The following is a 55,303-nucleotide window of genomic DNA, read 5'->3' as shown; positions in this document are numbered from 1 at the left end:
ATCGCGGGACGGGCTGCCCCCGCTTGCGGCGCGCGGCCTACTTGCGGCGCAGCCGCCGCACGACCATGGGCCCCGCCGCGAAGGCGAACGTCAGCCCCACCGCGAGCGCCACCCCCTGCCACGGCTCGGGGAACAGCGACCCGCCCAGGATGCCGACCAGTTGATACGCCGCCGCCCACACCAGACAGGCCGGGATGTCGCCGCGGACGAACCGCCGCAGCGACATCTCGCCCAGCAGGCACGCCACCATCACCGGGATACGGCCCGCCGGGATCAGCCGGGACAGCACCAGGACGGCCGCGCCGTGCGCGTCCAGCCGGTTCTGCGCCTTCTCCAGCGTCGTGTTGTCCACCCGGTCCTGGAGCCGGTGCAGCCAGCGCGAGCCGTTGCGGGACCGCACCCCGCGCAGGCCGAGCCAGTACAGCGCCACGTCGCCGAGGAAGGCGGCGAAGGACGACACGAGGAACACCCCGAGCAGCGCGAGCGGGGGTTGCGACTGGTGGAAGGCGACGACGGCCGCGCTGGAGACCACCGCGCCGGTCGGCACCACCGGCACCAGCGAGCCGAGCGACACCAGCAAAAACAGCGACGGATAACCTATGGCCTGCTGCGTGGTCTCGGACGCGGGGGAATTGGCGGCGGCCGACGCCAGGAAACCGATCACCCGCGGCTCTCCCGCCCGGCGTCCTCGACCAGCACCGACTGCCCGTGGTCGAGCCGGTGCACCGACACCCGCGGGGCCAGCCGGGCGGCGATCCGCACGAACTCCTCACCGGGCGTGTGGAATTCGTGCGGCCGTACCGCGTCCATGCCGATCGGCCAGAATGTGCCGTAGTGCACCGGCACCGCGGCTCGCGGCGCCAGATCGGCCAGCACCCGCGCGGCCCGCGCCGCGTCCAGATGCCCGTGCCCGAGGAAGGGGCCCCAGCCGCCGACCGGCAGCAGCGCCACGTCGCAGGGGCCGACCGCGTCGGCCAGCCCGTCGAACAGCCCGGTGTCCCCGGCGAAGTACGTGCGCGCGGCCCCCTCCACCACATAGCCGAGCGCGGGGGAGCGCTCAGGCCCGTACGGCAGCCGCCGTCCGTCGTGCGCGGCGGGCACCGCCCTGACCGTCAGCTCCCCGCCGTCCGCGCCGCGTACCAGGAGCGAGTCGCCCGCGCCGACCTCCACCAGCCGCAGCCGGTCACGCAGCCGCCGCAGCCCCGGCACCGCGGCGACCGCGCCGCGCGGCAGGACCACGGTGGTGCCCGCCGCCAGCCGCCGCACCGAGTCCAGGTGCAGGTGGTCGGCGTGCAGATGAGAGATGAGTACGGCGTCGGCCGCGGTCGCCGACGCGGGCGGTACGGCGCCGCGCCGCCTGCGCAGATGGGCGAGCCGCCGGGTGAACAGCGGGTCGGTGAGCACCCGCACCCCGGAGTCCCGCACGGTCACCGTGGCATGACCCCACCACGTGATCTCCACCGCCACCGCGCCCGTCCTTTCCCGGCATCCGTCCAGGGCGCCCGTATCGCACACACGCGTCGCACCTCCCCGGTCAGGGGACTCGTACCGTGCCCGCGCACACCCTCGCAGGCCCGAGCGTATGCCCTGCCGAGGGCCGGGCCCGGCGCGCGGCCCGACGGGGCGCCGGGACGCGGCGGGCGGTATGGCACTGTGGAGGTGTGCCGCAGCCTGCGAAGAGACGGGAACGGGCCGTCGGCCGGAGCGTGGTGAGGGCCGTCGGCCGGGTGCTCGCTGTGTGGATGGTCTCCAGCGCGACCCTGGCCGTACTCGCCTGGGTGCTCCCCGACTTCCGCCTCGAGGCTCCCAACGGCGACAGCCCCACCCAGATCGCGGTGACCTCGGCGATCGGCGCGGGCGCCTTCGGCGTACTGAGCGCGCTCGTGTGGCCGCTGCTGGTCCGCGCCCTGCTGCTGGTGCCCGCGCTCGTGCTCGGCGCCCTGGTCTTCTTCCTCAACGGCTCGCTGCTGCTCGTCGCCCTGCGCTTCACCCCCGACGGCCGCGGCCAGGTCGCCCCGGCCACCGCCGTGGTGATCGCCGCCGTGATGTCCGCGACGTCCTCCGCCACCAGCACCGCCCTCGCGGTACGGGACGACGCCGCGTACGGCCGCAGGCTCGCCCGGCTCGCGGGCCGCAGAACCCGCGCGAGCGACCCGCCGCTGCCCACCACGCCCGGCACGGTCTTCCTGCAACTCGACGGCGTCGGCCACGACGTGCTGCGCGACGCCCTCACCTCCGCGCCGCCCGCGATGCCGACCCTGGCCGGCTGGCTCGGCACCACCCACCGGCTCACCCCGTGGCGCACCGACTGGAGCAGCCAGACCGGCGCGAGCCAGCTCGCCATCCTGCACGGCACGAACCACGACGTGCCCGCCTTCCGCTGGTTCGAAAAGGAGACCGGCCAGCTGATGGTCTGCAACCGGCCCTCCAGCGCCGCGGAACTGGAGCGCCGCGCGGTGGCCCGTACCGGCTTTCGCGGCCTGCTCGCCGAGGACGGCGCCAGCCGCGGCAATCTGTTCACCGGCGGCGCGGAACAGTCCGCGCTGGTGATGTCGGTGGCGGCCCGCCGCGACAAGTTCAGCCGCTCCAGATCCGGCTACTTCGCCTACTTCTCCGACCCGGCGAACGCGGTGCGCACCGCCTGGTCGTTCAGCGCCGAGGTGTGCCGCGAGATCGGGGAGTCGACGGCGTCGCGGCTGCGCCGGGACCGGCCCCGGATCAAGCGCGGCGGCCTCTACCCGCTGCTGCGCGCCTTCGCCACCGTCGTGGAACGGGACGTGGCCGTGGCCGCCGTCATCGGCGACATGCTGGCCGGAAGGACCGCCGTCTACGCGGACCTCGTGGCGTACGACGAGGTCGCCCACCACTCGGGCCCGCGCAGCAAGGACGCGCGCAAGGTGCTGGGCCGGCTCGACCGCTCGGTGGCGCTGATCGCCGACGCCTCGCGGTACGCGCCCCGGCCGTACCGCATCGTCCTGCTGTCCGACCACGGGCAGAGCGAGGGCGAGACCTTCGAGAGCGCGTACGGGGTGACCTTCCGCGAACTGGTGCGGGCCGGTTGCGGGCTGGCCGGGACCGAACGGCAGGCCAGGCGGCGCGCGGCGCGCGGCGCCGAGGCGCGGGCGGCGGCCCGCACCGCGCTGCGCCGCCCCGAGCAGGAGCGGTGGGCGCAGGAGGAGGCCGAGTGCGCGGGGCCCGCGTCGCAGCCGGTCGTGCTGGCCTCGGGCAACCTCGGGCTCGTCGCCTTCCCCGAGATCGAGGGGCGGGCCACGCTGGAGGAGATCGACCGCCGCTCGCCCGCGCTCCTTGACGCGCTCACCGGGCACCCCGGTATCGGCTTCGTGCTCGTGCACAGCGCCGAGCGCGGTCCGCTCGTGCTCGGCCCCGACGGCTCGCAGCGCGAGCTGGCCACCGGGCGGATCAAGGGCGACGACCCGCTCGCGCCCTTCGGCGAGGGCGCCGCGGACGCCGTGCTGCGGGCGGACGGCTTCCCCCACATCGCCGACCTCATGGTCAATTCCGCCTGCGATCCGCGCTCCGGAGCCGTGCACGCCTTCGAGGAACAGGCCGGTTCCCACGGGGGCCTGGGCGGCCCGCAGAGCCACCCCTTCCTCCTGACCCCCGTCGAACTCCCGGTGCCGCCCGCCCCCCTCGTCGGAGCCGAGGCCCTGCACTCCCTGCTGCGCACATGGCTCACCCCGCCGCGCCCCGCCCCATCTCAGGAGAAGCGGCCCGGCGAGGAGCGATCCCGCGAGGAGCCCATCCACCAGGAGCCCATCCACCAGGAACCCACCCACCAGGAACCGGTTCGCGAGGAACCGACCCGCGCGACGACGGCGTGAACCGACCTGACGCCGCCGCCGGTCAGGCCGTGGCGCCGCCGTCGATGACCAGGTCGGTGCCCACGGTGGAGGTGGCCGCGGGGGAGGCGAGGTGGAGGACGGCGGCGGCGATCTCGGCGACGCTGGACGCGCGGCCGAGGGGGATCTGGGCGCGCAGGCGGGCGGCCTTGGCGGCGGGGGTCTCGCCGGGGCGTGAGGACATGGGGGTGTCGACGGCGCCGGGGCTGACGGCGTTGATCCGGACGCCGTCACCGATGTGGTCGAGGGCGGCGGCGCGGGTGAGGGCGCTGACGGCGGCCTTGGCCGCGGTGTACGCGCCGAGGCCGGGAACGCGGCGGTGGGCGCCGATGTTGGAGGCGACGTTGACGACGGCGCCGCCGCCGTGCGCCCGCATGTAGCCGATCTCGTACTTCATGGAGAGCCACAGCCCGGTCAGGTTGGTGTCGAGGCTGTGCCGCCAGTCGGCCTCGGATATGTCGGCGACCGGGGCGGGAGGGGTGATGACGCCGACGTTGTTCACGGCCACGTCGAGGCCGCCGAAGCGGGCTGTCACGGCGTCGACCAGGCGCTCGACGTCCGGCGCGACGGTGATGTCGGCGGGTACGGCGGCGGCCTCGCCGACGCCCTCGGCCGCGATGAGGGCGACCGTCTCCTTGAGAGTCCGCTCGCTCCGCCCGGCGACGGCGACGCGGGCGCCCGCACGGGCGAAGGCGAGCGCGACGGCCCGCCCGATACCGCTGCCGCCGCCGGTGACGAGGACGGCCCTGCCGGTGAAGGTGTCGGACATGACGGCTCTCCAGATGCCTTGGGTGCCTACGGGAATGAGAACGATCGGTCGCCAAAAGGGGGCTCCGACCCGTCCGGTCAGTCGAGCAGGGCCAGCGCCTGCGCCGCGGCGTCGCGCGGGCGTTCCGGGTCGCCGCCGGCCTTGCCGACCACGCGGATCCCCTGGAGCAGCACCAGGAGCATGCGGGCCAGCGCCCGCGGGTCCCGCCCGGCGGGCAGCTCGCCCTGGGCGCGGGCCCGCAGCAGCGCCGAGGTCAGCCCGGCCTCCAGCAGGTCCCAGCTCGCCTCCACCCGGCGGGCCGCGGCCCGGTCGTGCGGGGCCAGTTCCACCGCGGTGTTGGTCATGAAGCAGCCGCGCCGCAGTTCGTCGCGCGCGGACTCCTCGGCGAAGCGGGTCACCACCGCCCGTACCCCCGGCAGCGCGGGCCCCGGCTGTGACAACTCCTCCAGCAGCCGCGGGTCGCACAGCTCGCCGTAGCGGCGCAGCGCCAGCAGATACAGCTCGTGCTTGCTGCCGAAGGTGGCGTAGACGCTCGCCCGCGCGATGCCCAGCGCCTCGACGAGGTCGGCCATCGACGTGGCCTCGTAACCGCGCCGCCAGAACAGCTCAAGTGCCGCCTGGAGCGCCGTGTCCGGGTCGAATTCCTTGCTCCTCGCCATGCCGATGACCCTAGGGTCATTGAGAATGATCGGTCAAGAAAGAGCTAATCGTCAACTGAAGGTTGACGACCGAGGAATCGTCAACCTAACGTTGACGCATGACCCAACACCCGGTACGACTCGACGACCTCATCGACTACGTCAAGGAACAGCACCCCGGCAGCGAACCGCTCGAAGACCTCCAGCACGCGGTGGCCGTCGCCACCCACGTCGGCGAAATCGCCGACCACCTCATCGGCCACTTCGTGGACCAGGCCCGCAGGGCGGGCGCCTCCTGGACCGACATCGGCCAGCACATGGGGGTGAGCAAGCAGGCCGCGCAGAAGCGGTTCGTGCCCAAGGTCCCCGAGGACCTGGAGTATCTGAGCGTGGAGGCGGGCTTCAACCGCTTCACCGCGCGCGCCCGCAAGACCGTCGCCGCCGGACAGGAGGAGGCCCGCGGCGCCAGGCACAGCGCCGTGGCACCCGAGCACCTGGTCCTCGGCCTGCTGGACGAGCCCCACGGCCTCGCCGCCCTGTGCTTCGGCGCCCTCGGCGTCAGCGCGGAAGCCGTCCGCGCCGCCGTTTCCACCCCCGGCACCGAGGAAGAGCCTCTCAAGGGCAACCTCCCGGTCAGCCCCGCCGCCAAGAAGACCCTCCACCTGGCGCTGCGCGAGGCCCTGCGGCTCGGCCACAACTACATCGGCACCGAACACATCCTGCTCGGCGTCCTCAGCGACGACCAGGAACCCGCCGCCAGAGCGCTCGCCGGCCTCGGCGTCACGCACGAGGCGGCGGAGGCGTGGACCCTCGCGAGCCTGGCCGACCTCGCCAATGAGTGACCGGCACGGCCGCCCGGCGCCGGCCGGCCCTCCCCGGCCGGTCCGGCGTCGCCCCTCAGCTCTCCTTGCGCAGCGCCAGCAGCCGGTACACCGGGTCGGGGCGCGGCACCTGCTGGCCGGGAAGCAGCGCCAGCCGCCGCACCAGCGCGCCGGCCTGCTCGTCGTCCAGCGCCAGCGCCGACGCGTAGTAGCCGCGCTCCAGATCCCCGGCGGTCCGCTCGGGGGAGCGGCCCTGCCCGTGGCCGGTGAAGCGCGCCTCGCCCGCCCTGCGCAGCCCGTGCTCCGAGGCGACGGCCAGGATCCGCGGGGCCGCGTCGTACGCCTTCCGCACCCGGTACGGCGCCAGCAGTTCGTCCACGTCGCTGTTCATGTCGTGGCCCGAGTCCTTGTCGACCGTCGTCACGAACACCCCGCCGGGCCGCAGTACGCGGGCGCACTCGGCGACCACCGCGGGCGCGTCCGGCAGCAGGTGCAGCAGCCACACCGCGCTCACCGCGTCCAAGGACGCGTCGGCGAAGGGCAGCCGATGGCAGTTGCCCAGCACCACCGAGGCGCCGAGGCGCTCGGCGGCCACCTGGGCCATGCCCTCGGAGGAGTCGACGCCGAACACCCGCAGTCCCGGCCGGTCGAGCAGCCCGGTGACCAGACCCGTACCGCAGCCGATGTCCAGCAGTGTGCCCGCGCGTTCGGGCACCAGGGCGAGGATCGCGCGGGCCGCTGACCGGGCCCGCGGCACACCGCCGCGCGTGGCGTCGTAACGCGCCGCCTCCACGTCGTAGTCCAGCATGTGCGAAATGCTAGAGGCCCCAGGTGAACAGGGGTTCACCCGGGACCTTGCGCGCCGGTTACGTGGTGAGGCCAGTGTTACGTCTGGCCGAAGGGTCCGGATCCGGCCCGAGGCGGGTGCCGTTGTCCGGATTCACCGGTTCCGCGCGGCCGGGTCCGACCGGCCCGAGCGCGGCGCGGTCCAGCGCACCGCAGGTGCCGCCGACCGCCCGTCCCCCGCACGGCGCGGACGGGCGCGGCGGGAACCGGACACCGCGATGGCTCGCGCACGCCCTTCGGCCCCACGTCCCGTCAGCGCGCCGCACGTTTCCGTATACGCGTCACACGGCGCCCCTCGGGCTCGGTGGGGATCCTGCGGGGCTTGTGGGTGCGGAAATCCCACGGCTCGGCGGTGAACTCGCCCTGTGAAACGGCGCGTTACCGCGACCGGACGTGACGGCGGCGCGGCAGCCGGTAGCCTCGCCGGATGACTGAGGTGGACGGCGGCGGTACGCCGACGGGCGCGTCCGGGACCGGGCGGCGGCAACGGCAGGCCCGCGATCTGGGCGGCAGGCCCTTCCCCGACATCGCGGTCGAAGGACCGGACGGGCAGCGCGAGGCGCTGGCGCGGCTGCGCGCCTGGGCCGAGCAGGAGGCGCAGGACGCCATCGACTGGTACCAGCGCGACAAGCGGCGCAAGCGCACCGCCTCCCGCACGCTCCAGGCGCTGGCCATCGCCCTGGCGGTGGCCGGTACGGCCGTGCCGCTGGCCACCGCGGCGAGCGGCGGCTCCGGGCAGGGCTGGGGATACGTCCTGCTCGCCCTCGCCGCGGGCTGCAAGGGATTCGACCACTTCTTCGGGCTGTCCGCGGGCTGGATGCGGGACATCACCGTCGCCCACGCGCTGCGCGGCGAGCTGAACGCCGTACGCCTCGAATGGGCCGCCGACGTGCTGCGGGCCGGGCCGGGAGGAGCCGCCGCCCGTACCTCGGGACCGCTCGAACCGGCCGAGGTCGAGCGCCAGTTGGCCCTCGTCGCCCGGCTCGTCACGACGGTGCGCGGCCACGTCGAGTCGGAGACCGTCGACTGGCGTACGGACCTGAGCGCGCGCATCCGGCAGCTCAACGAGGCGGACGGCGGCCTGTCGGGCGCGGCGGTACCGGCCGCACCAGGCGGACCGGCCGCATCCGGCGACCGGCAGCCCCTGGCGTAGGGCCAGCCCCTGACGTGGGCTCCCTGACGCAGGCCCGGCGGGCCGGGCTCCCGCCTCAGCCCCGGTAGAGCGCCTCGATCTCCCGCGCGTACGCGTTCTCTATCGCCCGCCGCTTCAGCTTCAGCGACGGCGTCAAGGTGCCGCGCTCCTCCGAGAACGGCGCCGCCAGGATGCGGAAGGTGCGGATCGACTCGGACTGCGAGACAAGGGTGTTCGCGGCGACCACGGCCCGCCGGATCTCCGCCTCCAGGTCCGGGTCGTGCACCAGCTCGGTGGCGGGCAGATTCGGCTTGCCGCGCATCCGCAGCCAGTGCTCGACGGCCTCCCGGTCGTAGGTGATCAGCGCGGCGACGAAGGGCCGGTTGTTGCCCACGGCCACGCACTGCGCGACCAGCGGGTGCGCCCGCACCCGCTCCTCCAGCGCGACCGGCGACACGCTCTTGCCGCCGCTGGTCACCAGGATCTCCTTCTTGCGGCCGGTGATCGTCAGATAACCGTCCTCGTCGAGCGCGCCCAGGTCCCCGGTGGCGAGCCAGCCGTCCCGCAGCACTTCCTCGGTGGCCTTGGCGTTGTTGAGGTAGCCGTGGAAGACCTGGCCGCCGCTCAGCCAGATCTCGCCGTCGTCGGCGATGGCCACGGTGGTGCCGGGCACCGGCTGGCCGACGGTGCCGAAACGCGTCTGCTCCGGCGGGTTCGCGGTCGCGGCGGCCGTCGTCTCGGTCAGGCCGTAGCCCTCGTAGATCGTGACGCCCGCGCCGGAGAAGAACAGGCCGAGCCGCCGGTCCATCGCCGAGCCGCCCGAGATCCCGTGCCGCACCCGGCCGCCGAGCGCGTCGCGGACCTTGCTGTAGACCAGCTTCTCGTAGAGCTGGTGCTGCATCCGCAGGCCCGTGCTCGGACCTGGCCCGGTGCCGAAGGCCCGCGCCTCCACCGCCTCCGCGTACCGCACCGCGACGTCGACCGCCTTCTCGAACGGCCCGAGCCTGCCGCCCGCCTCCGCCTTGCGGCGCGCGCCCTGGTAGACCTTCTCGAAGACGTACGGCACGGCCAGGACGAACGTCGGCCGGAAGGCGGCGAGGCTCGGGATGAGTTCGGCGGCCGTCATGCTCGGCTGGTGGCCGAGGCGGATCCGGTGCCGTACCGCGGCGACCTCCACCATGCGGCCGAAGACGTGCGCCAGCGGCAGGAAGAGCAGTGTGGACGGCTCCTCGCCCGGCTTGCTCCGGAAGACCGGCTCCCAGCGGGCCACCACGTTCTCGGTCTCCGCCATGAAGTTGGCGTGCGTGAGGACACAGCCCTTGGGCCGCCCGGTGGTGCCCGAGGTGTAGATGACGGTGGCGACGGCGTCGGGTGTGACGGCGAGGCGGTGCCGCTCCACGACGTCGTCGCCGATCTGCCGCCCGGCCTCCGACAGTTCGCTCACGCAGTCGGAGTCGAGCTGCCACAGCCGGGTCAGCGCGGGCAGTTCGTCCACGGCCGCGCCGATCGTCATGGCGTGGTCCTCGTGCTCCACGACCGCCGCCACCGCGCCCGAGTCGTGCAGCATCCACCGCACCTGCTCGGAGGAGGAGGTCGGATAGACCGGTACGGACTGGGCGCCGATCGCCCACAGCGCGAAGTCGAACAGCGTCCACTCGTACCGGGTACGGGACATGATCGCGACCCGGTCGCCGAACCGTACGCCCTCGGCCAGCAGCCCCTTGGCCACCGCGAGCACCTGGTCGCGGAATTCGCTCGTCGTCACGTCCTGCCAGACGCCGTCCTCGTCCGCGCGGCCGAACACCACCTTGTCGGGGGCCTGTCGTGCGTTGCCGAACACGGCATCCGCCAAACCTCCGGCCTGTGGCGTCGTGGCCATGGGGGGGACGGTGAACTCGCGCAACGGGTGCTCTCCTCATACCGCACAGTGCGGGGCCCGTAAGCTATCCGATCCGCCGCACGGGCGGGAGGGCCGTGGCAGGGCCGTGTTATCGGACATCTGTGCTGGTGGCGGGCGTATGACCGCGTCTCACAAGGGAGTCGTGCCCACGCGGCCGTTTCCGATGCTTCCGCCGCCGTACTTTTATCTCCACCAAATCTGCGCCGACCGGTCACTGGCGCTCCACTGTCCCAGGGGCCACGTGCGCCCCGTGCCCGGCCCCGCCCGCGGCTCCGCGTCGTTCGGCCCCGCGCCCGGCCCCGCGTCATCCGCCCCGCGCCCGGCCCCGCGCCTGGTCAGGGCAGCGGCTTGTGCAGCCGGTCGCCGCCCGCGAGGATCGCCGAGGCCAGCGCGTCGGCCGCGTCCTGGGCGCGGGCCTGCCGCCGCCCGTGCAGCAGGACGAAGTCCACCGCGCCCAGTTCCGGCAGCCCGGACCGGGCGGGCAGCCGTACCAGCCCGGCGGGCACCAGGCCCTGCGCGTGCGCCATCACGCCGAGGCCCGCGCGGGCCGCCGCGACCAGACCGCTGAGCGAGGCGCTGGTGCACGCCACCCGCCAGGGCCGCCCGTCGCGCTCCAGCACCTCCAGCGCGCGGGCGCGGGTGATGCCGGGCGGAGGGAAGGCGATCAGCGGCACCGGACGGTCCGGGTCCAGGCGCAGCCGCTCGCCGCCGATCCACACCAGCTTGTCGCGCCACACGAGCCGTCCGGGGCCGTTCGGCCCCTGCCGCTTGGCCAGGCACAGGTCGAGCCGTCCCGCGTCGAGCCACTGGTGGAGGGTGCCGGACAGTTCGACGGTCAGCTCCAGGTCGACCTCGGGGTGCTCGCGCCTGAAGCCCTCCAGGATCTCCGGCAGCCGGGTCAGCACGAAGTCCTCCGAGACGCCGAAGCGCAGCCGTCCGCGCAGCCGGGTGCCGGTGAAGAAACCGGCCGCGCGCTCGTTCGCCTCCAGGATCGTCCGGGCGAAGCCGAGCATGGCCTCGCCGTCCTCGGTCAGCTCCACGCCGTGGGTGTCGCGGGCGAAGAGCCGGCAGCCCGCCGCCTCCTCCAGGCGCCGCACATGCTGGCTCACCGTGGACTGCCGCAGCCCCAGCCGCTGCGCGGCCTGCGTGAAGCTCAGCGTCTGTGCCACGGCGAGGAAGGTCCGCAGCTGCACGGGATCGAACATGCCCGCCAGTCTAGTCCGGCTATCGCGTTCCGTGATGACAGTGAGTACGGCAACCGGGCTTCCCGATCGCCGACGCCCCGACGATGCTGGAGCGGTGCCATCAGATACCGCGCCGCAGGACCCGCCAGACACCGCGCCGCAGGCCGCCGGGACGGACACCGCGCCGCAGGCCGTGACAGATACCGCGCCGCGGGCCGCCGCGACGGACTCCGCGCCGCGGGCCCCGAAGCGGTCGAGGCTGCTCAAGCGGCTGCCCGTCGACCCGTACATCGCGGCCCTGCTCGCCACCGTCGCCTTCGCCGCGCTGCTGCCCGCGACCGGGACCGCCGCGCACACCGCGAGCCGTGCCAGCAACGGCGCGGTCGCGCTGCTCTTCTTCCTCTACGGCGCCCGGCTGTCCACCGGCGAGGCGCTGACCGGGCTGCGCCACTGGCGGCTGCACCTCACCGTGCTCGCCGCCACCTTCGTCGCCTTCCCGCTGCTGGGCCTGGCCGCCCGCGGCCTGGTCCCGTACGTCCTGGCGCCGCAGCTCTACCCCGGCTTCCTCTTCCTGTGCCTGCTGCCGTCCACCATCCAGTCCTCGATCGCGTTCACCTCGATCGCCCGCGGCAACGTCGCCGCCGCCATCTGCGCCGGGTCCTTCTCCAGCCTCGCCGGGATCGTCCTCACCCCGCTGCTGGCCGCGGCCCTCATCGGCGGCGACTCCGGCGTCGACGCGCACGCGCTGCTCGACATCTCCCTCCAGCTGCTCGCGCCCTTCGTCGCCGGGCAGGTGCTGCGCCGCTGGATCAACGGGTTCCTCACCCGGCACCGCAAGGTGCTCGGCTACGTCGACCGCGGGTCGATCCTGCTGGTCGTCTACACCGCCTTCAGCGCGGGCATGGCCGAGGGCATCTGGCACAAGGTCGCGGTGCCGCGGCTGGCGGAACTGCTCGTCCTGGAGGCGGTGCTGCTCGCTCTGATGCTCGGCCTCACCTCCTTCGGCGCGCGCCGCCTCGGCTTCGACCGGGCCGACCGGATCACCATCGTCTTCGCCGGGTCCAAGAAGAGCCTGGCGTCCGGACTGCCCATGGCCACCGTGCTGTTCGGGTCCGGCGCCGGGCTCGCCGTACTGCCGCTGATGCTCTTCCACCAGATGCAGCTCATGGTCTGCGCGGTGATCGCGAAACGCTGGGCACGCCGGCCGGACCCGGAGGTAAACGCTGGGCACGCCGGCCGGACCCGGAGGTAGCGTGGCGCGATGACCAGGACGACGACGCCACGCGACCAGCCGGACCCGCCGCCGCTCCGCGGCGACCTGCGCCCGCCGGGGCTGAACGCGGATGAGCCGACGACGCTGCTGAGCTTCCTCGACTATCTGCGGGAGGCCGTCGTCGCCAAGGCGGAAGGCGTGCCGGACGAGGTCGCGAAGGCGCCGGGCGTCACCTCGGGCACCAGCCTCCTCGGCCTGGTCAAGCACCTCACGGCCGTCGAGTTCAACTGGTTCGTCTGGGCCTACGAGGGCGCCGACCTCCCGCTGCGGGACGACGAGATCCCGCCGTCCGACGACGAGAGCGGCGCCGACCTGATCGCCGCCTACCGCGCCGCCGCCCTGCGCAGCAACGAGACCGTCGCCGCCTGCGCCGACCTCGAACGCCCCGGCGCCCGCTCCCTGCGCGAGACCCCGGCGCCGTCCCTGCGCTGGGTGCTGGTCCACATGATCGAGGAGACGGCGCGGCACGCTGGCCACGCCGACATCATCCGCGAGCGGTACGACGGGGACGTCGGCCGCTGACGGCCCTGTTCAGCGGATCACCCGATGAGCCGGTGACCTGATGACCCGGTGACCCGGTGACCCGATGACCAGGTCACCCGGTGTGCTCCGCCGCGAGCACGATACGGGACTCGCCCGCGTACACGTTCATGGAGTTGCCGCGCAGGAAGCCGACGAGGGTGAGACCGGACTCCGCGGCCAGATCGACGGCGAGCGAGGAGGGGGCGGAGACGGCGGCCAGTACGGGGATGCCCGCCATCACGGCCTTCTGCGCCAGTTCGAACGAGGCGCGGCCCGAGACCATGAGGATGTGTCCCGCCAGCGGCAGCCGGCCCTCGCGCAGCGCCCGGCCGACCAGCTTGTCCACCGCATTGTGCCGCCCCACGTCCTCCCGCGCGTCCAGCAGCTCGCCGTGCTCGTCGAAGAGGGCGGCGGCGTGCAGCCCGCCGGTGCGGTCGAACACGGCCTGCGCGGCGCGCAGCCGGTCGGGCAGCGAGGACAGCAGCGCCGGGGTGAGCCTGGGGGAGTCCGGATCGGTGATCGGCAGCCGCGTCGCCGTACGCACCGCGTCCAGGCTGGCCTTGCCGCACAGCCCGCAGGACGACGTCGTATAAACGTTCCGCTCCAGCGAGATGTCCGGAAGCGGGACACCGGGCGCGAGCTGGACGTCCACGACGTTGTACGTGTTCACGCCGTCCGCGGTGGCGCCCGCGCAGTACACCACCGACCTGACGTCGTCGGCCGCGGCGAGCACGCCCTCGCTGACCAGGAAGCCGGTGGCCAGCGCGAAGTCGTCGCCGGGTGTGCGCATCGTGATGGCGAGCGGCTTGCCGTTCAGCCGGATCTCCAGCGGCTCCTCGGCCACCAGCGTGTCCGCGCGGTGCCCCGCCACGCCGTCCCTGATCCGCAGTACGCGGCGCCGCTCGGTGACCCGTCCCATGCCTCAAGAGTGACATAGGTAGGGTGATCGGGAACTCGCCGCCGAGCACCACGGACCGACCAGGATGGCAGACCGAGATGAGCGACCAGCCGACCGCCGAGCACTCACTGGTGAGCGACGAGGAGGCGTTGGAAAGACTCCGCGCCCTGCGCGGCAGCATCGACAACCTGGACGCGGCGCTGGTGCACCTGCTCGCCGAGCGCTTCAAGTGCACCCAGCAGGTCGGTGAGCTGAAGGCCGCCCACCACCTCCCGGCCGCCGACCCGGCCCGCGAGGCCGACCAGATCGCCCGGCTGCGCCGCCTCGCGGAGGACGCCAAGCTCGATCCGGCCTTCGCCGAGAAGTTCCTCAACTTCATCATCGACGAGGTCGTACGGCACCACCGTGCCATCGCCGCCCGTCCGAAGCAGGCCCCGAACAACGGTTCCTGACCGGCCCCGTGAACGGCCGCTCCTGACCGTGCGTCAAGTGCCCGGCGCCCGCACCCCGAAACCCGGTGGTGGGGCGCCGCGTTGAACCTGGCACAGCACACGCACACACAGGGAGCCACCACATGAAGCTCACGATCTTCGCGGCGACCGGGGGGATCGGCCGGCTCCTGGTCGATCAGGCGGTCGACGCGGGACACGACGTGACGGCCGTCGTCCGCAATCCGGCGCGACTCACCCGGGACGTCCACTCCGTCACCGCCGACCTCACCCACCCCGACGCCGACGCGCTGCGCGGCGCGGTCGAGGGCGCCGACGGCGTCCTGTCCGCGTTCGGTCCCAGCTCACGGGCCCAGACCGGCATCACCTCGGTCGGCACCCGCGCCATCGTCGAGGCCATGCAGGCCACCGGCGCCCGCCGGATCGTCGTCGTCAGCGCCGCGCCGGTCTCCACCACCCCGTCGCCCGGCCGTCCGAACCCGCCCAAGCACGACCCGGGCGAGGGCCCCCTCATGCGCTATGTCGGCGCCCCCATGGGCAAGCTCTTCCTGGGCAAGCACTTCGCCGACCTCGCCCTCATGGAGGACATCCTCCGCGACAGCGGCCTCGACTGGACCTCCGTCCGTCCGCCCCGTCTCACCGACAAGCCGCTCTCCACCACCTACCGCACCGCCGTCGACCAGAACCTCCGGGGCGGCGCCCTCGCCTCCCGTGCCGACGTCGCCCACTTCATGCTCCACGCCCTCTCCGACCCCGCCACCGTCAAGCAGGCCATCGGCATCGCCACCTGAGCCCCCACCCGCCCCCACCTGCTCCGCAGCGTCCGTCCGGGCCCCGCACCCGGCCGGACCGCCCGCCGCAATCCCAGGTGAGAAGCACTCCGAATCCTTGGTATCGTTGACCCCGTCACCACGACCCCGCGGGTCGCGGTTGCACACCCCGTCCGGGTGGCGGAATGGCAGACGCGCTAGCTTGAGGTGCTAGTGCCCTTTATCGGGCGTGGGGGTTCAAGTCCCCCCTCGGACACCCATGGTTTTCCTGACAAGGCCGCCTTCGGGCGGCCTTTTTCAGCCCTCTGCTGACAACGATGTCGCGTACGTGTGGTGTGCGGTATCAGGCAATTCGCTGACAGCCGCCGCTCGGGTGTGGGGACAATGGCTCCATGAGCGGGGACGAACCCACAGCGTCAGAGAACCTGATCATGAACGTCCAACTAGGCGGCCACCCCGTCGAATTGGCCGCCGAGGCAGACCGCAGAGACGCCGCGCAGCGGTACGGGCACTACATCGTCCGCGGCCCGCTCTTCGCCCTGGCGGCGTGCGCACCGGGCGACGTCGGATGGCGGTTGCTGACCCCCATGACGGACGGCTTCCCCCAGGCGTCGCGCGACGCCCTCAACTCCCGCCTCTGGTTCCGGGCCAAGGAGGACACCGACGACCCGGCGCTGCGCCGGGAACTGCTGTCGGCGGTCGACCGCCTGGAGTCGGAACCCCTCGACGAGCTGACCGTGGCCGGGACCCGCTACCGGGTCGTCCGCGGCGACGAGTTCTTCTACACCCACGACGGCAAGGTCGAGCCGCCGCGCCCCACCGACCCCGATCCCGCGGTCCTGGACTGGGACGACCGCGCCGCGGACCCCGAGCTGGACGGCGACGTCGTCATCGACCACGCCGCCGCGACCGGGGTGATGGCGAGCGCCGAACGCCTCGCGCTGCGCGACCTGCACTACCGCAGCCTCCGCTACCCCGCCGACGTACGGGCCGACTCACGGTCCGCGCTGCGGACGCATCCGGGAGTCGTCCTGCTCCCGGCGGCGTTCCGGGTGGTCGAGCGGACGGACGTCGGCTGGGAGCCGGCCATCAACATCCTGGCCACCCCGCACGCCGCCCGCCGGGCCCTGGCCGACGCGCTGACCACCATGTGGCCCCGGATGTACGAGCTGGACGCGGACGAGGAGGCCGACTACGCCCGCGCCGCCGAGGAGTTCCGCGCCGCCGGCCGGGCGAACGAACTCGAGGTCGGCGGCCGGCAGTTCTCTGTGGCCCGCGTCGCGCGGCTGATCCGGGTCGGCGCCGACGGCCCCGAGCCGCCCCGCCCCTCCGACGTCGACCCGTACGGCCCGTCGAAGATCCACCCCACGATGGACGAGCACGGGAACATCACCTACGACGAGTGACCACCGGCCCGGTGCGGCGACGTGCCCACCGGGCCGCCGGGGATTCGTGTGACGGATGCGACGACCGCATTCCGTCTGTCTTGATCATGCTTCTCGCGTGTCACGGGGGCGTCCCGGTGGGATTCCCCGCGCAACCGCCGCCCCTGCCGGGTGCCTCCATCAGCGCAGAAGGTCCGCGACGGGCGGGCCGGCACCCGACTTACGGAGTAGCAATGCGCAGCAGCAAGAGGCTCTCGGTTCTCGCCCTCGTCGTCGTGGCCGCCGGAATGTCGCTCACGGCCTGTGGCCCCGACGACTCCAGCGCCTCCGGTACGACGGCGTCGCCCAGTGCCGCGCCCGGCCAGGACAGCTCCTCCGGTGGTTCCGGTGACGGCTCCAGCAGCGGTTCCAGCGGCGGTTCCGGCGGTACGACCGGAGGCTCCGGGTCGTCGAACGGCGGCTCGTCGAACGGCGGCTCCTCGAACGCCGGGTCGGCGGCCGGCGCCATGTGCAAGACCTCGAACCTGGCCATCTCGGCCGAGCACGGCATCTCGGGCGAGGGCATGGAGCTGATCCACTTCAAGAACACCGGCTCCGGCTCCTGCACGATGCACGGCTTCGCGGGCATCGACCTGAAGAGCGGCACGGACACCGTGAACGTCGCCCGCCGCCCCGGCAGCGAGGTGCCTACCGTCACGCTGGCTCCCGGCGAGCGCACCGAAGCCGTCCTGTACTACCCGTTCAACAGCAGCGGCGGCAGCGGCTACACCTTCACCACGATGACCGTCACGCCGCCCAACGAGACCCACTCCACGAGCGTCGGCGCGACCATCAACATCCCGCTCGACAACCCCGACGAGAACGTCCAGACCGCTCAGATCCACATGAATGCGGTCGGCGCGGGCAAGTGACCGTATTCTGTCTCCGGTTCAGCCCAGCGACGCGCTCGCCGCGCGCAGCTCATCGAGGGCCGTGACGAGGTGCCCGCCCAGGTCGTCCCCGGCGTCGCGGTCGCCCTCGGACCAGACCGCGTAACCCCGCTTGAAGGCGAGGAGGCCGAGTTCGCCCGCGAGGGCGGCGGTCGGACCGGGAATCCCGCGCGCCGCCAGGGCGCTGGTCATCGCGTTGGCGAGGCTGACGCTCTTGAGCGCGTCACGTTCCTGGAGCTCGGCGCTGGCGGCGACGGCCGCCTTGAGGCGGGGGGCGAAGTCGCGGTTCATGGGGCCCATCGCGGTCGAGGCGCGCGCGAGACCGGCGGCGACCGCCTCCAGCGGGCTGGCGTCCGCGGGCGCCTCGGCGATTCCCTCGGCCAGCAGCCGGCTCAGCGTCTCCTGCCCCGCGACCAGCAGCTCGCGCTTGTCGGGGAAGTGCCGGAAGAAGGTGCTCTTGGTGACCCCGGCACGCTCGGCGATCTGCGTGACGGTCGTGGCGTCGTACCCCTGCTCGGTGAACAGGTCGACGGCGGCCACGACAAGGCGTTCGCGCGCCCCTGGTTCCCACCGACTCATGAGGTCATCCTATCTGACGGGACTCTTGTCCCATCAGTCTGTTACGGTGATGGGACAAGAGTCCCGTCACTTGTGGGAGTGTTTCCATGCGCGTCTTCGTCACCGGCGGCACCGGTCTGATCGGCTCCGCCGTCGTCGCCGAACTGCTCGGCAACGGCCACACCGTCCTCGCACTCACCCGTTCCGACGCGTCCGCGCGAGCCGCGGAGGCGGCCGGGGCCGAGGCGATCAGGGGAGACCTCGCCGACCTGGACGCCCTGCGTACCGGCGCCGGGCGCGCCGACGGGGTGGTCCACCTGGCGTTCGCCAACGACTTCAGCAGCGCCGAAGCGGTCGCGAACGCGGTCGCCGAGGAGACCGCCGCCCTCGCGGCCCTCGGCGAGGCGCTGGTCGGCAGCGACCGCCCCTTCGTCACCGCCTCCGGCACGCCCTACGTGCCGGGCCGCGCCTCCGTCGAGAGCGACCCGGTGCCGACCGAGGGACCCGTCGGCGGTCGCGGTCGGGCGGTCACGGCGGTCCTGGACCTGGCCTCGCGCGGGGTCAGGAGTTCGGCCGTGCGCCTGCCGCGTACGGTCCACAACGAGGGCGCGGGCGGCTTCGCCGGTCTGCTGACCCACATCGCGCGCCAGAGCGGCGTCTCCGGCTACCCGGGCGACGGCACCCAGCGCTGGCCCGCCGTGCACGCGCTCGACGCGGCGGTGCTCTTCCGGCTCGCGCTGGAAGGCGCGGAGGCCGGGACCGCCTGGCACGCCGTGGCCGACGAGGGCGATCAGGTCCGGGACATCGCCGCGGTCATCGGCCGCCGGCTGAACCTGCCGGTCGAGTCCGTGCCCGCCCAGACGTACGGCACTCTCGGCCCGATCTTCGCGGCCGACCAGCCCTCGTCCAGCGCCCACACCCGCAAGGTGCTCGGCTGGGAGCCGAAGCACCCCGGTCTCCTGGAGGACCTGGAGAACATCCAGCCCTGAGCGGGCGGCGACCCGGTCGGCTTCCCGGTCCGAGGTACGCCAAGGCACTCAGCGACCTCGGCAGCCTCAGGGTTTCCGGGCTCGGGGTTTGCGGGTCTCGTCCCGGTTGATGCCCGTCCCTACGCCTCGGCCGCTCCGAGCAGTCCCCGGACCTCCTCCGCGGTGGTCTCCTGGAGCTCGTCCGTGACGAGGAGCCAGCGCGTCACACCGATCGACTCCAGGAACGGCAGATCGTGGCTGGCGACGAGCAGGGCGCCCTCGAAGGAGTCCAGGGCGCCGGTGAGTTGACGCAGGCTGGCCAGGTCGAGGTTGTTGGTGGGCTCGTCCAGCATGAGGAGTTGGGGCGCGGGAGCGGCGAGCATCGTCGCGGCGAGCGCGGCGCGGAAGCGTTCGCCGCCGGAGAGGGTGCCCGCGCGCTGCTCGGCCCGCGCGCCCTTGAAGAGGAACCGCGCGAGCTGGGAACGGATGTGGTTGTCGGTGACGCCGGGCGCCCGCCGGGCCACATTCGCCGCGACGCTCAACTCCTCGTCCAGCACGTCGAGTCGCTGCGGCAGGAACCGCAGCGGTACGTGACCGACCGCCTCGCCGGACAGCGGCGCCAGCTCACCGGCGAGGGTGCGCAGCAGCGTGGTCTTCCCCGCCCCGTTGCGTCCGACCAGCGCGACGCGCTCGGGGCCGCGTAGCTCGAAGGTGCCGTCGAGCAGCCGGCCGTACCGGGGGCGCAGCGCGCGCAGGCTCAGGACCGTACGGCCGGCGGGCACGGCGGTGTGGGGGAGGTCGACCCGGATCTCGGCGTCGTCACGGACCGCGTCCGCGGCCTCCTCGCGCCGCTCGCGCGCCTCGTCGAGCCGGTCCTCGTGCACGCCGCGGAGCCTGCCCGCCGACTCCTGCGCCGACCGCTTCTTCTCGCCCGCGACGATCCGCGGCGCCCGCCGCTGGGCGTCCAGCTTCTTGTCCTGCTTCTGGCGCCTGGCCACCTTGATCTGCGCCTCCTCCAACTCCCGCTTCTGCCGCCGCACATCGGCCTCCGCGGCCCGCAACGTCCGTCCGGCCGCCTCCTGTTGCGCGGCCAGTGCCTCCTGGTACGCCGACCAGCCGCCGCCGTACCAGTTCACGGAACCCGTCCGCAGTTCGGCGATCCGGTCCACGCGCTCCAGCAGTTCACGGTCGTGGCTGACCACGACCAGCACGCCGGAGCGCCAGGAGTCGACGGCCTCGTAGAGCCGCCGCCTGGCCACCAGGTCCAGATTGTTGGTGGGCTCGTCGAGCAGCAGCACATCGGGGCGCTCCAGCAGGAGCGCGGCCAGCCGCAGCAGTACGGTCTCGCCGCCGGACATCTCGCCGACGGCCCGGTCGAGGCCGATGCCGCCGAGACCGAGCGTGCCGAGCGTCGCCAGCGCCCGCTCCTCGACGTCCCAGTCGTCGCCGACCGTCTCGAAGTGCTCCTCGTCCACGTCCCCGGCCTCGATCGCGCGCAGGGCGGCCCGCCGCTCCGCGATGCCGAGCGCCTGGTCGACGCGGAGGCCGGTGTCGAGTGTGATGTTCTGCGGCAGGCAGGCGAGGGTGCCGCCGACGCTCACCGAGCCCCGCGCGGGGCGCAGTTCGCCGGAGAGCAGCCGCAGCAGCGTGGACTTGCCGGTGCCGTTGGCGCCGACGAGCCCGGTCCGGCCGCGGCCGATGGTCAGGGACAGGCCGTCGAACACGGGCGTGCCGTCCGGCCACCGGAAGGACAGCCCCGAGCAGGTCAGGGACGCGCCGGGCGGGGTGGCGGTGGGATGGGCCATGGTGGGTCTCGCAGTCGAAAGCGCGGTGGATGGGGGGCTTCGTATGCGAGCACCACGCGGCGACCTGGCCGGACAGCGGGAGGGTGCGGGCCTCCGTGAGGTGACGGACGGCCCGGGGCACCGAGGTCGCATCTGCGCGGACGTCACGGCGCGGCGGGAACGCCGACTGCCACGTGACGCGTATACGGCGAAGCGAAGGCCGTACCGCGCGATGATCGCGGACCTCAGATGCGCAACGTCCACCTCTATCGGAGACAACAGGACCTGATCACGGTACCGCAGAGGTCCGGCACGACGAACGCGATTTACGGCCCCCGGCCCCCAGCCCCCCGCGTCTCCCGGCCCCCGGCGGGCTCGGCCTCCCGGCGACGCTCGCCCCCCTCGGCCCCCGGCTTCCTCGGGCGCCCTCTACGGCGCCTCGCCGCGCGCCCCCGTCACTTGGTGAGGGACAGCCTCATCTGCTCCTCCTCCACGATCCGCCGCGCGAGCGACTGCTCCGAGATGTCGACCGCGTCGGGAGTCGACTCCGCGAGGTCGCTGCGGCGCGCGTAGGCGTCGAAGAGCACCTGCTTGGTGCCGAGGATGTCGAGCATGCGCTGGTCGACGCTGTCGGCGATCAGCAGCCGGTGCACGCGCACGTGGCGGATCTGGCCCATGCGGTGGGCGCGCCCGATGGCCTGGGCCTCCAGGGTCGGCTTGACCTGCGGCTCGCAGAGGATCACCACCGAGGCGGCCTGCATGTTCAGCCCGGTGCCGCCCGCCTGGATCTGGCTGAGCAGCACCGCGTGGCCGGGCACCGCCGCGAAGGCGTCGACCATCTCCTGGCGCTCGGTGGCGGCGACCGCGCCGGTCAGCGGGCCGAAGGCGGCCGGGCCGAGCGCGTCGTGCACGGTGGTCAGCACATCGCGGAAAAAGGAGAAGACGACGACTTTCAGCTCGTTCTCCTCGGCCTCCTTCACCAGTTCGCGCAGCCGCTGGAGCTTCGCCGAACGATGGGGCGCCGCGTAGGCGGCGCGCCGCATCGCCATGAAGTTCCCCTCCGCGACCGCCGTCCGGTAGGCGGCCAGATCCGTACGGCTGAACTCCTCCCACTCGTCGGACTGCGCCAGCTCCGGCAGTTCGGTGAGCACGTCCTGCTGATTGCGGCGCAGATAGGCCGGGGCGACGGCCCTGCGGAACGCCTGCGAGCCCGCGACCGCGTCGCTGTGCCGGATGTGGGGGAGCAGATCGGGCTGGAGGTGGTGCACCAGACTGCGGAATTCCTCGACGCGGTTCTCCATCGGGGTGCCGGTCAGGAACAGCACGCGGTCGGTCCTGGCCGTCCACAGCGCGACGGTCCGCGACCTGCGGGTGTCCGGGTTCTTCACGTAGTGCGCCTCGTCCACGACGAGCATCCCCAGCGGCACCCCCTCGGGCACGTCCAGCGAACTCAGCGCGTCGTACGTGGTGACGGCCACGCCGCCGTCCCGCACCCAGTCCGCCAACGCCGCTTTCCGGTACGGGCCGTGCAGCCGGTACGCGTCCAGGGCGCTGCGCGACTCGATCTCCCGCGACCAGTTGACCAGCACGCTCGCCGGGCAGACGACGAGGAAGTGCGTACGGCCCTCCGCCCGCAGGTGGGCCAGGGCCGCGATGGCCTGGATGGTCTTGCCCAGGCCCATCTCGTCGCCGATGATCACCCGCCGCTGGGCCAGAGCGAAGCGCGCGCCGAACGCCTGGTAGCCGCGCAGCGACACCCGGCGGTGCGTGTCGTCAAGTCGCTGTCCGCGCACCCGCTCGGAGACCGACGACGGCAGGAAGCCTTCCGCCGCGTCGATGTCCGGGGCGAGTTCGGCGATCTCCGCGAGCAGGACGGTGTACTCCGACGGCCTGACCTCGAAGTCCAGCCACGCCTCGGCGGCGGGCGCCGCCGGGCGCAGCAGGTCGGTGCTCGCCTGGGTCAGCAGCAGCCCGGTGCCGTCGGCGGCGTGCTCCGCCAGCAGCTCCTCGATCCGCCGCACGGCGTCCTGCGCGCGCAGCCGCCCGAGCCTGCCCGCCAGCAGCATCCGCAGCCGGGCGCCCGCCGGGCGGGCGGCGGCCAGCAGCGGTGTCAGCTCGGCGTCCACGCGCGCGGCGGTCTCCACGGCCCGCGGAATCTCGGGACCCGCGTTGACCAGCCGGTTGAGCGCCATCACCAGGGCGGTGGTGTCCGGGTCGTCCCGGTCGGCCGGATCGATACGGACGGCCACGTGCTCCTCGGCCGCCGACGCGATCTGGCGCGCCGCCGCTATGGCCTGGTCCGCGCTCTGCGCGCCCACGCCGGGGACCTGCCGCAGCTCGTACGACCGGGCGCCGTAGACCTTGCCGACCGTGTCGTACCCGGCCTGTTCCATGGCGCCGAGGCGCAGCCTGCCCTCGGTGACGTCCTTGAGCCGGGCGACCGGGATGCCGTCCAGCTCGCGGCGGACCCGTACCTCCCGCAGCGGGACCAGCGCGGCCCGCACGTCCGCGCGCACCCGTGTGTGGTCCGCGGTGACCGTACGAGCCGAGGCGACGAGCTTCGCGGCCTGGCCGGACACCTTCCGCGCCTGCTTGCCGACCGGCGCCTGCCGCGCACCCGCCTCTTCCTGTCCGACACCCCCGTCCGCGTCCATGGCTCCCCGTCTCCCGCCGATTCCGATTCCGATGCCGGTCCCGATGCGGCCGATGCGCGTGTCACCACGGATGCCGGGCCCGTCCGCTGCGGCACATGATTCCACCCCCCACCGACACCGCGACGGCCCCCGGCCAAATCTCCGGTGGCCGGGCTGCCCGGACTCCCGGACCGCCCGAGCCGCCCGCGCGGTCCGGGAGCCGAAAACGAGTGGGCCCAGGCCCCCGCGCCCCGGCAGACTCACCACCCATGAGCGCCCACATCACCCGCGTCAATCCTCCCGCCCTCCACCAGACCCCCGGCTACCACCACATCACCGTCGTCGCGGCCGGGCGGACCGCCTACCTCGCCGGTCAGTGCCCGCTCGACGCCGAGGGCCGGATCGTCGGCCGCGGCGACTACGCCGCCCAGGCCCGCCAGGTGGCCGCCAACGCCCTGACGGCGCTCGAAGCCGTCGGCGCCGGGCCGGGCGACGTCGTGCGCTCGGTCATCTACGTGGTGAGCGACGACCGCGAGACGCTGTCCACGGTGTGGGACGCGCTGAACGCCTCGCCGCTGGGCGGCGCCTTCGACACCGCGAGCACCCTGCTCGGGGTGGCACAGCTCGGCTTCACCGCGCAGTTGGTCGAGCTGGACCTGACGGCCGCGCTGGCCGGCTGACGGGCCTGTGTGCCGGAAGGGCGGGCGTGCCTAGGGTGAGGTCATGACGCAATCACCGTTCATCGAGATCGACGGCCGGGCCGCGACGGTGGAGGCCATCGCGCCCGCGCTCGGCGGCTACGGCCACTTCACGGCGATGCAGGTACGCGGCGGAAAGGTGCGCGGCCTGGCGTTCCACGTCGAACGCCTCGACGCCGCAACGCGGGAGCTGTTCGGCGCGGGCCTGGACGGCGAGCGCGTACGGGCGCACGTGCGGCACGCGCTGGCCGGGTCGGGGCGCGCGGACGCCTCCGTGCGGGTCAACGTCTTCCAGCCGGTGGAGGGCCCCGACGAGCCGGTCGCCGTCATGGTCGCCGTCCGGCCGCCCGCCGGTGTCGAACCCGGCCTCAAGCGCCTCAAGTCGGTGCCCTACCAGCGCCCGGCCGCCCACCTCAAGCACGTCGGCGGCTTCGGGCAGGCGTACTTCGGCCGCCAGGTGGCCGCCGGGGGGTACGACGAGGCGCTGTTGGCCGGTCCCGGCGGCGAGATCGCCGAGGGCGCCATCACCAACGTCGGCTTCATCGACGGCGACACCGTCGTCTGGCCGGACGCCGCCCCGCATCTGCGCGGCATCACCCTCCAGATCCTGGAGCGTGAACTCGTACGGGCCGGTGTCCCGCAGGACCGCCGCCCGCTGCGGCTCACCGACGTGGGGTCGTACGACGGCGCCTTCCTGGCCAACTCGCGCGGCACGGCGGTCATTTCGGAGATCGACGGCGTGCCGCTGCCCACGCGGTCCGAACTCCTGGCGCGGGTGGGGGAGTTGTACGAATCCGCGCCGTGGGACGCCATCTGACGGCGCCGGTCGGGCGGTCCGCGACGTGACGGCGGGGGCGCGGTCCGACGGCCGCCATTACGTCTCCGGCCGCCCGCCAACCACGGTCACCGCCTCGGCTCCGGTGCGGCAGCCCGCCGCGAGCGACGCGGCGAGGTCCGCGCCCGCGAGACGGGCGGCCAACAGGCCGCCGGTGAAGGCGTCTCCGGCGCCCGTGGTGTCCACCGCGACGGCCGCGACGCAGGGCACCCGTACCGTCACCTCGCCGTTCACGGCGGCCAGCGCGCCGCCCGCGCCGAGGGTGACCACGACCATGCCGCCGCCGCGCGCCGCGCTCAACTCGGCCGCCGCGCGGGCCGGTTCGGGCACACCGGACAGCAGCGCCGCCTCCGCGTCGTTGGGCAGCAGCAGATCCGTACCTGCCACGTCGGCCAGGAAACGGGCCACGCCCGCCTCGCGCAGGAAACCGGCGGAGGCCGGATCGACGCTCACCGGCAGCGACCGGGCGCGCGCCGCCTCGGTGACCACGGCCGCCAACTCGCGTCCCCACTCGGAGAAGTAGAGATAGCCGGAGAGGTGGACGTGCCCCATGCCGTCCAGCAGCGCGTCGTCCCAGTCGGCGGGGCCGAGCCGGAAGGCGGCGCCGCTGTCGGTGACCAGGGTCCGTTCGGCCGCCGCGTCGACCAGGGCGATCACCACGGCCGTCGGCGCCTCGTCGTCGACCCGCAGCACCGGCTCCACGCCCGCGGCCTCCAGCGCGGCGCGGTGCCAGTCGGCGGAGTCGGCGCCCGCGCGGGCCAGCAGCCGCACCCGCGCGCCCCGACCGGCCGCCCAGCAGGCCACGTTGGCCCCCGCGCCGCCCGGCCGCACCGCGATCCGGGCGGCGGTGTCGGTGTCGGCGGCGAGGGGCCGCGCGTGCCGCGCCACCACGTCGGTGACGACATCGCCGACGACGAGGAGTCCGGGAGGCACCGGCTCCACGGCGGCGGGTCCGGCGCTGTCGGACGGTCTCGCGCCATCCGACCGTCCCGTGCCGTCCGACCGTCTCGTGCCGTCCGACCGTCTCGTGTCGTCCGCCGGTCCCGTCCCGTCGCCCGGTCCGGCGCTGTCGCCGGTCATGCGCGCTGCGACCAGCGCACCGCGATCCCGGCCGCGAGCCGGACATTGCCGCGTACGGCCGCGAGGTTGGACTCCAGGGACGCACCGCCGGTGTGCTCGGTGAGGTAGCCCAGCAGGAACGGCGTGATCGCCTGTCCCGTGACACCCCCGGCCTCGGCGGCGGCGAGCGCGTCCGCCAGCACCCGGTCGTGCAGCTCCGGGTCGAGCTGAAGCTCCCGCGGCACCGGATTGGCGACGATCAGCGCCGAGTCGTGCCCGCCCAGCGCGTCCTGCGCGGCCATCACGTCCGCGACCTGCCGCGCGGACTCGACCGTCCAGTCCACGGGCTCACCGGAGTCGCTGAGGTAGAAACCGGGGAAGCGGTCGGTGCCGAAGCCTAGTACGCCGATGCCCAGGGTCTCCAGCCGCTGGAGCGTGGCGGGCACGTCCAGGATCGACTTCACGCCCGCGCACACCACCGTGATCCGCGTCCTGGCCAGCAGCCCCAGGTCGGCCGACTCGTCCTGCACGGTCACCCAGTCGCGGTGCACCCCGCCGAGGCCGCCCGTACCGAACACCCGGATTCCGGCCCGCGCGGCCAGGAACGCCGTCCCCGACACGGTCGTCGCCCCGCTCGCACCCGCCGCCAGCGCGGGCGCCAGGTCCCGGAACCCCAGCTTGCGCAGCGACGCGTCTTCGGCGACCCGCTCCACCTGCTCCTTGGTGAGCCCCACCCGCGGCACCCCGTCGAGTACCGCCACGGTCGCGGGCACCGCGCCCTGCTCCCGGACGATCTCCTCCAGCTCGCGTGCCACCCCCAAATTGCGCGGCCGTGGCAGGCCGTGCGCGATGATCGTCGACTCCAGCGCCACCACGGGCGCGCCGCTCGCGACGGCGTCCCGCACCTCGTCGGAGAGGGTGACGGCCGGGATTGCGTTCGCTGCCGTGTTCGGTCCTGATCCAGATGTGCTCATGATCCCTACCTGGCGCGGCGGCGCCCCCGCCAAACCTCCCGGCGCCCCGTGCGCGCGGCGGCCATCGCATCGATTTGGTGTGAGCGCCGGCACCCCGTAGGGTGGTGTTCATCGACGCGGGGTGGAGCAGCTCGGTAGCTCGCTGGGCTCATAACCCAGAGGTCGCAGGTTCAAATCCTGTCCCCGCTACTGAAGAGGAAGGGTCCGGCACTCAGGTGCCGGGCCCTTTCGCTTGTCCCGGGCCCGCGCCCGCGGTCGCCGGACCGGGCCTCAGTGCTTTCCCGCGTGCGGCGCCGCCGGGCGGTACGGCGGGGTCGTGCGGCTCGGCTGGTAGCGCGAGCCCTGCCGCATGCGGCGGACGACCAGGACGGCGTCGATCGCGGCCAGCAGCGCGACGGCGGCCAGCACCGCGGCCCAGACCGGCAGACCGGCGAGCGCGAAGCCCACGGCCGCCGCGGTGCCCCAGACCACGCCGCACAGCGCGAGCCCCAGCCGCAGCCGCAGCGGGCTGCGCGCCTGGACGGGTTCGTATCCGCTTCTGCGCATCCGTGCCATCTCCCTCACCTCCAGCATCCACCTCGGACGGGCCCGGCGGGAGCCTCTGCCCAGGTGGGCCGGAAATTCGGGGGCGGTACGCGGCGGCGCCGCGTAGGGTGCGGGACCGTGACGGTGATCATCAGACAGTACGGTCCGGCGGACGCCGAAGCCGCCGCCGCCGTGGGCCGCGAGACCGTCCCGTACATGGTGACGACCGCGCGGACCGTGCACGCGCAGGTCACCGACGCACCCGAGAAAACACGCTTCCTGATGCTCGTCGCGGAGACCGGCGACGGCCGGATCGTCGGCAGTGCGAGAGCCGGGCTCTTCGCGGACAACGACACCCCCGGAATGGCCTTCGTCAATCTGAACGTGCGCGCGGGGGAGCGCGGCCGGGGCATCGGCGGCGCCCTGCTGGCCGCCGCCGAGTCCCATGTCGCCGGCCTCGGGGCGAGCACCGTCTACGCGTGGGCGATCGACGAGCCCTCGGCGCACGCCTTCGCCGCCCGGCACGGCTACCGGCGCGGCCGGTCCGCGAGCTTCCTCCGCCTCGACCTCACCCCCGGCGCCCTGCTGCCCGGCGTGCCTCCGCTGCCGCCCGGCGTGCTGCTGCGCCCCGCGTCGGACTACGCCGCCGACCCGCGCCCGGTGTACGAGGCCGACGCCGAGACCATCGAGGACGAGCCGGGCGATGTCGCCACCGGCGTCCCCGGCTACGCGGACTGGCGCGCCACCTCCTGGGACCGGTCCGACTACGACCACGACCTGACGACGGTCGCCGTCGTGGACGGTGTGGTCGCCGCGGTCGTCAACGTCCAGACCGACGGCCACGACCGCTACTGGTCGGGGGGCACCGGCACCCGCCGGGCCTTCCGGGGCCGCGGACTGGCCAAGGCCGCCAAGGCCCACTCCCTGCACCGAGCCCGCGCCGCGGGCTACACCGAGGCGTTCACCAGCAACGACGACGGCAACGCCGCGATGCTGGCCGTCAACCGGTGGCTCGGCTATCGACCCTGTGGCAACGAATGGCGGTACTTCCGTGACCTCTCCGATCGACCATGACATCCCCTGGTCCGACGCGACCTGGCTCAACCCGCCCGCCGAGGCCGTCGCCGACAGCACCGGTCTGCACGTCACCGCCAACGAGGGCAGCGACTTCTGGCGCACCACCAGCTACGGCTTCGTCCGCGACGACGGCCACGCGCTGCTCACCCCCTTCCCGTCCGGCACCGCCATCGAGGTCACCTTCGTCGCCGACTTCACCGAGCTGTACGACCAGGCCGGTGTCCTGGTGCGCGTCGACGCCGAGTCCTGGATCAAGGCGGGCGTCGAGATCTCCGACGGTTCGCCCCAGGTCGGCGCCGTCGTCACCCACGGCACCTCCGACTGGTCCCTCGCCCCGGTCCCGGACTGGGCGGGCCAGGAGGTGACCGTCCGGGTCAGCCGCTCGGGCGACGCCGTGACCGTCCGCGCCCGCCGCGCCGACGACCCCTGGCGCACCATCCGCCTGGCCTGGCTCGACCCCGCCGCCGACGCCCGCGCGGGCCTGTTCTGCTGCGCACCCCAACGCCCCGGCTTGCGCGTCCACTTCACCCGCCTCTCCTCGGGACCCGCCGACACCTCCCTGCACTGATCCCGCCCTCACCCGCAGGCCGGGCGCCGACTCCGGCCGCCGCTAGGGCTGTTCGCGCAGGACCGTGTCGAGGACGCGGGACCACTGGCGGACGATTCCCGCGCGGCGGGCGGAGTCGTCGCTGAGGAGGTTGGCGAGGCCGAGGCCGCGGGCCATGTCGAGGGTGGCCTGGACGGTCTCCCTGACGCCGGGCAGGGATTCGTCGGCGTCGAGGAATTCGACCGCCAGGCGGTGGGCCTCGCGGCCGATCCGGGACTCCAGCGCGGCGACGCCGGGGCGGAGCTGTTCCTCGTCGGAGGCGGCCACCCACAGGTGGAGAGCGGCCCGGAACAGCGGGCCGGTGTGGACCGCGACGAGCATGTCGACGACGGCGTAGGTGCGGTCCTGGCCCGCGCGGGGGAGGGCCAGGGCGCGCTCTCTGACGGCGGCGACCCACTCCTCGGCCATGTGCGCGATGGCCGCGGTGAACAGCTCCTCGCGAGTGCGGAAGTGGTGCTGGGCCGCCCCTCTGGAGACACCGGCGCGGGCGCACACCACGGCGACGGTGCTGCCCGACCAGCCGTGCTCGGCGAGGCACGAGACGGCGGCCTCCAGTATCCGCCGACGGGTGGCGCGGCTGCGGTCCTGTTTGGGGGAGCGGTCGGTCACCAGGTCCATGACGAGTCCGGCCGTTCGGTGCGGGCGGCGGCGCCCTCCCTGGTCTGCGCGACCGCGCGGAAGGGCGTTGCGGCGCGGGTGCGAAGTGGTGCGGTGGTCACGGGCGCCTCCTCGGCGGTGTGTCGTCAGTAGGACTTCGGCAGTCCTAGTGTGTGGTGCGAGACGAAGTTGAGGATCATCTCCCGGCTGACCGGGGCTATCCGGCCGACACGGGACGCGGTCAGCAGCGAGGCGAGACCGTACTCGGCGGTGAGGCCGTTGCCGCCGAGGGTGTGCACGGCCTGGTCGACGGCCTTGGCGCCGGCTTCGGCCGCCGCGTACTTCGCCATGTTCGCGGCCTCGCCCGCGCCCATGTCGTCGCCCGCGTCGTAGAGGTAGGCGGCCTTCTGCATCATCAACCGGGCCAGTTCCAGCTCGATGTGGGCCTGGGCGAGCGGGTGCGCTATCGCCTGGTGGGAGCCGATGGGAGCCTGCCACACCTGCCGGGACTTGGCGTACTCGACCGCCTTGTCCAGGGCGTAGCGGCCCATCCCGATGGAGAAGGCGGCGGTCATGATCCGCTCCGGGTTGAGCCCCGCGAAGAGCTGGAGCAGCCCGGCGTCCTCGTCGCCGACGAGCGCTTCCGCAGGTAGTGCGACATCGTCGAGGAAGAGCTGGAACTGCTTCTCGGGCGCGGCCAACTCCATCTCGATCTGCCGGAATTCGAAGCCCGGTGTCTCCCGGTCCACGATGAACAGGCAGGGCTTGAGCTTGCCGGTGCGGGCGTCCTCGGTGCGGCCGACGATCAGTGTGGCGTCGGCGATGTCGACACCGGATATGAAGACCTTCCGGCCGGTCAGCCGCCACCCGCCGGTGTCGGGGTCGCGCCGCGCGGTGGTGGTGATGCGGTGCGAGTTGGACCCGGCGTCCGGTTCGGTGATGCCGAAGGCCATCCGCAGCGAGCCGTCGGCGATCCCCGGCAGCCAGCGCCGCTTCTGCTCGTCGGTGCCGAAGCGGGCGATGACCGTGCCGCAGATCGCGGGGGAGACGACGAGCAGCAGCAGCGGGCAGCCAGCCGCCCCCAACTCCTCCAGCACGATGGACAGTTCCGCCAGACCGCCGCCCCCGCCGCCGTACTCCTCAGGCAGGTTGACCCCGAGGTATCCGAGGCCGCCCGCCTCCTGCCACAACTCGTCGGTGTGCTTGCCCGCACGTACGGTGGCCGAGAAATATTCACGACCGTAGCGGCGGGCGAGGTCCCCGACGGCCTTGCGCAGGGCGCGCCGCTCGTCGCTTTCCAGCAAGGCGCTGTCGAAGGTTCCCTGAACGGTGCTCATGGCGTGGTTTCCTCCTTGACGACGGCGAGTACGGCGCCGACGTCGACCTGTCGGCCGACCTCGGCGGTGAGCTCCGTGAGTGTCCCGGTGGCGGGAGCGGCGATCACGTGTTCCATCTTCATCGCTTCGAGCCAGAGCAGCGGGCGGCCTTTTTCGACCCGGTCGCCCGGTGAGAATTCACCTATCCGGATGACCGTGCCGGGCATCGGCGCAAGCAGCGAACCCTGCGGCGTCAGATCCTCCGGGGCGGTGAAGCGGGGCAGAGCGGTCAAAGCGCATGACACGAACGGGGAATCGACGAACACCCGTTCGGCGTAAGCGGCGACGTCGAACACCCGCCGCACCCCGTCGATGTCGAGGACGACACGCCGGGCCGACGCCGACACCAGCCGGATACCGTCGGCGCCGGTCGCCTCCAGACCGGCGCGGCCGAGCCGGTAACCGACCTCGTACTCCCGGCCGTCCGGCTCGCTGCGGAAGCGTTTCACCTGCGGCTGCGACGGAACGTTCCGCCACCCGCCGAGCCGGACCGGCACCGGCCCGCGCGCCGACGTACGCCCGGCCGCGTCGGCGAGCGCGGCGGCCAACGCCGCGAACCGCACGGGGCCGCCGTCCCCGTCGGCCGGCCCCGGCGCGTCCGTGGTCGCCCCCGACGCCCCGATGAGCGCGTCCAGGCGGCGCTCCAGGAAGCCGGTGTCCAGCCGCGCGGCGGCGAAGTCCGGGTGCCGCAGCACCCGTACGAGCAGGTCGCGGTTGGTGACGGGGCCGTGCAGCCGGGCCCGCTCCAACGCGTACGCGAGACGGCGTACGGCCTCGGCGCGGGTCGGCGCCCAGGCGATCACCTTGGCGAGCATCGGGTCGTAGTGGACGCCGATCGTCTCGCCGCCGCTCACCCCCGCGTCCAGCCGCAACCCCGCGTCGAGCCCCGGCGTCACGGCGAATTCGGCGTCCACGCCCGGCAGTTCGAACAGATGCAGCGCGCCCGGCTGCGGCTGCCAGCCGCGGGCCGGGTCCTCCGCGTAGAGCCTGGCCTCCACCGCGTGGCCGTGCGGCCGCGGGGGCGAGGGCGGCAGCGCGGCCCCCTCGGCGACACGGATCTGGAGCGCCACGAGGTCGAGCCCGGTGACGCACTCGGTGACCGGATGCTCCACCTGGAGACGGGTGTTCATCTCCAGGAAGTACGGACGCCCGTCCCGCGCGACCAGGAACTCCACGGTGCCCGCGCCCGTGTAGCCGATCGAGCGCGCCGCGCGGGCGGCGGACTCGTGCAGCGTACGGCGCACCTCGTCGCCCAGACCCGGGGCCGGGGTCTCCTCGATCACCTTCTGGTGCCGCCGCTGGAGCGAACAGTCGCGCTCGCCCAGCACCCACACCGTGCCGTGCGCGTCCGCCAGCACCTGCACCTCGACGTGCCTGGCGCCCTCCGCGTACGGCTCGACGAACACCTCGCCGTCACCGAAGGCGGCTGCGGCCTCCGACCTCGCGGCGGCCAACTCGCTCTCCAGTGCGTCCAGTTCGCGTACGACCCGCATGCCGCGACCGCCGCCGCCCGCGGACGCCTTCACCAGCAGTGGCAGGTCCGCGGCCGTGACCCGCGCCGGATCGAGCGCGGAGAACAGCGGTACGCCCGCCGCGGCCATCAACTCCTTGGCCCGCGTCTTGGACCCCATCGCCTCGACCGCGTCCGGCGGCGGACCGATCCACACCAGCCCCGCCGCCTCCACCGCCCGCGCGAACTCCGCGTTCTCCGACAGGAATCCATAGCCCGGATGCACGGCGTCCGCGCCCGCCGCGAGCGCCGCCGCGATCAGCAGATCGGCCCGCAGATACGTGTCGGCGGGCGCGTTCCCCGGCAGCCGTACCGCCGCGTCGGCCTCCGCGACGTGTGCCGCGTCCGCGTCGGCGTCCGCGTACACCGCCACCGTGGCGATGCCGAGCGTGCGGCAGGTACGGAAGACGCGGCGCGCGATCTCGCCCCGGTTGGCCACCAGCACGGAGCCGATGTCCTTGTGACGCACCGTAGGTGACTGCCCGTCAGCGGTGAAGTCCCCGCTCGGCGAAGCGCTGCTCGAATCGGTCATCGGAAAGGGACCCCTCACATCCGGAAGACGCCGAAGCCGCCCCTGGCGCCCTCGATCGGCGCGCCATGGACGGCGGAAAGGCACAGGCCGAGCACCGTACGGGTGTCGCGCGGGTCGATCACGCCGTCGTCGTAGAGCCGTCCCGACAGGAACATCGGCAGCGACTCGGCCTCGATCTGCTGCTCCACCATCGCCCGCAGCGCGGCGTCGCCCTCCTCGTCGTAGGGACGGCCCTTCGCCGCCGCCGACTGCCGGGCCACGATGGACAGCACCCCGGCGAGCTGCGCGGGACCCATCACCGCGGACTTGGCGCTCGGCCACGCGAAGAGGAACCGCGGATCGAAGGCCCGGCCGCACATCCCGTAGTGCCCGGCGCCGTAACTCGCCCCGATCAGCACCGAGATGTGCGGGACGCGCGAGTTGGCGACCGCGTTGATCATCATCGCGCCGTGCTTGATGATGCCGCCCTGCTCGTACTCGCGGCCCACCATGTAGCCGGTGGTGTTGTGCAGGAAGAGCAGCGGAATGTCGCGCTGGTTGGCGAGTTGGATGAACTGCGCCGCCTTCTGCGACTCCTCGCTGAACAGCACGCCCCGCGCGTTGGCGAGGATTCCGACCGGATAGCCGTGCACCTCCGCCCAGCCGGTGGCCAGGCTGGGCCCGTAGAGCGGCTTGAACTCGTCGAAGGCCGAGGCGTCCGTGATCCGCGCGATGACCTCGCGGGGGTCGAAGGGGGTGCGCAGATCGCCGGGCACGATGCCCAGCAGCTCCTCCTCGTCGTACGCGGGGGGCAGCGGGTCAGGACGCGGATCGGGCCCGGATTTACGCCAGTTGAGGCGGGCGACGACGCGCCGGGCGGTACGCAGCGCGTCCGGCTCGTCCAGTGCGAAGTAGTCGGCCAGGCCGGAGCGCCGGGCGTGCATGTCGGCGCCGCCGAGCGATTCGTCGTCGCTCTCCTCGCCGGTCGCCATCTTCACCAGGGGCGGCCCGCCGAGGAAGACCTTGGACCGCTCCTTGACCATGATGACGTGGTCGGACATGCCCGGGATGTACGCGCCGCCCGCCGTCGAATTGCCGAACACCACGGCCACCGTGGGGATTCCGGCCGCCGACAGCCGCGTCAGGTCGCGGAAGAGGGCGCCGCCGGGGATGAAGATCTCCTTCTGGCTGGGCAGGTCCGCGCCGCCCGACTCCACCAGGCTGATCACCGGCAGGCGGTTGGCGAAGGCGATCTCGTTCGCCCGCAGCGCCTTCTTCAGCGTCCACGGGTTGCTGGCGCCGCCGCGCACCGTCGGGTCGTTGGCCGTGATCAGGCACTCCACGCCCTCGACCACGCCGATGCCGGTCACGAGGGAGGCGCCCACCGCGAAGTCGCTGCCCCAGCCGGCCAGCGGGGACAGTTCGAGGAACGGTGTGTCCGGGTCGAGCAGCAGCTCGATCCGCTCCCGTGCCAGCAGCTTGCCGCGATTCCGGTGCCGCTCCTGGTACTTCTCGCCGCCACCGGCCAGCGCGGCGGCGTGCCCCGCCTCGACCTCGGCCAGCCGTTCCAGCATCGCGGTCCGCCGCTCGGCGAAGTCCGCTCCGCGTATGTCGACCTGCGTCATGACGTGCTCCCCTCCGCGCCGCCGCGCGGCGGCCGTCCCTTGCCCGGCGGGCCCGCGAATGCCTGCACGATCGACAACCACGCGTCCACGTCCGGGCCTTGGGCCCGTACCGCCACGTCGTCGCGGTGCCTGCGCCGCACCGCCAGCAGGCAGAAGTCCAGTGCGGGGCCGGTCACGCGCTGCTCGGCGTCGTCCGGGCCGAAGGTCCACAAGGCGCCGTCGGGCGCCGTCAGTTCGAGGCGGAATTCCGTGCCGGGCGGGGTGCGGCCGTGCACCGCGAAGGCGAAGTCCCGTGCCCTGAAGGCGATTCGGGCGACGTGCCACAGGCGGTGGGTCGGTGGGCGCTCGACGCCGAGCGCGTCGGCGATGTCCTCGCCGTGGGCCCATGTCTCCATCAGGCGGCCCGTCGCCATCGACGCCGTGCTCATCGGCGGTCCGTACCAGGGGAAGCGGCTGCCCGGCGGTTCGCCGGTCAGGGTCGCCCAGAGCCGGGCTCTGCCCGACCGCCACTTCTCCAGCAGCTCCGGCGGCGGCAGGATCGCGCCCTCCCGGGCGCCGTCCTCCACGTACGCGTCCAGCCGCGCCGCCGCGTCGCCGACCTCGCGGGCGAACGCCTCCGCGTCCTTGACCGCCAGCAGCGCCTGGGCGTCCGTCCAGGCCAGATGTGCGATCTGGTGCGCAACGGTCCAGCCTTCGGCCGGTGTCGGCCTCGCCCACTGCTCGGGCTCCAGCCCGGCCACCACGTCGTCGAGCGCGTCGCTCTCCGCTCTCAGATCGGCCAGGACGGTACGGACGGACTGCGGATCGGCCATGGCCATGAGGGTGGCAGGCGGGGCCCGCAACAATCAAGCATGCGTGCATGATTGTTTCCCGCCCCCACTGGGTCGGTGTCCCTGCGACAGCCGGTGCCCCGCTGGGGGCGGTGGTGAAGTGCACGTCGTCCCTGGCTGGTCGCGCCGTTCCCCGCGCCCCTGAAAAGACCGGGCGTGCCGTCCAGGGCCCGCACGGCTCGGGAGCCGGGTCCCGTCGGGGGTGCGAGGAACTGCGCGACCGGGCCCCGCCGGGCCTGCGGCCCGAGAACCCACGGCAACTGCCCCGCTGGGGCCGGTTCTGAGGCCGCGCCACCGTCGTGGCTGGTCGCGCCGTTCCCCGCGCCCCCTAAAAGATCGGGCGTACCGACCTCGGTAAGACAATCGCGTGGGGCCGCGCCCCCAGAGCGCCCACCTTCGGGAGGTGGACGTCGTAGGGGCGCGGCCCGAAGGGGATTAGGCGCGGGCGGCGCGGCGGGCGAGAAGGGCTTCGCGGCGCTCGTCGAAGCGGGTGGCCTGTTCGTTGAGGCCGCCCATGAAGAGGCCGAGCTCCTGCTGGGCCTGGAGGCCCTCGGGGCCGAGACCGGAGATCTCGAGGACCTTGAGGTGGCGCAGGACGGGCTGGAGGACGTCGTCGTGGTGGATGCGGAGGTTGTAGATGCCGCCGATGGCCATGCGGGCGGCGGCCCGCTCGAAGCCGGGCATGCCGTGTCCCGGCATGCGGAATTCGACGACGACGTCACGGATGGCCCGCATGGCGAGGTCGGGAGCGAGCTCGAGGGCGGCGGCCAGGAGATTCCGGTAGAAGACCATGTGCAGGTTCTCGTCGGTGGCGATCCTGGCGAGCATCCGGTCGCACACGGGGTCACCCGACTGGTGTCCGGTGTTGCGGTGCGAGACGCGGGTGGCCAGCTCCTGGAAGGCGACGTACGCCACGGAGTGGACCATGCTGTGCCGGTGGTCGTGCTCGAAGCCCTCCGACATGTGCTGCATGCGGAACCGTTCCAGCTCGACCGGGTCGACGGCGCGGCTGGTCAGCAGGTAGTCGCGCATGACGATCGCGTGCCGGCCCTCCTCGGCGGTCCAGCGGTGCACCCAGGTGCCCCAGGCGCCGTCACGGCCGAAGAGTGTCGCGATCTCGTGGTGGTAGCTGGGCAGATTGTCCTCGGTGAGCAGATTGACCACGAGGGAGATCCGGCCGACGTCCGTGACCTTGGACTGCTCGGGGGCCCAGGCTTCGCCCCCCATTATTCCGTCGAAATTGCGGCCGTCGCTCCACGGCACGTACTCGTGGGGCATCCACTCCTTGGCCACGCCGAGGTGCCGGTTGAGCTCCCGCTCGACGACCTCCTCCAGCGCGTAGAGCAGCGTCGCGTCGCTCCAGACGTCGGGTTGGGCACGGTCGGGCGAGGTCAAGGTCACGGGGGCTCCTGGGGACGGGAGAGGGGACGGACATGGGACGGGGGTGTACGGGACCCGCACGGGCTGTACGGATCGTACGGACGTACGTACGCGACATGCGATCGGTCGGTCGTACGGCGCCGCGGACGGATCCACGGGCACCTACGCACGGCCTGCGGGTGCAGCGGAGATTCGCACCTACGCCTACGTAAGTTACGCAACCGTAGGTTAAGGCGGCGTAAGAAGGCAACCAGCCAATATGGCTGCACCGGCCACCCACCTCGCGTCGAGCCGGACCCGGCGGCACGGCGAGACCCGGCGACAGCCCTTGGCCCGACCGGAGGCAAGCCCTCAGCCGACCGGAGGGCAAGCCTCCGCCGCCCGCCGTGAAAGCCCTTCGCCCGCCTCCCGTCGCACCCGATAAACTCCGCTCTCTTATGAGTGCCACTCTCGTCGCCAAGAATCTCGCCGCCGGACACGGCGACCGTGTCCTGTTCTCCGGCCTGGACCTGGTCGTCGCCCCCGGCGACGTCATCGGTCTGGTCGGCGCCAACGGCGCGGGCAAGTCCACGCTGCTGCGGCTGCTCGCCGGGCTCGACACGCCCGAGGACGGGACGCTGCGGCTCAGCCCGGCCACCGCCACCGTCGGGCATCTGCCGCAGGAGCCCGAGCGGCTGCCGGGCGGGGAGAGCGTGCGGGAGTTCCTGAGCCGCCGCACCGGGGTCACCGCCGCCCAGGCGGCCCTGGACGCCGCCACCCAGGCGCTGGTGGACGAGGCCCCGGGCGCCGACGACGCGTACGCGACCGGACTCGACCGCTGGCTGGCGCTCGGCGGCGCCGACCTGGACGAACGCGCCGAGGAGGCCGCCGCCTCGCTCGGCCTCGGCGTCGACCTGGACCAGCCGATGTTCTCGCTCTCCGGCGGCCAGGCCGCCCGCGCGGGACTCGCCTCGCTGCTGCTCAGCCGCTACGACGTCTTCCTGCTGGACGAGCCCACCAACGACCTCGACCTCGACGGCCTGGAACGGCTGGAGAAATTCGTCGGCGGCCTGCGCGCCGGTACGGTCCTGGTCAGCCACGACCGCGAATTCCTCACCCGCACCGTCACCCGCGTGGTGGAGCTGGACCTCGCCCAGCAGCAGGTCAGCACCTTCGGGGGTGGCTACACCGCCTATCTGGAGGAACGCGAGACGGCCCGGCGGCACGCCCGCGAGGAGTACGACGAGTACGCCGACACCAAGGCCGGACTCGAAGCGCGGGCGCGGATGCAGCGCGGCTGGATGGACAAGGGCGTCAGGAACGCCATGCGCAAGGCGCCCGACCACGACAAGATCGCCCGCAAGGCGCGCGCCGAGGGCAGCGAGAAGCAGGCCGCCAAGGCCCGGCAGACCGACCGGATGATCGAGCGCCTGGACGTGGTCGAGGAGCCGCGCAAGGAGTGGGAACTGCGGATGGAGATCGCCGCCGCGCCCCGCTCCGGCGCCGTGGTGGCCACCCTGCGCGGCGCCCGCGTGCGCCGCGGCGACTTCGCCTTCGGGCCGGTCGACCTCCAGATCGACTGGGCCGACCGGGTGGCCATCACCGGCGCCAACGGCTCGGGCAAGTCCACCCTGCTCGCCGCGCTGCTCGGCCGCCTCCCGCTGGACGAGGGCCACAGCGCGCTCGGCCCCGGCGTCCTGGTCGGCGAGGTCGACCAGGCCCGCGGCCTCTTCCGCGGGCAGGAACCGCTCCTCGACGCCTTCCGCGCCCCGGCGCCCGACATGGATCCGGCCGAGATCCGTACGCTTCTCGCCAAATTCGGCCTCAAGGCCGCCCATGTGCTGCGCCCCGCCGCGACCCTCTCGCCCGGCGAGCGCACCCGCGCCGCGCTGGCGCTGCTCCAGGCCCGCGGCGTCAATCTCCTGGTCCTCGACGAGCCGACCAACCACCTCGACCTGCCCGCGATCGAACAGCTCGAAGCGGCGCTGGCCGCGTACGAGGGCACGCTGCTGCTGGTCACCCACGACCGGCGGATGCTGGACGCCGTGCACACGACCCGCCGCGTCGAGGTCGCCGACGGCCGCATCACCGAGCGCTGAGCGAACCCCGAGCGCGCCTGGGCCCCGATTCCCCGAGGCGGCCCGCGCCGGCTTCCCGACGGCGCCCCCGGACCCTCCGGGCGGGAGGGAACCCGGTGGCGTCCGGCTGCGTCCCATCCATGACCGGACCCCGAACCGGCCACCGGAGGAGGACACGATGCGCGCTCGGACATTCGCCGCTGCCGCCGCCGTACTGCTGGTGGCCGGTTGCGGAAGCGCGAGCGGCGTACGTGTCGGGTCGCCCGATCCGAGCGACAGCAGCACCCGGCCGGTCTGCGGTGACGTCACGGTCACGCCCGGCGGCGGGGCCGAAGGCCGCGAGGTCTGCCTGAGTGTCGGCAGCACCCTGCGGGTCGCCACCGCCCCCGGCGACCGGCCGCCCGGCGAGCGGGGCGCCGCCCTCTCCGAGATCTCTCCCGGCGTCTACCGAGGCGCGCGGGTGGGCACCGCCGAACTGAGCGGGTTCCGGCGCGCCTGCCCCGGCGCCACCCCCGGTGTCATGTCCTGCCATGCCATCGCGGGGTGGAAGATCACCGTCGACGTGCGGTGATCGGCACCATCGCGGGACCCCGGGTCGGCAGTGGGGGCCGGCCCGGGGTCCCGCGATCCCTTCGGTGCGGCACGCCGCCGCGGTTGACCCGGTCGGTCTTCGGCGCGGCACGCCGACACGGCTGACGCCGACTCAGTCTTCGGCGCGGCTCGGCCGGGCGGCGGGCGACAGGCCGTCCATCAGCAGGTCCAGCAGGCGGCCGGCCTTGGCCGCGCGCCCGGGCCGGGGGGCCACGGTGAAGATGCCGATGAGGGCGGCGGCGATGTCCTCGGCGGTGACATCGGAACGGAGGTCGCCCGCCGCACTGCCCGCGTCGAGCATCGTCGTGATGGCCGTCAGCAGCTCGGTCCGGGTCCGCGCATGGGTGATCTCGCCCGACTCGATCATCGCGAGGAGCGTGTCGAGCATGCCGTTCTTGGTCGCGATCCAGTCGCCGAACAAGTCCGTCCAGCGCCGCATCGCCGCGGCCGGGGGCAGCTGACCGAGCAGCTCGCGGGCACCGGTCGTCAGTCGTACGACCTGATCCTGGTAGACCGCGTCGACCAGCGACTCGCGGGTCGGGAAGTGCCGGTAGAGCGTGGCGATCCCGACCCCGGCCTCGCGGGCGATCGCCCGCATCGACGGTTCGGCGTCGGCCGACATGAACACGCGGGTCGCCACCGCGAGCAACTGGTCGCGGTTGCGGGCCGCGTCCGCCCGTGGCGCGCGGGGCTCCGCGTCCGCCGAAACGGATCGCGCTCCGTTTATGTTACGGTCATTCATGTAACCGGAGCATAGTCCGTTTCGGTGTGTTCCCTCGGTCCCAAGGAGACAGGCGCACATGAAGGCACAGAGCGATCAGCCTCCCACGGGCGGGAGCAGGGCGGTCCGGCTCGAGTCGTTCGGCGGCCCCGAGGTCCTGGAGGTCCGCGAGGTTCCCGCCCCGCAGGCCGGGCCGGGACAGATCCGCGTACGGGTCACCGCGGCCGGTCTGAATCCGATGGACTGGATCATGACCGCCGACGCGGACACCGCCGCCCGGTTCGGCCTGAGCCTGCCGGCCGGGTTCGGAACCGACTACGCGGGAGTGGTCGACCAGGTCGGTGCCGAGGTGAGCGGGTTCGCCCCCGGCGACCGGGTGTTCGGGGGCGCCCTGTCCCGCGCGGTCGCCGACTTCGTGGTGATCGACCCGGCCGGGGGGACGGCGGCGAACGAGGCCCATCACACGCCCGACGGCGTCGACGACCGTACCGCCGCCACCCTCACGATCGCCGGCCGTACGGCATCCGCCGCCCTCGCCGTCATCGATCCGGGCCCGGGCGACACCGTGCTGATCGGCGGCGCGGCGGGCGGGGTCGGGGTCTTCGCCGTCCAACTGGCCCGGATCGCGGGAGCGCGCGTGATCGGGACGGGATCGGCGGCGTCGGCCGACTATCTGCGCGAGCTCGGGGCGGAGCCGGTCGTCTACGGCGACGGCCTGGCCGACCGGGTCCGATCGCTCGCTCCTGGCGGCGTCACGGCCGCCGTCGACCTGCACGGTGTGGAGACCGTGCACGCCGCCAGGGAACTCGGCGTCCCGGACGGTCGCGTCTGCGCCATCGCCGCGCAGGTCGACGGGGTGCCCGCGGCCAACGGCGCGAACGCGGCTCCCGGCGCTCTGGACGAGATCGCCCGCCTGGTCGCCGCGGGCCGGCTCCGGGTGCCGATCGCGGAGACCTTCCCGGTCGAGCGGATCCGCCGCGCTGCCGAACTCCAGGCCGGCAGGCACGTGCGGGGCAAGGTCGTCATCGACCTCTAGAACCTGGCCGTGGCGACGGCGAACGCGGTGCCGCCTTCACCGATGCGGCGAGGAGGGCTTCCCGCCCCTGTGGGGCCGGGGCGGGAAGCCCTCCCGTCGCCGGGTGTCGCCGATCCGGAGGACCCCGGCGGACGACGGGCTAGCCGACGTTGACCGCCGCGTCGTCGATCAGGAACGACGTCGCGAGGCTGGAGTCCTCGGTGCCGGTGAACTTCAGAGTGACCGTCTGTCCCGCGTAGGACGACAGGTTGACCGACCGCTGCACGTAGCCGGTGCCCTTGTTGAGGTTGGAGTACGAGGCCAGCGTGGTGCTGCCCGCGGCGACGGTGAGCTTGTCGTACGCCGTGGTGGTGCTGGTCTCCTGGCTGCTGACGTAGAGGTAGAAGGTGAAGGTGGCGCTGGTGCAGGAGGCGGGGATCGTGACCGACTGGGCGAGCGTGTCGGTGTGGGTGGTCCCGTAGCCGTTCAGCCACGCCTTGTACGAGCCGCTGTGGGCGGGGGCGCCGGTGCTGTTGTCGATGACGCCGGAGGACGTCGTCCAGCCGGTGTTGCCGCTCTCGAAGCCGGGGTTGGTCAGGAGCTGCGCGGTGGTGCAGCCGCCGCCGCCCGACCCGGTGACCGTCCAGGTGAAGGACGCGCTGCCGGAGGCGCTGGTGGTGTCCGTGGCGGTGACGGTGACGTTGTACGTGCCCGCCGCCGTCGGGGTGCCGCTGATCAGACCGGTGGAGGAGTTGATCGACAGACCGGTCGGCAGGCCGGAGGCGCTGTAGGTGAGGGTCTGGCCCGAGGCCGAGTCGCTGGCGCTGATCTGGAGCGAGGCCGCGGTGTTGACCGCGGTGGACTTGGCGCCCGGGTTGGTGACCGTCACCGTGTTGCCGCCGGTCGAACCGCCGTTGGTGAAGGCGGCCGTGCCGTTCGGCGTGCCCAGCCCGGTCGGCCCGTCGTATCCGGCCTTCGCGGTGCACAGGTAGGAGCCGCCGCACGAGCCGTTGGAGCCGCTGGTGACGTCGTTCAGCGAGCCGGTGTGGGAGTACGGGTAGGAGGCGGGGGTGGTCCCGGCCGCGGGGGTGCCGGCCAGGGCGTAGACGGAGGCGATGATCGGCGACGAGGCGCTGGTGCCGCCGTAGACCTGCCAGCCGGACGCCTGGTAGCTGTCGTAGACGGCCAGGCCGGTGGCCGGGTCGGCGACGGCGGAGACGTCGGCGATGGTGCGCTTGGCGCAGCCGGTGTCGGTCTGCCAGGTGGGCTTGGCGTCGTAGGCCGAGCAGCCGGAGCCGGTGCCCTCGGTGCTCGAGGTGTTCCAGACGGACTCGGTCCAGCCGCGGGCGGTGCCGCTGGCGCGGCTGAGCGCGGTGCCGCCGACGGCGGTGACGTACTTGGACGCGGCCGGGTACTCCGCGCCGTAGCCCTCGTCGCCTGAGCTGACGGTGATGGCGACGCCCGGGTGGTTGAAGTACTGCGAGTCGGCGGTGGTGTCGGAGGAGTCCTCGCTGCCGCCGTAGCTGTTGGAGACGTACTTCGCGCCCTGCGTGACCGCCTGGTTCACCGCGGTGCCCAGGTCGTCCATGCTCGCCGAGGTGGCCTCGACCAGCAGGATGTGGCACTGCGGGCAGACCGCGCTGACCATGTCCAGGTCGAGTGAGATCTCACCGGCCCAGCCGGAGTCGGCGCTCGGCAGCGACGTGGTCGAGCCGTTCTGGTTGATCTTCTTGAAGCAGCCGTTGGCCGTGGTGCAGGCCGGCAGCCCGTACTGCGCGCGGTACGTGCTCAGGTCGGCCGCGGCGTTGGGGTCGTCCTGCGCGTCCACGATCGCGACGGTGGCTCCGGCGCCCGCGGACGACGGCAGCGCGTACGCGCTCTGGAGGTCGGTGGGGCCGTAGCCGGAGGGGGTGGCGTTCGGGGTGATGCCGAGGTGGTGGACGACGTCGGTACGGGTCAGCGCCATGCAGGCCATCTGGCCCTTCTTGGCGGGGACGGCGCACAGACGCTGGGTGGGAGCGGCCGACGACGCGGACGCGGACGCGCCGGACGACGTGCTCGCGGACGTGCTCGACGACGCGGAGGTGTGCGACGACGCGGCCGTGCTCGACGACGCGGAGGTGGCTGCCGCGCCCGACGCCGGGGTGCTGGCGACGGACGGCGCCGCGGTGGCCAGCAGACCGCCGGTGACGAGAGCCGCCGCCGACAGTACGGCGACCGCCGTGCGGCGGACGGCCCGTCTGGCCCGGCCGGGGTGTGACGACTTCAATGAACTGCCCTCCATGGGGGGATCGGCTCCCGAGGGCGTCCGCCGCCGACCTTCATGTCAAGGTCATGACAACCGATCATGCGACGGCGACGCCTGGGACTTCGTGTGGCGCACGTTCACTGGTGATCCGGATGTCATCTACTGCCGACTGTCACCACCGTGAGTGGTGACCGATGCTGAACGTAGTGACCGAGGGCCCAAGTAACTACCGGCCTATGGCAAAGAGTTGCCCTCGGATCGGCCTGGATCCGACCCCGGCTCGCTTCCGCAAGTCGATCTCCGCCGTATACCTTGTGGCGCCATGGAGACGGAGGAAGAACCGGTCAACGACCTTGTCGCGCTGGGTCTCGCGCGGTACGAGGCGCGGGTCTATCTCGCCCTCGTGCGACGCGAGTCGTACACGGCGGCGGAGGTCGCGCGGGCGGCGGACGTACCCCGGCAGCGGGTGTACGACGTGCTCGACACGCTGGTACGGCGGCGGCTGGCGACCGCGCACCCCGGCCGGGTCGCCACCTTCTCGGCCGTCGCGCCGGAACTGGCCGTCGCCCGCCTCATGGCCCTCCAGCGCGAGACCCTCGAACGCCTCGACCGCGTCTCCTCCGCGCTGACCGCCGCCCTCGTCCCGGTCTGGGCCGACGGCCGCACGCAGACCGTGCCGATCGACTACGTCGAGATCCTGCGCGACCCCAAGTCGATAGCCGAGGCGTTCACCGACATCCAGGGCCAGGCCAAGACCGAACTGCTCAGCTTCTGCAAACCGCCCTTCGTCGCCCCCGCCGCGAACACCCCCGGCATCAAGGTGGTACGTCGGCTGCGCCGCTCGGGCGGCTCGGTGCGGGCGATCTACACCCACGACTCGCTCGACGACACGGAGGTGCTGGAGAACGTACGGCGCTTCGGCGCGGCGGGCGAGGAGCACCGTTTCACCTCCGCGCTGCCGCTGAAGCTGGTGGTCGCCGACGCGTCGCTGGTGCTCTGCGACATGCCGGACCCGGTGGCCGGGACCGGCGCGACGACCGCGCTCTACATCGAGCACCCGGCGCTCGCCGCGTGCCTGCGGCTGGCGTTCCTCACCGTGTGGGAGAGCGCGGAAACGGTTCCGAACGCGCGGCCGTGACCCGTACGGCGGCTGCGGGGCGCCCTGTCGCCCGGCTGTCGGCCGCCCGGCGCTCGGCTGTCCGCCGGGCCGGCCGGCTCCCGTGGGACCGCTGTCCGCGAGCTGTTCGTGAGCTGTCGGTGAGCTGTCGGTGAGCTGTCCGCGTCGCTGTCCCGAAGGCGACGCGGACCTGTGGCGAAGCCCACGGAACCCCTCGATCCCGCGGTCAGTGCCTATACAGTGACCGCGTGGCCGTGTTCCTGCTGGGAGTCAGTGCCGCGTGCTGCCTCGGCCTTGGTTTCGTGTTGCAGCAGCGTGCGGCCGCGCGTGCCTCGCTCGCGGACTTCCTGTCCTTCCGGCTGCTGCTGCACCTGGTACGGATGCCGGACTGGCTGCTCGGTGTCGGCCTGATGGTCTGCGGCCAGGTGCTCGGAGCCGTCGCCCTCGTCTACGGCGAGGTCTCCCTGGTCGAACCGCTCACCGCCACCAATCTGCTCTTCGCCATGGCGCTCGCCCGCTGGCTCACCCCACGCCAGTCCCTCGGCCTCAGCGGCTGGGGCGGCGTCGTCCTGCTCGCCCTCGGCGTGACCGCCTTCATCGTCGCGGGCCAGCCGGAGGGCAGCGCGGCCGAGGCGGGGGCGCTGCGGCACTGGCTGGTCTTCGGCATCGTCGCCGGGCTCGCGCTGCTGCTCACCGGCGCGGCCAAGCGGCTGCCGCCGTCCTCCGAGGCCACGCTCCTCGCGCTGGCCGCGGGCCTGCTCTACGGACTCCAGGACGCCCTCACCCGGATCTGTAGCCAACTGGCCGGTGACGAGGGTCTGGCCGCCCTCGCCGTGCACTGGCAGCCGTACGCCATCGCCGTCATCGGCCTCACCGGCATGCTGCTCGTCCAGAGCGCCTTCGAGACCGCCTCGCTGCGGATGTCGCTGCCCGCGCTGACCGCCGCCCAGCCGCTGGCCGGAATCGCCTGCGGCATAGGTTTCCTCGGCGACCGCCTGCGCGTCACCCCCGGCGCCCTCGCCTGGGAGGCCGCCGGTCTCGCCGCCATCACCATCGGCGTGATCCTCCTCGGCCGCCACCCGGCCATGCCGCCGGGCGCCGCCGACCGCGTGGCGGTGGGCGCGACCCGCATGCGCTGAAGCCTTCAGCCGGGCCGTGAGGGGACGCCCGCGACCCCTGCGCCCACTCCGGCGCGGACCGCGTGCCGGTGACCCGTACGCGCTGAGCCCTGAGGGCGACGCCCGCAACCCCTGCGCCCACTCCGGCGCGGACCGCGTGCCGGTGCGACCCGTATGGGCTGGGCGTTCAGCCGGGCCGGTCATGGGGACGCCTACAGTCCCCGCGCCCACTCCCACGCGGCCTCGGTGCCCAGGAAGCGGCCGATGTCGGCGACCTCGGCCGTGATGCCGGCGGCGACCGGGGCGGGGAGGGGGCCGGTCAGCGGCTCGACGCGGAGCGTGAGGCGGCGGCCCTGCCAGGTGTGGCGCCAGGTGGCGACCACCGCGCCGTCGCGCAGCACGCAGGGCATGAGCATGCCGCCGCCCGTGGCGATACGGGTCGCGAAGGCCGGGTCGAGCAGGGCGTCGCGGTCCTGGTAGCCGAGCAGATACGGGTCGAAGTGCCCGGTCAGCCGTACCCGTGGCCGGTCCGCGGGCTGCGCCGGAGGCGGCGCCGTGCCGGCCGCGGCCCACAACGGCTCGCCGTCCGGGCCCGCGACCTGCGCGAGCCGGTCCGCCGCCGCGCGGTGGCCGCGCCTGGCCTGGCCCAGGGGCAGCCCGGACCAGCGCGCGAAGTCGGCGACCGACGCGGGGCCGTAGGCGGTGGCGTGCCGGACGGCCAGTTCGGCCAGCGCGTCGTCGCCGGTCGGGCCGTCGTCGGGGACGTCTTTCAGCCACCGCTCACGCAGGACATACGTGGACACGTCGGCCGCCGCCTCGGGGCCGCGGCACAGCACGCCCCTGGCCGCCGCGAAGAGTACGAGGTGCGCCGGGGCCTGGCCGCCCGGGTCCACGGCCACCCCCTCCGCCGCGAGCAGGTCGACCAGTTCGGCGCGCGGTACGGGCGGCCGGTCGGCCAGCACCCGCTCCAGGGCGGGCAGCGCCCGCTCGCACAGCTCCTCGTCGAGGCCCAGCCGGGCCCGGCGCCCGCGGTACGCGTCGGCCGCGCGCGGGCCGAGCAGCGCGGTCAGCCAGCGCACGTCCTCGGCCGCCACCGCGTGCAGGGTGCCGCGCATGAGCCAGGTGCGGACGACGGCGCGGCGGTCCGCGCCGCACGCCCTGTCCACGTCGGCCGCGGTCGGCGCGCCGTGGGTGCCGCCGGTCCGCGCCCTGACCTGGAGGCGACACGCCTTCGCGTCCTGCGCCTGGAGACCGGCCGAGAGCCGGACGGCGTCCGCCACCGTACGATCGCTGCCGCTGCCGCTGCCGCTGCCGCTGCCGCTGCCGCTGCCATCGCTTTCGCCCGCGCTGCCGCCCGCGGCGTCGCTTCCGTCCTCGGTCAGGCCCTGGGAGCGGGCGCGCCAGCGGCGGACCTCGGCCGTCGTGAGCCGTGCCATCGACTTCGTTCCTCCGCTCGGTCGGCCGCGCAATTGCTTCAGTCCGCTGCCGGGGTCCAGGTGAAGCGCGGCTCGCGGCGTTCGAGGAAGGCGGCGACGCCCTCGGCGGTGTCGCCGCTGAGGGCGGCCTGCCGGGCCCAGTGGGCGGCGCGGGCCGCGTCGTCCGACGCGTCCGCCGTCGCGGTGAACTCCTTCGCGGCGGCCTGCGTGAGCTGCGAGCGCGACCGCAGCACCCCGGCGAAGTCCGTGACCCGCTTGTCCAGCTCGTCCTCCGGCAGCACCTCGTCCACCAGGCCGGTGCGCAGCGCCCGCTCGTCGTCGATCAACTCGGCCGAGAACAGCAGGTGTTTGGCGGTACCGGGCCCCGCGAGCCGCACCAGGCGCCGGGTGGAGGCGGCGCCGTAGACGATGCCCAGGCGCGCGGGCGTGATCCCGAAGCGGGCGCCCCGCGCGGCGAAGCGCAGGTCGCAGGCGACGGCGAGCTGGCAGCCGCCGCCCACGCAGTAGCCGCGTACGGCCGCGATCGTCGGCTTGGGGAAGGCGGCCAGCGCCTCCTCCGCGGCCATGGCGGCGGACTGCGCGCCGCTCGACGAGACGGGGTCGGCGAGGTCGGTGATGTCGGCGCCCGCGCAGAAGGTGTCGCCCGCGCCGGTGAGGACCAGCACGCGGACGGCGGGATCGACCGCGAGGTCGTGGAGGAGTCCCGGCAGCGACTGCCACATGGCCGTCGTCATCGCGTTGCGCCGGGCCGGATTGCTGATCGTCACGGTCGCGGTGCCGTCCGCGGCGCTGACGAGCAGCCCAGGGCCGGAGGTGGACATGCGTGCTCCTTCACGGGGGCGACATGCGCTGGCCGGTGCCGACAGATCCTATCGACCGGCGCGCGGCCGGCCGGGGGCGCACGGCGCCCGCGCCAGGACAGACCGGTACGCCGTGCACGTGCAGATGATCTCGGTCGAAGAGTTCGGGAAGCGTCCGAAGACTGCCGCGAATCGATCGAAAAAACGAAGTCGGCGATCGTTTCCGGTCAAAAATTACAGAAAGGTGCGGACTTACGGTTTCCTGCCTGTTCGGCTCCCGCCGTTACGGACACTCGACCTGTGAGGCGGAAGCTGCCGGGGTTGTCGGCAGGGGCCGCGGGGACACGTCACGCGAAAGCGACGGTGGGTGCGGTCATGGAGGTGCGCGGGAGCGTCCCGCCCGATCAGGCTCCGGCTCCGAGACCGTACGAGGGGGTGTGGCGGTTCACCGCCCCGGCTCTCGACTCGTCCGTGCCCCAGGTGCGGCGCGGGGTGCGCGCCCTCGTCGCCGACCAGGGGGTGCCGATCGACGAGGACCTGCTGTACGGACTGCTGGTCATCGTCTCGGAGCTGGTCACCAACGCGGTGAAGCACGCGGCCGTGCTGTCGCCCGAGATCACCGTCGAGGTCGCGGTCGGCGCCGACTGGATCAGGATCGCCGTCGAGGACAACCACCCGTACCGCCCCAGGGCGCTGGAGGCCGACCACGGGCAGACCGGCGGGCGCGGGCTGCTGCTGGTGAAGACGATCACCGCGGAGGCGGGCGGCCAGTGCGACATCGCGCAGACCGAGACCGGCGGCAAGGTGATTTGGGCGGCGCTCCCGCTGCGGACCACCGCCCTCTGAAACCGCGGCCCGTCCTGCGCTGACCTGCCTGCCCGTCCTGACCAGCGTGCCCGTTCTGCCTGCCCGTCCTGACCTGCGTGCCTGTCCCGCGCTGCCCTGCCCGTCCTGCCCGGTGCCGGACGGGGCCCCGCCGGACGGGGGCTACCAGCCCGCCGTACCGCCGGTGACCTCGCGCACGGTCGGCAGCGCCGCGTCGAGCACCGTCTGGAACCACGCCGAGAAGGGTCCGTCCGCGCGCAGTCGCGCCAGCTCCTGCGGGCCCACGAACGCCGTGTCGTCGATCTCCTCGGGGTCCGGCCGCAGCGCGTCGCCGATCAGCCCGACGAACAGGTGGTTGTACTCCTGCTCCACCAGACCGGAGGCCGGGTCCGGGTGGTTGTAGCGGACCGTGCCCGCCTCGCGCATCAGCACCGGCGCCGCGCCCAGCTCCTCGGCGGTGCGCCGGGCCGCGGCCACGAACGGCTGCTCACCGGGGTACGGGTGCCCGCAGCAGGTGTTGGACCAGACACCGGGGGAGTGGTACTTGCCCAGCGCGCGGCGCTGCAACAGCAGCCGGCCCTCGCCGTCGAAGAGGAACACCGAGAAGGCGCGGTGCAGGCGTCCGGGTGCCTGGTGCGCGGACAGCTTCTCCGCGGTGCCGATGGTCCGGCCGTCCTCGTCGACGAGTTCGAGCAGGATCGGTTCCGCCACGGCTTGACCCGCCGGGGTCTGCTCGGCATCTGCCAGGGTCTGCGCGGCAACACCATTGGGCGACGGTACGGCGGTGGGGGAGCCGGGTCGGCCGGTGGCAGGACTGGTGGGCATGTCCATCCTTCGCTTTCGACGACAGGCCCTCAGTCTGCCTCACTTCGCGTGCCGCTCAGTGGCAGAGCCGCGCCTCGTGCTCCGCGTGCCCGACCGGCTCCAACTGGAAGGTGCAGTGCTCCACATCGAAATGCGTGCCGAGGCAGCCCTGAAGGTCGTGCAGCATCTTCTCGTAGCCGACCGCCTCCAGGACCTCCTGGCTGACCACCACGTGCGCCGACAGCACCGGCATCCCCGAGGTGATCGTCCACACATGCAGATCGTGCAGGCCCTCCACGCCGGGCAGCCCCTCGATGTGGCTGCGGACATCGCCCATGTCAACGCCCTTGGGCGCGGCCTCCAGCAGGACGTCGACGGCCTCGCGCAGCAGCTTCCACGTGCGCGGCACGATCATCAGACCGATCAGCAGCGACGCCACCGGGTCGGCCTGCCGCCAGCCGGTGGTCATGAACACCACGGCCGCCACGATCACCGCGAGCGACCCGAGCGCGTCCGCCATCACCTCGAGGAAAGCGCCCCGCACATTGAGGCTCTCGCGCTGGCCGCGCATCAGCACAACGAGTGACACGGAGTTCGCGACCAGACCGATCGCGCCGAAGACGACGGTGCCGCCGGCGTCGATGTGCTGCGGGCTGATCAGCCGCCGTACGCCCTCGTAGAAGATGAACGCGCCGACGCCGAAGAGCAGCACCGCGTTGAGGACCGCCGCCAGGATCTCGGCGCGCGCGAAGCCGAAGGTGCGGCGCTCGCTGGCGGGGCGGTTGGCGATGTGGATGGCGAGCAGCGCCATCGCGATACCGGCCGCGTCGGTCGCCATGTGACCGGCGTCGGCGAGCAGCGCGAGGGAGTCGGTGACCGCGCTGCCGACCACCTCGACCGCGAGCACGAAGAGCGTGATGCCGAGCGCGATCCGCAGCCGGCCGCGGTACGCGGAACCGGCCGTGCCGTCGGCGCCCGGCCGCAGACCATGGCTGTGGTCGTGACCGTGGCCCTTCTTCCGGCCGCCGTCGCCGTCCTTCCGATCGTCTCCGTCCTTCCGCTCGCCGCCGCGCTCCTGGCCGCCGCTGCGCGTGCGACCTTCGCCGTGGCCGTGCGCGTGGCCTGACCCCATGGCCGCGTCCCCCTCTCGTCGGACCGCCGTGCCATCCGGTGTGCGGCGGTCAGTCAACACCGGTTACCCACCGTGGGCAAGCCGGTACTGGAGACCGTTGTCATGTGCGGTGACCTGCGGTGATGAGGCGCGCAGAAGGGGCGCGGGGAACACCGCCCACCTCACTCGTACGGGTGAGCGCGTCCGTCGTTTGTCCGGGCGCCCGTGATCAACGATGATGATCACGCCGGGCACGCCAAGTTCAGGCGAACGGGCGGTGAACGGTGGCGGACGTGGATCCGATAGCCTCTGCCGTCGTGCCTGGCCCGGACTTGCCGACCGCGGCCCTTACAGGCAAGCCCTTCGCACGCATCCAGGGAGTGAGTTCCTCTGTCGACCGCCATTCTCACCGGCCCGCCCGCCGCGGGATCAGCGTCGCCGCTCGCGGACGACCTGCGGGCGCTGGGATTCCAGGTGGTCGAGGCGGACACGCCCGTCGCCGTCGCCGCGCGGCTCGCCCAGGTGCCCGCCGCCGACCGGGTCGCCGTCGTCGACCGCCGCTTCGTCGGCCACCGGCACGCGCTGCGCCTGGCCCTGACCGACCCGCGCTTCGACACCGCCGCGATTGCGGGCGCCGTGTCCGCGAAGGCCGCAGGCCGCCAGGCGCTCACCGCCGCCGTCACCGGGCTGACCGCGCAGGGCGGCGCCACCGTCCCGTCGCAGACCGCTCCCTCCGTACCGGCCTCGTCCGTATCGGCCCCCGGCGGCACCCTGCTGTCCGCCGCCGACGGCGACACCGCCCCCGCCGCCCGCGCGGCCACCTCGGCCGCCGTCGTCCCCGACGCGCTGGCCGCCGCCCTCGACGCGCAGGGCGCCGCCCCGCACCGCCCCGAGCTGGGCGTCCTCGTCGCGGCCGTCCCCGCCGACGCCGCCGAGCGTGCCGCGGCGGCCGAGGCCGTCGCCGCCGTGGACGAGGAGGCGGTACGGCTGCGCAGCGCGGTGAAGTCCCGCGACGGCTTCTTCACCACCCACTGCATCAGCCCGTACTCGCGCTACCTGGCCCGCTGGTGCGCCCGCCGCGGCCTCACCCCGAACCAGGTCACCACCGCGTCACTGCTGGTCGCGCTGATCGCCGCGGGCTGCGCGGCCACCGGCACCCGGACCGGATACGTCGCGGCGGGCGTCCTGCTGCTCGCCTCGTTCGTCCTGGACTGCACCGACGGCCAGCTCGCCCGCTACTCCCTCCAGTACTCCACGCTCGGCGCCTGGCTCGACGCCACCTTCGACCGGGCCAAGGAGTACGCCTACTACGCGGGCCTCGCGCTCGGCGCCGCCCGCGGCGGCCACGACGTATGGGCGCTCGCGCTCGGCGCGATGGTCCTCCAGACCTGCCGCCATGTCGTCGACTTCGCCTTCAACGAGGCCAACCACGACGCCACCGCCAACACCAGCCCCACCGCCGCGCTGTCCGGCAGGCTCGACAGCGTCGGCTGGACGGTGTGGGTACGGCGGATGATCGTGCTGCCGATCGGCGAGCGCTGGGCGCTGATAGCCGTGCTCACCGCGGTCACCACCCCGCGCGTCACCTTCGTCGTCCTGCTGGTCGGCTGCGGCCTCGCCGCCTGCTACACCACCGCGGGCCGCGTCCTGCGCTCACTCACCCGCAAGGCGCAGCGCACCGACCGGGCCGCCCAGGCGCTCGCCGACCTCGCCGACAGCGGGCCGCTCGCCGAGGCCGGGGCCCGGATCCTGCGCCCGCTCGCCGGTCGTATGCCGTCCTTCGCGGCGCCCGCGGTCGCCCTGCTCGGCGCCGCCGCGGTCACCGCCACCGCGGCGCTCTCCTCCCGGGGCAGCTGGTGGCCGCCGCTGGTGGCCGTGGTCTACGTCCTGACCTCGTCCTTCGCCGTCTCCCGGCCGCTCAAGGGGGCCCTGGACTGGCTGGTCCCGCCGATCTTCAGGGCCGGTGAGTACGGCACGGTGCTGGCTCTCGCGGCCGTCTCCGGGGTAAACGGGGCGTTGCCCGCTGCTTTCGGCCTGGTGGCCGCGGTCGCCTACCATCACTACGACACGGTGTACCGCATCCGCGGCGGCACCGGGGCGCCGCCGCGGGCCCTGGTACGGGCGGCCGGTGGACACGAGGGCCGCACCCTGGTGGTCGCCCTCCTGGCCGCCGTCGCACACCACACAGGCTTCACGGTCGCGCTGACGGTGCTCGCCGCGGCGCTCGCGCTGCTGGTCCTCACCGAGAGCGTCCGCTTCTGGGTGTCCGCAGGGGCTCCCGCTGTACACGACGAAACAGGAGAACCCGCATGATCGGCCTCGTGCTGGCGGCCGGCGCCGGAAGACGCCTGCGCCCCCACACCGACACCCTGCCCAAGGCACTGGTGCCGGTCGTCGGTCCCGAAGGGGCTGCGGACAGCCTGACCGTCCTGGACCTCACCCTGTCCAACTTCGCGGAGATCGGCCTGACCGAGGTCGCCGTCGTCGTCGGCTACCGCAAGGAAGCGGTCTACGCGCGCAAAACGGCGCTGGAGGAGAAGTACGGCCTCACCCTCACCCTGATCGACAACGACAAGGCCGAGGAGTGGAACAACGCCTACTCCCTGTGGTGCGCGCGCGACGTCCTCAGGCACGGGGTGATTCTGGCCAACGGCGACACCGTGCACCCGGTGTCGGTGGAGAAGACCCTGCTGGCCGCGCGCGGCGGCGGCAAGCGGATCGTGCTGGCCCTGGACACCGTCAAGCACCTCGCCGACGAGGAGATGAAGGTCGTCGCGGAGCCCGGCAGGGGAGTGCGGCGGATCACCAAGCTGATGGACCCGGCCGAGGCCACCGGTGAGTACATCGGCGTCACCCTCATCGAGGGCGAGGCGGCGGCCGAGCTGGCCGACGCGCTGAAGACCACCTTCGAGCGCGACCCCGACCTGTACTACGAGGACGGCTACCAGGAGCTGGTCAACCGCGGCTTCACCATCGACGTCGCCCCGATCGGTGACGTCGCCTGGGTCGAGATCGACAACAACGACGACCTCGCCAAGGGGCGGGTGATTGCGTGCCAGTACTGACCAGGCTCATCCCCTCCCCGGTCGTCGTCGACATCAGGGGCGGCGCGATCGCCGACCTGGCCGTACTCCTGGCCGATCAGCGGATCTCCACCTCCGGCAAGCTCGCCTTCGCCGTCAGCGAGGGCTCCGGGCTCAAGCTGCGCGACCGGCTGGCCCCCGAGCTGCCCGGCGCGGACTGGTACCCGGTGCACGGCGGCACCATCGACGCGGCCGTGAAGCTCGCCGACTCCATGCGCGGCAAGCGCTACGACGCGGTCATCGGCCTCGGCGGCGGCAAGATCATCGACGTCACCAAATACGCCGCCGCGCGGGTGGGCCTTCCCATGGTCGCGGTCGCCACCAACCTCTCGCACGACGGCCTGTGCTCACCGGTCGCCACCCTGGACAACGACAACGGGCGCGGCTCCTACGGTGTCCCGACGCCGATCGCGCTGGTCATCGACCTCGACGTGATCCGCGAGGCACCCGCCCGCTACGTCAGGGCCGGCATCGGCGACGCGATCTCCAACCTCTCCGCGCTCGCGGACTGGGAGCTGTCCCACCGCGAGAACAGCGAGCCGATCGACGGCCTGGCCGCGGCGATGGCCAGGAGCGCCGGCGAGTCCGTGCTGCGGCACCCCGGCGGCATCGGCGACGACGACTTCCTGGTCACGCTCTCCGAGGGCCTGGTGCTGACCGGCATCGCCATGTCGATCAGCGGCGACACCCGCCCGTCGTCCGGCGCGTGCCACGAGATCAGCCACGCCTTCGACCTGCTCCACCCGCAGCGGGCCGCCGCCCACGGCGAGCAGGTCGGCATCGGCGCCGCCTTCGCGATGCACCTGCGCGGCGCGCGCGAGGAGTCGGGCCTCATCGCCGAGACCCTGCGCCGTCACGGACTGCCCGTTCTCCCCGAGGAGATCGGCTTCACGGAACCGGAGTTCGTCGAAGCGGTGCGCTACGCGCCGCAGACCCGCCCCGGCCGCTTCACGATCCTGGAACACCTGGACCTCTCCGCCACCGAGATCAGGGACGCATACGCCGACTATGTCAAAGCCATCAGTAGCTGAACTGCGCCCGGTCGTTCACCCCCCGGGGGTCAAGGACCGCCGCAGCGGCGAACACTGGGCCGGCCGGCTCTACATGCGTGAGCTGTCGCTGCGCATAGACCGGCACCTCGCGCCCACCCGCGTCACGCCCAACCAGTTGACGTACCTCATGACCGTCTTCGGCGTCCTCGCCGCCCCGGCGCTGCTGGTGCCCGGGATCGCGGGCGCCGTCCTCGGCGTGCTGATGGTGCAGCTCTACCTGCTGCTGGACTGCGTGGACGGGGAGATCGCCCGCTGGAAGCAGCAGTTCTCGCTGTCCGGCGTCTACCTCGACCGCGTCGGCGCCTACCTGTGCGACGCCGCCGTCCTGGTCGGCTTCGGACTGCGCGCCGCCGACCTGTGGGGCAGCGGCCGGATCGACTGGCTGTGGGCGTTCCTCGGCAC

Annotated in this window: 49 protein-coding genes, 2 tRNA genes and 2 pseudogenes (1 of these 53 running past the window's edge); 26 read left to right on the top strand and 27 right to left on the bottom strand. The window is 73.3% G+C overall.

Translation table 11 applies throughout. From position 1 onward, the window contains the following. Positions 1–37: 37 nt before the first annotated feature. Together ACIOC1_RS20800 and ACIOC1_RS20795 are read right to left on the bottom strand one after the other, a co-directional pair. On the bottom strand, positions 38–664 hold the full coding sequence (locus ACIOC1_RS20800) for a VTT domain-containing protein (RefSeq protein WP_391163714.1): 627 nt from the start codon (positions 662–664) through the stop codon (positions 38–40). Beyond that, positions 661–1,467 carry an MBL fold metallo-hydrolase gene (locus tag ACIOC1_RS20795; protein ID WP_355339328.1) on the bottom strand — a complete coding sequence of 269 codons (807 nt, stop codon included), beginning with the start codon at positions 1,465–1,467 and terminating at the stop codon, positions 661–663. Before ACIOC1_RS20795 ends, ACIOC1_RS20800 begins: the two co-directional genes overlap by 4 nt. A gap of 275 nt (positions 1,468–1,742) precedes the next feature. Between ACIOC1_RS20795 and ACIOC1_RS20790 the strand changes: the two genes are divergently transcribed. After that, entirely contained in the window at positions 1,743–3,842 is a 2,100-nt protein-coding gene (locus ACIOC1_RS20790; RefSeq protein ID WP_401856106.1) for an alkaline phosphatase family protein, read from the top strand. Positions 3,843–3,864: 22 nt separating this feature from the next. On the opposite strand, the gene ACIOC1_RS20785 is transcribed toward ACIOC1_RS20790, so the two are convergent. Continuing rightward, on the bottom strand, positions 3,865–4,629 hold the full coding sequence (locus tag ACIOC1_RS20785; protein ID WP_401855925.1) for an SDR family NAD(P)-dependent oxidoreductase: 765 nt from the start codon (positions 4,627–4,629) through the stop codon (positions 3,865–3,867). A 77-nt stretch (positions 4,630–4,706) separates the two neighbouring features. Continuing rightward, positions 4,707–5,288: a TetR family transcriptional regulator gene (locus tag ACIOC1_RS20780; RefSeq protein ID WP_391163718.1), complete on the bottom strand. Its 582-nt coding sequence runs from the start codon at positions 5,286–5,288 to the stop codon at positions 4,707–4,709. A 98-nt stretch (positions 5,289–5,386) separates the two neighbouring features. On the opposite strand from ACIOC1_RS20780, the gene ACIOC1_RS20775 reads away from it, so the two are divergent. Further along, positions 5,387–6,109 (top strand): Clp protease N-terminal domain-containing protein, encoded by a 723-nt coding sequence (locus ACIOC1_RS20775; protein ID WP_401855922.1) that lies wholly within the window; start codon positions 5,387–5,389, stop codon positions 6,107–6,109. Between the two features lie 55 nt (positions 6,110–6,164). Here ACIOC1_RS20775 and ACIOC1_RS20770 read toward each other — a convergent pair whose 3' ends face one another. Further along, complete coding sequence (locus tag ACIOC1_RS20770; RefSeq protein ID WP_391163720.1) at positions 6,165–6,896, bottom strand: methyltransferase domain-containing protein; 732 nt, start codon at positions 6,894–6,896, stop codon at positions 6,165–6,167. 465 nt (positions 6,897–7,361) lie between these two features. On the opposite strand from ACIOC1_RS20770, the gene ACIOC1_RS20765 reads away from it, so the two are divergent. After that, the gene (locus tag ACIOC1_RS20765; protein WP_401855920.1) at positions 7,362–8,087 is read left to right on the top strand and encodes an SLATT domain-containing protein; all 726 of its coding nucleotides are present in this window, start codon (positions 7,362–7,364) and stop codon (positions 8,085–8,087) included. Between the two features lie 55 nt (positions 8,088–8,142). On the opposite strand, the gene ACIOC1_RS20760 is transcribed toward ACIOC1_RS20765, so the two are convergent. Together ACIOC1_RS20760 and ACIOC1_RS20755 are read right to left on the bottom strand one after the other, a co-directional pair. Beyond that, positions 8,143–9,969: an AMP-dependent synthetase/ligase gene (locus tag ACIOC1_RS20760; protein WP_401855918.1), complete on the bottom strand. Its 1,827-nt coding sequence runs from the start codon at positions 9,967–9,969 to the stop codon at positions 8,143–8,145. Between the two features lie 332 nt (positions 9,970–10,301). Beyond that, positions 10,302–11,171, bottom strand: a complete 870-nt coding sequence (locus tag ACIOC1_RS20755) for a LysR substrate-binding domain-containing protein (protein WP_401855915.1) — start codon at positions 11,169–11,171, stop codon at positions 10,302–10,304. A 238-nt stretch (positions 11,172–11,409) separates the two neighbouring features. Here ACIOC1_RS20755 and ACIOC1_RS20750 point away from each other — a divergent pair, with 238 nt between their 5' ends. Both ACIOC1_RS20750 and ACIOC1_RS20745 read left to right on the top strand, forming a co-directional pair. Next, complete coding sequence (locus tag ACIOC1_RS20750; RefSeq protein ID WP_401856105.1) at positions 11,410–12,402, top strand: bile acid:sodium symporter family protein; 993 nt, start codon at positions 11,410–11,412, stop codon at positions 12,400–12,402. A 9-nt stretch (positions 12,403–12,411) separates the two neighbouring features. Further along, positions 12,412–12,945: a DUF664 domain-containing protein gene (locus tag ACIOC1_RS20745; RefSeq protein ID WP_391051352.1), complete on the top strand. Its 534-nt coding sequence runs from the start codon at positions 12,412–12,414 to the stop codon at positions 12,943–12,945. A 73-nt stretch (positions 12,946–13,018) separates the two neighbouring features. Here ACIOC1_RS20745 and fdhD read toward each other — a convergent pair whose 3' ends face one another. Then, on the bottom strand, positions 13,019–13,864 hold the full coding sequence (gene fdhD / locus ACIOC1_RS20740; RefSeq protein ID WP_391163725.1) for a formate dehydrogenase accessory sulfurtransferase FdhD: 846 nt from the start codon (positions 13,862–13,864) through the stop codon (positions 13,019–13,021). A 77-nt stretch (positions 13,865–13,941) separates the two neighbouring features. Between fdhD and ACIOC1_RS20735 the strand changes: the two genes are divergently transcribed. The 5 genes from ACIOC1_RS20735 to ACIOC1_RS20715 all read left to right on the top strand — a co-directional run bounded on the left by ACIOC1_RS20735 (position 13,942) and on the right by ACIOC1_RS20715 (position 17,358). Further along, positions 13,942–14,295, top strand: coding sequence for a chorismate mutase (locus tag ACIOC1_RS20735; protein ID WP_391119403.1), 354 nt, complete (start codon positions 13,942–13,944; stop codon positions 14,293–14,295). Positions 14,296–14,417: 122 nt separating this feature from the next. Continuing rightward, positions 14,418–15,083 carry an NAD(P)H-binding protein gene (locus tag ACIOC1_RS20730; RefSeq protein WP_355339358.1) on the top strand — a complete coding sequence of 222 codons (666 nt, stop codon included), beginning with the start codon at positions 14,418–14,420 and terminating at the stop codon, positions 15,081–15,083. Between the two features lie 150 nt (positions 15,084–15,233). Then, positions 15,234–15,318, top strand: a tRNA-Leu gene (locus ACIOC1_RS20725). A 136-nt stretch (positions 15,319–15,454) separates the two neighbouring features. Further along, positions 15,455–16,468 (top strand): DUF5954 family protein, encoded by a 1,014-nt coding sequence (locus tag ACIOC1_RS20720; RefSeq protein WP_355339361.1) that lies wholly within the window; start codon positions 15,455–15,457, stop codon positions 16,466–16,468. A gap of 212 nt (positions 16,469–16,680) precedes the next feature. Next, positions 16,681–17,358 (top strand): DUF4232 domain-containing protein, encoded by a 678-nt coding sequence (locus ACIOC1_RS20715; RefSeq protein WP_401855911.1) that lies wholly within the window; start codon positions 16,681–16,683, stop codon positions 17,356–17,358. Between the two features lie 18 nt (positions 17,359–17,376). Here ACIOC1_RS20715 and ACIOC1_RS20710 read toward each other — a convergent pair whose 3' ends face one another. Beyond that, positions 17,377–17,955, bottom strand: coding sequence for a TetR family transcriptional regulator (locus ACIOC1_RS20710; RefSeq protein ID WP_391163728.1), 579 nt, complete (start codon positions 17,953–17,955; stop codon positions 17,377–17,379). 86 nt (positions 17,956–18,041) lie between these two features. Between ACIOC1_RS20710 and ACIOC1_RS20705 the strand changes: the two genes are divergently transcribed. After that, a complete protein-coding gene (locus tag ACIOC1_RS20705) occupies positions 18,042–18,923 on the top strand; it encodes an NAD-dependent epimerase/dehydratase family protein (protein WP_391163729.1) in 882 nt (293 codons plus the stop codon). A 301-nt stretch (positions 18,924–19,224) separates the two neighbouring features. Here ACIOC1_RS20705 and ACIOC1_RS20700 read toward each other — a convergent pair. The 3 genes and pseudogenes from ACIOC1_RS20700 to ACIOC1_RS20690 all read right to left on the bottom strand — a co-directional run. After that, a pseudogene (locus tag ACIOC1_RS20700) lies at positions 19,225–19,684 on the bottom strand (ATP-binding cassette domain-containing protein); the annotation flags it as partial. A 405-nt stretch (positions 19,685–20,089) separates the two neighbouring features. Further along, positions 20,090–20,707, bottom strand: a pseudogene (locus ACIOC1_RS20695) (ATP-binding cassette domain-containing protein); the annotation flags it as partial. Between the two features lie 434 nt (positions 20,708–21,141). Then, positions 21,142–23,340, bottom strand: a complete 2,199-nt coding sequence (locus ACIOC1_RS20690; RefSeq protein ID WP_401855908.1) for a DEAD/DEAH box helicase — start codon at positions 23,338–23,340, stop codon at positions 21,142–21,144. A gap of 248 nt (positions 23,341–23,588) precedes the next feature. On the opposite strand from ACIOC1_RS20690, the gene ACIOC1_RS20685 reads away from it, so the two are divergent. Beyond that, positions 23,589–23,999 (top strand): RidA family protein, encoded by a 411-nt coding sequence (locus tag ACIOC1_RS20685; protein ID WP_401855906.1) that lies wholly within the window; start codon positions 23,589–23,591, stop codon positions 23,997–23,999. A 43-nt stretch (positions 24,000–24,042) separates the two neighbouring features. Then, entirely contained in the window at positions 24,043–24,834 is a 792-nt protein-coding gene (locus tag ACIOC1_RS20680) for an aminotransferase class IV (protein WP_401855904.1), read from the top strand. A 57-nt stretch (positions 24,835–24,891) separates the two neighbouring features. On the opposite strand, the gene ACIOC1_RS20675 is transcribed toward ACIOC1_RS20680, so the two are convergent. Then, a complete protein-coding gene (locus ACIOC1_RS20675) occupies positions 24,892–25,785 on the bottom strand; it encodes a carbohydrate kinase family protein (RefSeq protein WP_401855902.1) in 894 nt (297 codons plus the stop codon). Positions 25,786–25,928: 143 nt separating this feature from the next. Then, positions 25,929–26,885 carry a pseudouridine-5'-phosphate glycosidase gene (locus ACIOC1_RS20670; RefSeq protein ID WP_391051373.1) on the bottom strand — a complete coding sequence of 319 codons (957 nt, stop codon included), beginning with the start codon at positions 26,883–26,885 and terminating at the stop codon, positions 25,929–25,931. Between the two features lie 115 nt (positions 26,886–27,000). Here ACIOC1_RS20670 and ACIOC1_RS20665 point away from each other — a divergent pair. Then, positions 27,001–27,074: transfer RNA gene (locus ACIOC1_RS20665), tRNA-Met, on the top strand. Between the two features lie 81 nt (positions 27,075–27,155). On the opposite strand, the gene ACIOC1_RS20660 is transcribed toward ACIOC1_RS20665, so the two are convergent. Continuing rightward, positions 27,156–27,431 (bottom strand): DUF6343 family protein, encoded by a 276-nt coding sequence (locus ACIOC1_RS20660; RefSeq protein WP_355339386.1) that lies wholly within the window; start codon positions 27,429–27,431, stop codon positions 27,156–27,158. A 117-nt stretch (positions 27,432–27,548) separates the two neighbouring features. Here ACIOC1_RS20660 and ACIOC1_RS20655 point away from each other — a divergent pair, with 117 nt between their 5' ends. Together ACIOC1_RS20655 and ACIOC1_RS20650 are read left to right on the top strand one after the other, a co-directional pair. Further along, entirely contained in the window at positions 27,549–28,484 is a 936-nt protein-coding gene (locus ACIOC1_RS20655; RefSeq protein WP_401855899.1) for a GNAT family N-acetyltransferase, read from the top strand. Further along, positions 28,462–29,055: a DUF1349 domain-containing protein gene (locus ACIOC1_RS20650; protein WP_355339392.1), complete on the top strand. Its 594-nt coding sequence runs from the start codon at positions 28,462–28,464 to the stop codon at positions 29,053–29,055. The genes ACIOC1_RS20655 and ACIOC1_RS20650 overlap by 23 nt, the downstream gene beginning before the upstream one ends. Positions 29,056–29,097: 42 nt before the next feature. Here the strand turns inward: ACIOC1_RS20650 and ACIOC1_RS20645 are convergent, their stop codons facing one another. From ACIOC1_RS20645 to ACIOC1_RS20620, 6 genes are all read right to left on the bottom strand, one after another. Next, complete coding sequence (locus ACIOC1_RS20645) at positions 29,098–29,712, bottom strand: TetR/AcrR family transcriptional regulator (RefSeq protein WP_401855896.1); 615 nt, start codon at positions 29,710–29,712, stop codon at positions 29,098–29,100. 125 nt (positions 29,713–29,837) lie between these two features. Then, positions 29,838–31,028, bottom strand: coding sequence for an acyl-CoA dehydrogenase family protein (locus tag ACIOC1_RS20640; protein WP_355339398.1), 1,191 nt, complete (start codon positions 31,026–31,028; stop codon positions 29,838–29,840). Next, the gene (locus ACIOC1_RS20635; protein WP_401855893.1) at positions 31,025–33,109 is read right to left on the bottom strand and encodes a biotin carboxylase N-terminal domain-containing protein; all 2,085 of its coding nucleotides are present in this window, start codon (positions 33,107–33,109) and stop codon (positions 31,025–31,027) included. Before ACIOC1_RS20635 ends, ACIOC1_RS20640 begins: the two co-directional genes overlap by 4 nt. A 14-nt stretch (positions 33,110–33,123) precedes the next feature. After that, on the bottom strand, positions 33,124–34,713 hold the full coding sequence (locus ACIOC1_RS20630; protein ID WP_401855891.1) for an acyl-CoA carboxylase subunit beta: 1,590 nt from the start codon (positions 34,711–34,713) through the stop codon (positions 33,124–33,126). After that, positions 34,710–35,525: a TIGR03084 family metal-binding protein gene (locus tag ACIOC1_RS20625; protein WP_401855889.1), complete on the bottom strand. Its 816-nt coding sequence runs from the start codon at positions 35,523–35,525 to the stop codon at positions 34,710–34,712. Before ACIOC1_RS20625 ends, ACIOC1_RS20630 begins: the two co-directional genes overlap by 4 nt. Before the next feature lie 453 nt (positions 35,526–35,978). Further along, positions 35,979–36,944, bottom strand: a complete 966-nt coding sequence (locus tag ACIOC1_RS20620) for an acyl-ACP desaturase (RefSeq protein ID WP_355339410.1) — start codon at positions 36,942–36,944, stop codon at positions 35,979–35,981. Positions 36,945–37,360: 416 nt separating this feature from the next. Between ACIOC1_RS20620 and ACIOC1_RS20615 the strand changes: the two genes are divergently transcribed. Next, positions 37,361–39,001 carry an ATP-binding cassette domain-containing protein gene (locus ACIOC1_RS20615; protein ID WP_391119355.1) on the top strand — a complete coding sequence of 547 codons (1,641 nt, stop codon included), beginning with the start codon at positions 37,361–37,363 and terminating at the stop codon, positions 38,999–39,001. A gap of 157 nt (positions 39,002–39,158) precedes the next feature. Then, positions 39,159–39,551 (top strand): hypothetical protein, encoded by a 393-nt coding sequence (locus tag ACIOC1_RS20610; protein WP_391051392.1) that lies wholly within the window; start codon positions 39,159–39,161, stop codon positions 39,549–39,551. A 132-nt stretch (positions 39,552–39,683) separates the two neighbouring features. Here ACIOC1_RS20610 and ACIOC1_RS20605 read toward each other — a convergent pair whose 3' ends face one another. Then, the gene (locus ACIOC1_RS20605; RefSeq protein WP_401719326.1) at positions 39,684–40,313 is read right to left on the bottom strand and encodes a TetR/AcrR family transcriptional regulator; all 630 of its coding nucleotides are present in this window, start codon (positions 40,311–40,313) and stop codon (positions 39,684–39,686) included. Positions 40,314–40,371: 58 nt separating this feature from the next. Here ACIOC1_RS20605 and ACIOC1_RS20600 point away from each other — a divergent pair, with 58 nt between their 5' ends. Beyond that, entirely contained in the window at positions 40,372–41,328 is a 957-nt protein-coding gene (locus ACIOC1_RS20600) for an NADP-dependent oxidoreductase (protein WP_401855884.1), read from the top strand. A 139-nt stretch (positions 41,329–41,467) separates the two neighbouring features. Here the strand turns inward: ACIOC1_RS20600 and ACIOC1_RS20595 are convergent, their stop codons facing one another. Then, a complete protein-coding gene (locus tag ACIOC1_RS20595) occupies positions 41,468–43,591 on the bottom strand; it encodes a putative Ig domain-containing protein (protein WP_401855882.1) in 2,124 nt (707 codons plus the stop codon). Positions 43,592–43,877: 286 nt separating this feature from the next. Between ACIOC1_RS20595 and ACIOC1_RS20590 the strand changes: the two genes are divergently transcribed. Continuing rightward, positions 43,878–44,693, top strand: coding sequence for a helix-turn-helix domain-containing protein (locus tag ACIOC1_RS20590; protein ID WP_355339430.1), 816 nt, complete (start codon positions 43,878–43,880; stop codon positions 44,691–44,693). A 227-nt stretch (positions 44,694–44,920) separates the two neighbouring features. Beyond that, positions 44,921–45,811, top strand: coding sequence for a DMT family transporter (locus ACIOC1_RS20585; protein WP_401855880.1), 891 nt, complete (start codon positions 44,921–44,923; stop codon positions 45,809–45,811). Between the two features lie 191 nt (positions 45,812–46,002). Here the strand turns inward: ACIOC1_RS20585 and ACIOC1_RS20580 are convergent, their stop codons facing one another. Both ACIOC1_RS20580 and ACIOC1_RS20575 read right to left on the bottom strand, forming a co-directional pair. Further along, positions 46,003–47,226, bottom strand: coding sequence for a winged helix DNA-binding domain-containing protein (locus ACIOC1_RS20580; protein WP_401855877.1), 1,224 nt, complete (start codon positions 47,224–47,226; stop codon positions 46,003–46,005). Between the two features lie 38 nt (positions 47,227–47,264). Continuing rightward, entirely contained in the window at positions 47,265–48,047 is a 783-nt protein-coding gene (locus ACIOC1_RS20575) for an enoyl-CoA hydratase/isomerase family protein (RefSeq protein WP_401311361.1), read from the bottom strand. A gap of 354 nt (positions 48,048–48,401) precedes the next feature. Here ACIOC1_RS20575 and ACIOC1_RS20570 point away from each other — a divergent pair, with 354 nt between their 5' ends. Next, positions 48,402–48,872 carry an ATP-binding protein gene (locus tag ACIOC1_RS20570; RefSeq protein WP_355339439.1) on the top strand — a complete coding sequence of 157 codons (471 nt, stop codon included), beginning with the start codon at positions 48,402–48,404 and terminating at the stop codon, positions 48,870–48,872. Between the two features lie 141 nt (positions 48,873–49,013). Here the strand turns inward: ACIOC1_RS20570 and idi are convergent, their stop codons facing one another. Continuing rightward, entirely contained in the window at positions 49,014–49,676 is a 663-nt protein-coding gene (gene idi / locus ACIOC1_RS20565) for an isopentenyl-diphosphate Delta-isomerase (protein ID WP_355339441.1), read from the bottom strand. Between the two features lie 55 nt (positions 49,677–49,731). Then, complete coding sequence (locus ACIOC1_RS20560; RefSeq protein ID WP_401311357.1) at positions 49,732–50,787, bottom strand: cation diffusion facilitator family transporter; 1,056 nt, start codon at positions 50,785–50,787, stop codon at positions 49,732–49,734. 369 nt (positions 50,788–51,156) lie between these two features. On the opposite strand from ACIOC1_RS20560, the gene ACIOC1_RS20555 reads away from it, so the two are divergent. The 4 genes in view from ACIOC1_RS20555 to ACIOC1_RS20540 are tightly spaced (each overlapping or abutting the next) and all read left to right on the top strand, a layout consistent with a single transcriptional unit that may run on beyond the window. Further along, complete coding sequence (locus ACIOC1_RS20555; RefSeq protein WP_401856104.1) at positions 51,157–53,079, top strand: DUF5941 domain-containing protein; 1,923 nt, start codon at positions 51,157–51,159, stop codon at positions 53,077–53,079. Next, positions 53,076–53,831, top strand: a complete 756-nt coding sequence (locus ACIOC1_RS20550; RefSeq protein ID WP_355339445.1) for a phosphocholine cytidylyltransferase family protein — start codon at positions 53,076–53,078, stop codon at positions 53,829–53,831. The genes ACIOC1_RS20555 and ACIOC1_RS20550 overlap by 4 nt, the downstream gene beginning before the upstream one ends. After that, positions 53,819–54,880 (top strand): iron-containing alcohol dehydrogenase family protein, encoded by a 1,062-nt coding sequence (locus ACIOC1_RS20545; RefSeq protein WP_355339448.1) that lies wholly within the window; start codon positions 53,819–53,821, stop codon positions 54,878–54,880. Before ACIOC1_RS20550 ends, ACIOC1_RS20545 begins: the two co-directional genes overlap by 13 nt. Continuing rightward, a protein-coding gene (locus ACIOC1_RS20540) for a CDP-alcohol phosphatidyltransferase family protein (protein WP_188282694.1) crosses the window boundary here: on the top strand, positions 54,858–55,303 show its 5' portion. Its footprint extends 334 nt past the window's final position; 446 of the gene's 780 nt are visible here — the first part of the coding sequence; the start codon lies at positions 54,858–54,860; its stop codon lies off the right edge, out of view. The genes ACIOC1_RS20545 and ACIOC1_RS20540 overlap by 23 nt, the downstream gene beginning before the upstream one ends.

The sequence above is a fragment of the Streptomyces sp. NPDC088197 genome, from assembly GCF_044741185.1.
GTDB lineage: Bacteria > Actinomycetota > Actinomycetes > Streptomycetales > Streptomycetaceae > Actinacidiphila.
Note: the sequence above shows the minus strand (reverse complement) of the source record. Positions and strands in the feature narration are given on the sequence as shown.

What these genes read in the sequence shown, in the direction of transcription:
- ACIOC1_RS20730 (WP_355339358.1), top strand. Translation starts at nt 14,418, where the DNA reads ATGAAGCTCACGATCTTCGCGGCGACCGGGGGGATCGGCCGGCTCCTG.
- ACIOC1_RS20735 (WP_391119403.1), top strand. Translation starts at nt 13,942, where the DNA reads ATGAGCGACCAGCCGACCGCCGAGCACTCACTGGTGAGCGACGAGGAG.
- ACIOC1_RS20690 (WP_401855908.1), bottom strand. Translation starts at nt 23,340, where the DNA reads ATGGACGCGGACGGGGGTGTCGGACAGGAAGAGGCGGGTGCGCGGCAG.
- ACIOC1_RS20670 (WP_391051373.1), bottom strand. Translation starts at nt 26,885, where the DNA reads ATGAGCACATCTGGATCAGGACCGAACACGGCAGCGAACGCAATCCCG.
- ACIOC1_RS20645 (WP_401855896.1), bottom strand. Translation starts at nt 29,712, where the DNA reads ATGGACCTGGTGACCGACCGCTCCCCCAAACAGGACCGCAGCCGCGCC.
- ACIOC1_RS20720 (WP_355339361.1), top strand. Translation starts at nt 15,455, where the DNA reads ATGAGCGGGGACGAACCCACAGCGTCAGAGAACCTGATCATGAACGTC.
- ACIOC1_RS20580 (WP_401855877.1), bottom strand. Translation starts at nt 47,226, where the DNA reads ATGGCACGGCTCACGACGGCCGAGGTCCGCCGCTGGCGCGCCCGCTCC.
- ACIOC1_RS20770 (WP_391163720.1), bottom strand. Translation starts at nt 6,896, where the DNA reads ATGCTGGACTACGACGTGGAGGCGGCGCGTTACGACGCCACGCGCGGC.
- ACIOC1_RS20635 (WP_401855893.1), bottom strand. Translation starts at nt 33,109, where the DNA reads ATGACCGATTCGAGCAGCGCTTCGCCGAGCGGGGACTTCACCGCTGAC.
- ACIOC1_RS20710 (WP_391163728.1), bottom strand. Translation starts at nt 17,955, where the DNA reads ATGAGTCGGTGGGAACCAGGGGCGCGCGAACGCCTTGTCGTGGCCGCC.
- ACIOC1_RS20790 (WP_401856106.1), top strand. Translation starts at nt 1,743, where the DNA reads ATGGTCTCCAGCGCGACCCTGGCCGTACTCGCCTGGGTGCTCCCCGAC.
- ACIOC1_RS20705 (WP_391163729.1), top strand. Translation starts at nt 18,042, where the DNA reads ATGCGCGTCTTCGTCACCGGCGGCACCGGTCTGATCGGCTCCGCCGTC.
- idi (WP_355339441.1), bottom strand. Translation starts at nt 49,676, where the DNA reads ATGCCCACCAGTCCTGCCACCGGCCGACCCGGCTCCCCCACCGCCGTA.
- ACIOC1_RS20755 (WP_401855915.1), bottom strand. Translation starts at nt 11,171, where the DNA reads ATGTTCGATCCCGTGCAGCTGCGGACCTTCCTCGCCGTGGCACAGACG.
- ACIOC1_RS20590 (WP_355339430.1), top strand. Translation starts at nt 43,878, where the DNA reads ATGGAGACGGAGGAAGAACCGGTCAACGACCTTGTCGCGCTGGGTCTC.
- ACIOC1_RS20775 (WP_401855922.1), top strand. Translation starts at nt 5,387, where the DNA reads ATGACCCAACACCCGGTACGACTCGACGACCTCATCGACTACGTCAAG.
- ACIOC1_RS20610 (WP_391051392.1), top strand. Translation starts at nt 39,159, where the DNA reads ATGCGCGCTCGGACATTCGCCGCTGCCGCCGCCGTACTGCTGGTGGCC.
- ACIOC1_RS20615 (WP_391119355.1), top strand. Translation starts at nt 37,361, where the DNA reads ATGAGTGCCACTCTCGTCGCCAAGAATCTCGCCGCCGGACACGGCGAC.
- fdhD (WP_391163725.1), bottom strand. Translation starts at nt 13,864, where the DNA reads ATGGGACGGGTCACCGAGCGGCGCCGCGTACTGCGGATCAGGGACGGC.
- ACIOC1_RS20605 (WP_401719326.1), bottom strand. Translation starts at nt 40,313, where the DNA reads ATGAATGACCGTAACATAAACGGAGCGCGATCCGTTTCGGCGGACGCG.
- ACIOC1_RS20785 (WP_401855925.1), bottom strand. Translation starts at nt 4,629, where the DNA reads ATGTCCGACACCTTCACCGGCAGGGCCGTCCTCGTCACCGGCGGCGGC.
- ACIOC1_RS20680 (WP_401855904.1), top strand. Translation starts at nt 24,043, where the DNA reads ATGACGCAATCACCGTTCATCGAGATCGACGGCCGGGCCGCGACGGTG.
- ACIOC1_RS20630 (WP_401855891.1), bottom strand. Translation starts at nt 34,713, where the DNA reads ATGACGCAGGTCGACATACGCGGAGCGGACTTCGCCGAGCGGCGGACC.
- ACIOC1_RS20715 (WP_401855911.1), top strand. Translation starts at nt 16,681, where the DNA reads ATGCGCAGCAGCAAGAGGCTCTCGGTTCTCGCCCTCGTCGTCGTGGCC.
- ACIOC1_RS20685 (WP_401855906.1), top strand. Translation starts at nt 23,589, where the DNA reads ATGAGCGCCCACATCACCCGCGTCAATCCTCCCGCCCTCCACCAGACC.
- ACIOC1_RS20560 (WP_401311357.1), bottom strand. Translation starts at nt 50,787, where the DNA reads ATGGGGTCAGGCCACGCGCACGGCCACGGCGAAGGTCGCACGCGCAGC.
- ACIOC1_RS20600 (WP_401855884.1), top strand. Translation starts at nt 40,372, where the DNA reads ATGAAGGCACAGAGCGATCAGCCTCCCACGGGCGGGAGCAGGGCGGTC.
- ACIOC1_RS20765 (WP_401855920.1), top strand. Translation starts at nt 7,362, where the DNA reads ATGACTGAGGTGGACGGCGGCGGTACGCCGACGGGCGCGTCCGGGACC.
- ACIOC1_RS20570 (WP_355339439.1), top strand. Translation starts at nt 48,402, where the DNA reads ATGGAGGTGCGCGGGAGCGTCCCGCCCGATCAGGCTCCGGCTCCGAGA.
- ACIOC1_RS20745 (WP_391051352.1), top strand. Translation starts at nt 12,412, where the DNA reads ATGACCAGGACGACGACGCCACGCGACCAGCCGGACCCGCCGCCGCTC.
- ACIOC1_RS20550 (WP_355339445.1), top strand. Translation starts at nt 53,076, where the DNA reads ATGATCGGCCTCGTGCTGGCGGCCGGCGCCGGAAGACGCCTGCGCCCC.
- ACIOC1_RS20625 (WP_401855889.1), bottom strand. Translation starts at nt 35,525, where the DNA reads ATGGCCGATCCGCAGTCCGTCCGTACCGTCCTGGCCGATCTGAGAGCG.
- ACIOC1_RS20780 (WP_391163718.1), bottom strand. Translation starts at nt 5,288, where the DNA reads ATGGCGAGGAGCAAGGAATTCGACCCGGACACGGCGCTCCAGGCGGCA.
- ACIOC1_RS20575 (WP_401311361.1), bottom strand. Translation starts at nt 48,047, where the DNA reads ATGTCCACCTCCGGCCCTGGGCTGCTCGTCAGCGCCGCGGACGGCACC.
- ACIOC1_RS20640 (WP_355339398.1), bottom strand. Translation starts at nt 31,028, where the DNA reads ATGAGCACCGTTCAGGGAACCTTCGACAGCGCCTTGCTGGAAAGCGAC.
- ACIOC1_RS20660 (WP_355339386.1), bottom strand. Translation starts at nt 27,431, where the DNA reads ATGCGCAGAAGCGGATACGAACCCGTCCAGGCGCGCAGCCCGCTGCGG.
- ACIOC1_RS20595 (WP_401855882.1), bottom strand. Translation starts at nt 43,591, where the DNA reads ATGGAGGGCAGTTCATTGAAGTCGTCACACCCCGGCCGGGCCAGACGG.